This is a genomic window from Acidovorax sp. (genome assembly GCF_034519795.1).
Lineage (GTDB): Bacteria > Pseudomonadota > Gammaproteobacteria > Burkholderiales > Burkholderiaceae_C > Acidovorax.
Genome location: NZ_JAXHOB010000014.1, coordinates 665,658 through 716,289, shown reverse-complemented (window position 1 = coordinate 716,289; position 50,632 = coordinate 665,658). Strand labels below are relative to the sequence as shown.

The window sequence follows — 50,632 nt, the reverse complement described above, 5'->3', positions numbered from 1 at the left end:
TCCCCGCCGGGGCTCCGCAGTGGTGAGGGGCCAGGCGTTGGGGTGGCCTCGACAGGCTCAGGCTGAACGGATGGAGGAAGATCGACGGGAGGTGGCGGGGCCAGGGGCTCGCCTGGCTTCGGCTCGTACACCTGCACGGGTTCTCCATCAAAGGTTTCGTCGGCAAAGAGTTCGGTGGCTCGCTTGAAGTCGAGGATGGTGAACCAGCTTTTGTCGTAGTTTTCGTTGATGCGGGTGCCCCGGCCAATGATCTGCTTGAACAGCGTCATGGACTTGATGGTCTGGTCCAGCACGATGAGCTTGCAGGTTTGCGCGTCCACGCCGGTGCTCATGAGGCGGGAGGTAGTGGCGATGACGGGGTAGGTCTTCTCGGGGTCGATGAAGTTGTCCAGCTCGCGCTTGCCTTCGGCGTTGTCGCCGGTGATCTGCACCACGTATTTGGGCTGGGTGGCGCAGATGTCTGCGTTGGCGTTGCTGAGCGCCTGGCGCATGCGGGTGGCGTGCTCGATGTCTTCGCAAAACACGATGGTCTTGGCGTAGCGGTCGGTGGCCTTCAAATACTCGGTGATCCTGCCAGCCACCACGGCATCGCGCTGCTCCATGACGAGCTTGCGGTTCATGTCGGCGCCGGTGTAGACGCGGTCTTCGATGAGGTGGCCAAACTTGTCGCGCATGCCCTCGGTGGGGCGCCAGCCGAAGGTGTCGCGGTCCAGGTCCACCCGCACGACCTTGTAGGGCGCGAGGTAGCCGTCTTCAATGCCTTGCCGCAGGCTGTAGGTGTAGAGCGGCTCGCCAAAATAGTCGGTGTTGGAGACGTCTTCGGTCTCCTTGGGCGTGGCCGTGAGGCCAATCTGCGCGGCGCTGGCAAAGTAGGTGAGGATTTCGCGCCAGGCTGAGTCGTCCGCCGCGCTGCCCCGGTGGCATTCGTCCACCACGATGAGGTCGAAGAAGTCGGGGCTGAACTGCTTGTAGATGTTGCGTTCGTCCTCGGTGCCCGTCACAGCCTGGTAGAGCGAGAGGTAGATCTCGTAGCTCTTGTCTTACCACCGCCAGTGTGGCTTTGTTTACGGCCAGGTCCACGTCTTCGACCGTAACGCGGCCCTGCGCATCAACGCGCTCTACCCCTTTGGCGTTGGGGCTGAGCTTGGCCATGGCGCCCTTGAAGGGGCGAAAGTCGTTGACCATGGTCTGGTCGATGAGGATGTTGCGGTCGGCCAGGAACAGGATGCGTTTTTGACCGCCAGGTTTGTCTGCACGCCAGGGCGACTTCCACAGCCGGTGGATGATCTGAAACGCAGTGTAGGTTTTGCCCGTGCCGGTGGCCATGACGAGCAACACGCGGTTTTGGCCTGCGGCGATGGCCTCGACCAGGCGGTTGATGGCGTTGAGCTGGTAGTAGCGCGGGGTTTTGCTGGGGGAGTAATCGGTGGCGGCGATTTGCTGGACCTTGCGGCGCCCAGCCCGCGCAGGCGCAGTATTTGGCCCACAGCTCGGCGGGGGATGGAAACTCGTCGAGGGTGAGGTTGCGCTCCAGCACGCCATCGGCCAGCGTGGCGTCGCGGAACACAAAGCCGTCGCCATTGCTGGCAAAACAAAAGGGGACGTCCAGCAGTTGCGCGTATTGAATGGCCTGGGCCATGCCTGCGCCCACGGCGTGTTTTGCGTCTTTGGCCTCGACCACGGCCAGTGGCACATTGGGCTTGTGGAACAGCACGTAGTCGGCCCGCAGGATGGACGCCTTGTCGCGGTGGGCCGCCTGGCCGCGCACCACCACGCGGCCGGGGCGCAGGGTGTATTCGCGCAGAATGTGTTGCTGGATGGTCCAGCCCGCACGCAGCAGCGCGGGCGTGATGAACTGGTCGCAAATATCGGTTTCGCTGAGGTGGCGGTTGTGCTGAACGCTCACTAATCAAACCTCTCTGGCTTCGCCGCCCCTGCGTGATTGCAGGGTGGAGCCAGAGTATTACCCAAGTGTTACAGAACACAGCCTCGCGTCCTGCGGATCGCAGGCGGCAAAAACAATCGTGCATCAGCTTTTACCGCAACCTGCGCGCGGTGCAGCCTTTGAGCCGTGGCGGTATCGCCGCCGTTGCAGGGAAGCCGTGGAACTTGGCCACGGTGCGGGGGCCAATGTTCGGTGAATCCGTTGAATTGGGTCTGCATCCGTCAAGCGCAAGTCGCGCTGCAAAGGGAACGGCCGCAGGCGGATGTAGCGGTGGCCTGTGGCTTCGCGGACCAACGCCGCTTGACGCGGCGCTTCATGAGGCAAGTTGGGAAAGTGCCGGGGCTGCGGTTGGCGAACATGCGGCTCGATTGATCCAAGCGCTCGCCATCCACCGTATTCACTCCTGCTTCGTCTGCTTCCAGATCCGGTCTGCACGCTCCCAGGCGGCCTTCGCGGCGGGTTCTGCGTCCATCCAGTTCAGGCGACTGCTTTGGCGGTGGTCTGCGTCCCAACGTTGCTGCAGACTGGTTCGTGCTTCGTTCCAGTCGCCGCGTCCGTCAATCACGCTTTGGTATCCGGCGCGGTAGGCGGGGGCGTAGTCGTCGTAGGTGTAGGCGTCAGAGTAGTAGGGCTCTCTGGCACAGCGCATCGCGCCAGTGGGCACTGGCGGCGGGGCTGACGGCTTCGGCCGCACTCGTTGCCTGCCAAGCCGCCAATCACGGCGCCCACGACGGCACCCACTGCTTGCGCCCACGGGGCCGCCGAGGTTGCCTGCCGCTGCCCCTGTGACGGCGCCACCGCCAGCACCAATGCCGGTGCCGATGGGGTGTGCGCCCGGCTCGTTGGTGATGGGGTCGAGGTTGCGGTCGGTGTTGGTATGGTTCAGATCGGTCATGGCATGTCTCCTGGGGGTAGGTGGTGATGTGCTGAATGCAGAGTCACCATGGTCCCCACGGCATGTGGACGCCCTTGTAGGCAATCGGCGTGTTCGGGCGACAGGTTTTATTTGCGTCGTCGCTTGCGATGCAGTGGGGTGCGCGGTGGGTGCGGTGGTGCGCACGCCATGCCGTTGCTACGGTGATCTACCCGTGGATTGCAGAACAAGACCCGGGATTGGCGGCTGGGCCGTTTGGGGCATCACACCGTATCGCGCTGTGCAAAACCCTGCGGTGGGTCGCCGCCGTCGGGCACGTTGCCCACCACCACCGCGTCCACCCGCGCAGCGGCGGGCCCTTGGTGTGCCCAGTCGATCAGTGCCTGCACGGCGTCGGGCGAGCCCCAGGCGCAGGCCTCGACACGGCCATCGCTGCGGTTGCGCACCCAGCCCGTCACGCCCAGGCGCTCGGCGGCCTGCACCATGGACCAGCGGTAGCCCACGCCCTGCACATGGCCGCGGATGAAGAGGTGTTGGGTGACGACGGTGGAGGTGGTGTTGTTGGGCATATGGGCTGTGACCGTAACGGGGGCCATCAGGCTACCACGGCGGCCCGCCCGCACTATGCTGCCCACCATGACCGCACCCCGCAAGGCCTTGCCTGCCATTGACCTGCAGCGCTGCACGGGCTGCGGCTGGTGCGTGGCGGTGTGCCCGCCGCATGTGCTGTCGCTGCAGGTGCTGGGCCCGCACACCTGGGGGCCCAAGCGGTCTGCGCTGCACGATGCGCCCGGCTGCACCGGGTGCGCGCTGTGTGCGGTGCGCTGCCCGTTCGATGCGATTGCCATGGTGCGGGTGGCGGGCCCAGCGCCAGCGGTATCGGCGCCCCCCACTTCATGCGACAGAGGGACTGAGCAATCGGTCGGCGGGACGGGCCCATGCGGTTTTGTCCCACAACCTGCATTGCGTGGAAGATGGTGAGATGGAAGCGCTTCGCAGCGGCGCTATTCACTCGTGCGTGCGTGCGGCTTTGCCAAGCCCACTGCCACTGCATTCAACCCATTCACCTCAAGGAGAACCTATGTGCTGAAAAAAACGCCAGTGTTCATTGGGAAGGTGCCGGCAAGTCCGGCCAGGGCCAGATCAGCACCGAGACCGGTGCGCTGGACAAATACCCGTACGGCTTTGCCAGCCGTTTTGGTGACGACCGCAAGGGCACCAACCCCGAAGAGATTGTGGGCGCAGCGCATGCGGCCTGCTTCACCATGGCGTTTGCGTTTGCAGCTGAAAAGGCGGGCGTCGTCCACCGAGGTCATCGACACCACGGCGGCCGTGCGCCTGACGAAAGAGGGCGATGGTTTTGTCATCGACCGCATTGCGCTGACGCTCACGGCCAAGGTGCCGGGCATGGACGATGCAGCGTTTCAAAAACTGGCGGCAGATGCCAAGGCGAACTGCCCACTGTCCAAGGCGCTGGCGGCTGTGCCAGAAATCACGTTGACGGCCACGCTGGTCAGTTAACGCGTTGGCTTAGAGATATTTAAGCAAAATCAGGCTCTAGCGCTTACCCCATAAGCGTTAGCAGCTATAAAAATGATAGTTTTAGCTACAGACAACGGGAAGCGCCGTAGCGTGCACCACCCACGCCGGGGCTTGACGACCCCGCCGTGCCCTGCGCTACACTGCGCCCCTCATGTCGTTCACCCACATCGCCTTCACCGCACCTGCTGCAGCCCCCATGGGTCTGTGCATGATGCTGCCCGCATTCTCGCGGGCGATGGGTGCACGAATGATTACCACCATTACCCCCGCGGCCACCTGAGCACGCGCAGGTGGCCGTTTCGGCAGCCACCTGGTGATCGCTCTCTCTTCTCTCCCAAGACGAATTGACTGAAACCCAGCTCTGGCAGCTGGGTTTTTTTGTTTGTTCGTTCGTTAGCCGGAGAAGTCCATGGTCCGTGATCCCGTCCCGTCCCTCGAAACCCCTTTGTTGCCACCGCACGCTGCGGCCATGCGCCCCTTGCGCGTGGGCATGATCGGCATTGGCACCGTGGGCGCAGGCACCTTCCGCGTACTGGCGCGCAACCAGGCGCTGATTGCGGGCCGCGCGGGGCGGGGCATCAAGATGGTGGTGGTCTGCGCCCGCAGCCTGGCCCGCGCCATGAGCGTGGTGGGCAAGGATGTGGCCCTGACCAACGACCCCATGCAGGTCGCCACGCACCCCGATGTGGATGTGCTGGTGGAGGCTGCAGGCGGCACCGGCCCTGCGCGCGACTGGGTGCTGGCCGCCATTCGCGCGGGCAAGCATGTGGTCACGGCCAACAAGGCGCTGCTGGCCGCGCACGGCAACGAGATCTTTGCCGCCGCCCGCCAGCACGGCGTGGCCGTGGCGTATGAAGGCGCGGTGGCCGTGAGCATCCCCATCGTGAAGGCGCTGCGCGAGGGCCTCACGGCCAACCGCATCGAATGGGTGGCGGGCATCATCAACGGCACCACCAACTTCATCCTGAGCAAGATGCGCGATGAGGGTGTTGGCTTTGCCGAAGCGCTGGCGCAGGCCCAGGCGCTGGGCTACGCCGAGGCCGACCCGACCTTTGACATCGAGGGCATCGACGCCGCGCACAAGATCACGCTGCTGGCGGCCAATGCGTTTGGCATGCCGGTGCGGTTTGCCGATGCGCAGGTGGAGGGCATCACTGCGCTGCAGGGGCTGGACGTGGCCTGCGCCGAGCAACTGGGCTTTCGCATCAAGCTGCTGGGCGTGGCCAAGCGGCGCAAAGAGAGCGGTGTGGACGGCGTGGAGCTGCGCGTGCAACCTGCGCTGGTGCCTGCCGCGCATTTGCTGGCGCAGGTGAACGGCTCGATGAACGCGGTGATGGTCAAGGGCGACGCGGCGGGCGTGACGATGTTCTACGGCGCGGGGGCGGGGTCGGAGCAAACTGCATCGGCCGTGATTGCCGACCTGGTGGATGTGGCGCGGCTGGATGGCACCAGTGCACAGCAGCGCGTGCCGCACCTGGGGTTTCACCCCCAGGCCATGGACGAGCAACTGGCCGTGCTGCCGCGCGCAGCCGTGCACACCCGCCACTACCTGCGCGTACCCGTACACAGCGCGCAGCAGATCGAGGCCGTGGGCGCGTGGCTGGCGGCGCAGCAGGTGCCGGTGCTGCAGGTGGCACTGGCCAACGACAAATCCCTGCCGCCGGGCAGCGGTGTGCAAGTGCTGGTGCTGACGGACGCGGTGGCGCAGTCGACCGTGGACCTGGCCGTGCATGCGCTGGCTGCGCACCCTGCAGTGGCAGGGCCGGTGGTGGCGCTGCGGGTGGAGGTGTTGGAGGGGTGAGGCTGGAGGGGTGATGCTGTCGGTCAACGCAACGACCGTTCACGCTGAACCTGCCGAAGCGCGGCACACGACTTCGACAAGCTCAACCCGAACAGGTCTGGGTGATTTGATCCAGGGGCAAGAATAGTGGTCAAAACAGGCTCTAGCGCTTATCCATCAAGCGCTAGTAGCTATGAAATTTGAATTTCGATTCACGAATCACACTGCCCGCACTAACGCAGCCATGTCCGCCGCGCCGGGTGTTCCCTCGGCCGTCAGACCCTGCACCACGCCTGCGCGGTCGGTGTCGGTGCGGTTTTGGCTGACCTTCCAGACGCCTTCCCAGCGCTCCACCGCCAGCTCGATGCCGACGATGGCGCGCAGCATCTTGTCGATGTAGTCGGGCGGGGCATCGTCCAGGCGCCAGGGGTGGGGGCGGTGGGCCTCATGGCGCTCGCTCAGGGTGTGCAGGATGGCGCGCAGGCGCTCGGCGTCGTCCACCGCACTGAGCGTGCCGTGGGCGTGCACGGTAGCGTAGTTCCAGGTGGGCACCTGCTTGCCGTCAATGGCTTTGGACGGGTACCAAGAGGGCGACACATACGCCTGTGGGCCGTGGAACACGGCCACGGCCTGCTGGGGCAGCAGCGGCCACAGCGCGTTGGCGCGCGCCACGTGGCCGATGAGCGTGCCGCGGGGCGCCGCGTTCCGGGTCCAGATACAGAGGCACATGGTTGACATGCAATGCACCGGCCTGGCGCGATCACCAGCGTGGCCAGTGGCTGCGTGTGCACCAGGGCGTGCAGGGCGGTGGGGTCCGTCACCTGAAATTGGCGGTTGGCGTTGGCCATGTCAGCGGCCTTTCACTGCAGGTTCAATCTCGAGCACAGGCGCGCAGTCGATCTGCGTCTTGACCGAGTTGGCCAGGAAGCACGATGCGTGGGCGCGGTGGTGCAGGTTGTCCAGCTGTACAGCGCTGGGCGCATGGGCTGCGTCAAAGCGTGTGACGGGCCGCAGCTGTACGTGCGTCACGGCAAGCTGGCCATCATCGTTTTTGGCCATGGTGCCCACGGCCGCGTCAATGTAGCTGTGGAGCCGAAAACCCGCGCGGCTGGCGAAGTCCATAAACCACAGCATATGGCAGCTCGAAAGGGCTGCGACGTAGGCCTCCTCGGCGCGATCCACCGCCGCCGCATCGGAATACGGCAGCGGCACCATTTAAGGCGCGACGAGGAAGCCAGGCCACAGCGGCACCGCCATCAAACTGTCCAGCTGGGGCGGCGGTTGGTAGCGGTTGTCGAAGAAGGCGGTACGCCGCCGTCGCGTGCCAAAGGACGGTGTGCTGTGTGGCAAATAAGCGAGGTGGTGTCTCTCAACGATTAGAGGTGCGCGGTTAGACAGCCCGGGTTTTGCCAGTGGCTCCTTAGTTTGCGGCAGAACTATTTTTACAAAGAAAGGGCCAATTCATGCCGCGCACCAGGAGCCAATCTGACCCCCATCGCAAACCCCACACGGCAACCACCCTGCGCCAGCAGGTGTATGACCTGGAGCTGCGCCGCGCCATATGAGCAAGGCAGCCTGCAAGCCCAGTAGCACGACTGCCCGCGCTCGCGCGAGCAAGGCCAGCCACGCTAGGCGTGTCGCGCAACAGCGTGCTGTGGGGCACTGCAGCGCCCGCAGGCCGAGGGCTATGAGGAGGCGGGTGTGGGCGACGGCACTTATGTGGCTCGACAAGCCTGCTGGCGCGCTCAGCCGCCTCCACACAGGGGGCATTTAGGGCCTGCGCCCGCCCGTCGCCGCAGGGCTATCACGCAACGGCGGGCAGCTGATGGCCGAGACGGTCTGCGCGCTGGAACCCGCCCACGCAGGCGGCGCACCCCGTTGCTGCACGCGCCCGCGAGATCACCAATTTCTTCCATTTGCGGTGTGGGACCGGCTGGCCCGCCAGGCAAGCAAAGAACAACGCATGGCCCAACGCGCCCAGTACCTAGACCCCGCAGGGGGCGCGCCCGCACCTGCGCCAGGCCATGGCGCAGTGGCCGCGGGCCTCGCGCGGTATTCGCTGCGAGGCAGCGCAGGTGGTGGTTTGCTCTGGCTCGCAGCAGGGCATAGACCTGGTCGGGCGGCTGTTGCTGGATGTGGGCGACGAAGCCTGGGTCGAAGACCCCGGCTACCCCGGCATACGCGCCAGCCTGGTCGGCCACGGCGTGACCCTGCACGGCCCGCGGCGGTGGATGCACGAAGGCATGTGCATGGACAAGGCCGCAGCGCAGTGGCCTGAAGCGCGCATGGCAGTGGTCACGCCCACGCACCAGTTCCTCACCGGTGGGCGGGCATGATGCGCGCAGACGCCGCACCGAGTTACTGGACTGGGCCAATGCCCAGCGCGCCTGGATTGTGGAGGACGACTACGACGGTGAATTCCAGTACGGCACACACCGCCTGCCCGCGCTGTGCAGCCTGCCACAGAGTCGCAACGGGTGTTGTATGTGGGCACCTTTTCCAAAACGCTGCACCCCGGGTTGCGCCTGGGTTTCATCGTCTTACCCCACGCTTTGGTAGGTGCCTTTGCAATGGCCCGCGCACTGACTGACCGCCATGCACCCGGAGACACACAGGACGTATTGGCCCGCTTCATCACCGAGGGCCATTTGCTGCGCCACCTGCGCCGCATGCGTGAGCTGTACCCGCAGCGCCAGCAAGTGCTAGATTGAGCGCCCTGGCCAGGGGCAGCAACGGTGCGGTGCAACTGTTGCCCAGCGACCGGGGCATGCACCTGCTGCACGAGGTGGCGCCAAACAGCGATGACGAAACCCTGAGCCGCAATGCCCTGGCTGCTGGCGTGATGCTGGCGCCGCTGTCGCGCTATGCCATGCAGTCACCGCGCCGGGGCTGGCTGCTGGGCTACGCGGGGTTTGATGACGCGGAGATCCGCGCCGCGGCGCGTGTGGTGGGGGCATTGGCACGCAGGCTATGACCAGGTTGCGACCAACGATGTGCCCCGCTTCAGCCCTCGTCACCTGATGGGACCAGAGCCCTGTTTGCACTACGCTCAGGGTTTCTTGTCCTCGCTGCATCCGCACCATGCCCCTGTCTCCTTACCTCGACACCGCCCCCGCGCTGGGCACCGGCGTCTACATCCATGCCCGCGCCCAGGTCATCGGTGACGTCACCCTGGGCGACGACAGCTCGGTGTGGTGCAACGCCGTGCTGCGCGGCGACGTGAACCGCATCACCGTGGGCCGCTGCAGCAACGTGCAGGACCTGACCATGGGCCATGTCTCGCACCGCAACGCCGCCAAGCCCGAAGGCTCGCCGCTGGTGATTGGCGACTACGTCACCGTGGGCCACTCGGTCATCCTGCACGGCTGCCGCATCGGCAACGAATGCCTCATCGGCATGGGCTCCATCGTGATGGACGACGCGGTCATCGAAGACCGCGTGATGCTGGGCGCGGGCAGCCTGGTCTCGCCCGGCAAGGTGCTGGAGAGCGGGTACCTCTACATCGGCCGCCCCGCGGTGCGCCAGCGCGCGCTCACCGATGCAGAGATTGCGTACCTCAAGTATTCGGCCGAGCACTATGTGCGGGTGAAGAACAACTATCTGGCGGGCACGCCCGATGCGGCTGTCTCGGTTCCAGCGTAGCCGCAACGTCACTTGCCATGCACCGCTACCCCGACATCAGCGAGTTACGCGCGCTGTTCAACGGCGCCTACACAGCACTGGACCCACAGGCGCCAGAGGAATACAGCCCCCATCGCTTCGAACACCACCAGAATGATGAACGTGTGGTATGCGAATTTGCACTGCGGACGGTGAGCTGCGCTTATCTGGTGGAACAAAGACCGGCTGTTGATGGACATCTCGCTGGAAAGAGTGACATCGCTGGACATTTCACGCAGCGCCAACACCGTCAGTCTGGTGGGGAACGCCGAGCACCACGACTTTCGGCAGATTTTTAAGCTGCAGATAGCACCGCAGGTTTGCTGGCGGCTGAGCGGTGCGCTGACGCACGGCGATTGAGCGACAGCGGAGCAAGCAGACCCAGCCACAAGCAGTGGCACCCATGGGCCGACAGGCGATCGAATAGCCCACCGCCGATAATCACCCCCCGCCCATATCGCTGGCGGCACCACCCCACACCATGTCCGCCGTCGCCCCTCCCACCGCACCGCTGCGCGTGCTGTCGGTCATCCCGCCGATGACGCAGCTCAACACGCCCTACCCGTCCACCGCCTACCTCACCGGCTTTCTGCGCTCGCGCGGCGTCGCTGCGGTGCAGGAAGACCTGGCGCTGGCGCTGGTGCTGCGACTGCTGTCGCCCGAGGGCCTGCGACGGCCGTGCGCGCCAGCCATCGCGCTGCCGCAGCCAGCAGCGCAGCGCCCGCGTGCAGGCTTTCGTCGCGCACTTCGACGCCTACCGCGCCAGCATCGCCCCCACCATCGCCTTCCTGCAGGGCCGCGACGCCACGCTGGCGCACCGCATCGCCGGCCGCAGCTTCCTGCCCGAGGGGCCGCGCTTTGCGTCGCTGGACGTTTATGTGGACCGACGACGACGGCGGCGACCCGATGGCCTGGGCCTTTGGTGCGCTGGGCGTGCAGGACCGCGCCCGCCACCTGGCCACGCTGTACCTGAACGACCTGGCCGACGTGCTGCGCGACGCGGTCGACCCGCGCTTCGAGTTCGTGCGCTACGCCGAATCGCTGGCGATGAGCCAGCCCAGCTTCGACCCGCTGGCCGACGCGCTGGCCGCGCCGCCCAACGCTGGTCGACCGACACGCTGCAGCGCCTGACGCAGCGAGGCGCTGGAGCGCCACGCGCCGACCGTGGTGCTGTTGTCGGTGCCGTTCCCCGGCGCGGTCTACGCGGCCTTTCGCATCGCGCAGGCGATCAAGGCGCAAGACCCGGCCATCGTCACGGTGCTGGGCGGTGGCTACGTCAACACCGAGCTGCGCGAGCTGGCCGAGCCGCGCGTGTTCGACTTCTTCGACTACGTCACGCTCGACGCCGGCGAGCGCCCGCTGCTGGCGCTGCTGGAGCACCTGCAGGGCCGGCGCAGCGCGCAGCGCCTGGTGCGCACCTTCGTGCGCGGCGACGACGAGCGGCCGGTGCAGTACATCAACTTCGTCGAACCCGACATCGCCGTTCGACGAGGTGGGCACGCCCACCTGGGACGGCCTGCCGCTGGACCGCTACCTGTCGCTGCTGGACATGCTCAACCCCATGCACCGGCTGTGGAGCGACGGGCGCTGGAACAAGCTCACGGTGGCGCACGGCTGCTACTGGAAGAAGTGCAGCTTCTGCGACGTGAGCCTGGACTACATCGGCCGCTACGACGCCGCCAGCGCCACCACGCTGGTCGACCGCATCGAGGCCATCGTGGCCGCCGAGACCGGGCAGACGGGCTTCCACTTCGTCGACGAGGCCGCGCCGCCCAAGGCGCTGAAGGCGCTGGCGGCCGAGCTGCATGCGCCGCAGCTGGCGCATCATCAGCTGGTGGGGCAACATCCGCTTCGAGAAAACCTTCACGCCCGAGCTGTGCCGGCAGCTGGCCGACAGCGGCTGCATCGCCATCAGCGGCGGGCTGGAAGTGGCGTCCGACCGGCTGCTGGCGCTGATGAAAAAGGGCGTGTCGGTGGACCAGGTGGCGCGCGTGACCAAGGGCTTCAGCGACGCCGGCATCCTGGTGCACGCCTACCTGATGTACGGCTTCCCGACCCAGACGGTGCAGGACACGGTGGACGCGCTGGAAACCGTGCGCCAGCTGTTCGCCGCCGGCTGCATCCAGAGCGGCTTCTGGCACCGCTTCGCCTGCACCGTGCATTCGCCCGTGGGCCTGCACCCCGAGCAGTACGGCGTGACGCTGCAGCCGCTGCCGCCGGGCCGCTTCGCCAAGAACGACGTCGCCTTCATCGACCCCACCGGCGTGGACCACGACGCGCTGGGCGGGGCGCTGAAGAAGGCGCATCTACAACTACATGCACGGCATCGGGCTGGACGAGGACGTGCGCAGCTGGTTCCACGTTCAAGGTGCCCAAGACGACGGTGCGGCGAGATCGGATTGAGCGGGCGCTGCGCGAGCGGGGGTGAGGGATGGCGGGGCAGAGGATCCGCACCTGCCCTTTAGCTCGTGTCGGTAGATCAGCTTGTCACATCACCCCGCAAAGTACGAACAAAAAATGGGTTTTTCTTGCACTGTGGGGCGTTACTAATATGCTCGGATGCCAAAAATTACACCCGAGGGTATCTTTGTTGATGGACGGATCGTCGTGCGTCGCTATCTCAACCTGGAACACGGTCCCATCAGCACGGTGGTAGCAATTGTGTTGCACCAGACGGACTCGTCTACAGCCCAGCAGACGTTCAACAGCTATGCGCGAAGTCCCCATGGCGCCCACTTTCTTATCGACAAGAATGGGCAGGTTTACCAAACAGCAAGCCTCTTTATGCGTTGTCAGCACGTCGGAAGGCACATACGGTCAAGATGCCTTGAGATTGACAAACCATCTTGCGATAGCGTCGCGATGGCTCGGATACAGGCAATGTCTTGGTCCAATCACGTAAGGGCGTTGGATGCACACGAACGCGCCAAGCCATATCCGCAGCGCTATCCCATCAATGGGGATTCCATCGGCATTGAAATCGTGGGTCGCAGCATCGACGACAAGAAATACGAGACAGTGACTTCAGAGCAGAACAATTCCCTGCAATGGCTTACAGGGGAGCTCTATTCGCACTTTTCCATATCCAGCAAAGATGTGTACAAGCATCCCCAGGTTTCTTACAAGAACCCTGGCGAAGCTGCATCCGGCGTGCCGAAATGAAAGCGATGGTACGTAACCGCCGTCGCGTTGCTTGCGGCATTGGTAGTGGTCTTTTTCACGTTCATTTTCGAGGCAAAGATATTTGTAGACACAACCGATTTCTATACGTCTGAACCGACCACTTGCAAAGCTTCGGACGTGGATCTTTCATCCATTGATATCGGCCATTTTTTTCGGGTTGCCGAAGAGGTTGAAAGTCGTGTCATACACGACGAATACGACCTAGCTCCTTGCTACCTGAGAGGATCAATGATTCACCGCCTAGAACACTGTGAATGGAAGCTGCGGCCAGGATTCATCGGCACGCTGCAGTGCGGTAGCTCGTTTCGATACATGGTGGACCAAGTGAAGCAATCATCCGCAAAGAGTAGTAACGAGTAGCGACCCAAACAGCAATCAATCGGCGCGCTTTTGCTTCTGGTAAGCCTTGTCAGCCGCTGGCCCCCGGTCGGTGTCTTGCAGGCCACGTTTCACGTCGCGGTAAGCCTGCTCCATCTGCGCATCGGGTTCACCGCCGGTCATGTCCACCGACTGGTCGCGCTCGTGCGGCAGGCGGGCTTTCGGGCCGCTCAGGTCTTCGGGCTCGCTGCCGGGCTGTGGCTGGGGCTGGGGTGGTATTCACGCGCCGCTCGGTGCGCGTTGGCACGGGGGCAGACGGGACTTTTTCCTCATCGGGACGGGAGGCGGTGGGGGTCGTTTTCATGCTGGGCCTTGGTATGCAACGTAGAGTCCGTCCACCCTAACGCCGCTGACCGCCCCGCGCTGTAGGCCCAGGCCCTGCGCCGCTGCGGGCGCGCGGAGCCTGCTGTCACCAGAACAACCACCGCTCCAGCGCATGGAGCAAGATGAACACGATCACGCCGATCAAGAAGAGGATCGCCTTGCGGCGCGCCTTCGCGCTCACCACCAGCTTGTAAACCGTGTACGCGGCGAGCGTGCCCGCAAAAGGCGCCACGATGGCGGCCCCGGACATGATGATCGCTGCGAGCTTGCCCCAGCCGTCGGTCCCGCCCATTGACCAGATCGAAGGCAAGTAGATCGCGCTGGGAATGGCCAGGGCCAACCAAAGCACCCCGGACGCCACTGCCACACTGACGTGGTGCGCGAGCAGACCATAAAGCACCAATGCGCCCACCACCCCGCCCAGGAACGCCACCCGCTTGAGCCAGAGCGGCAGCGGGTCGCCAGAGCGGCGCGCTGGCGTGGCTTCATGGGCCTTCTTTGCCGCTGCGGCCGCCGCCTGGGCACGTTGTTGTTGCTAGTTGTTGCTGCTTCTCGGTGGATTCACGGGCACCACGCAGAAAGTCGTCCACCGCCGGGTTGTCCACCTGACTCAGGATGCGGCCCGTGCGCGACAAGGCCTGGTCGTGCTGGGGTAGTTCGGTCTGCAGGGATGCGCCCTGGCCGAACCACTCACCCATCTGCGCCAGCCAGCCGACGCCTAGCGGCGGCAGCCCAAAATCACCTTCACCCGCGCGGCACAGGTAATGCTGGGTGCTTTGCGGCGGGATGAGTTGCTGCGTGCTGTAGCGAGGCAAATAGCATTGCATCAACGGCGCAGCTGTCTGCTGGCCGGGGCGGCCCAGGCGCAGCGCGAATTCGGGCAAAGGCACGGGCTCGCCCAGCCCATTGCGCACGCCCAGCCAAAGATAGAGGCCCCGGGGGCGCCCATCTTTGGCGCGGTGCACCCAGAAGCCCGGACCTTCTTGCGCAATGTCTGCGCCCAGGGCCTCAAGCTCGGACGGCAGTGGGGCGCTGGGGCCATCCATGTCCCATTGCGGCCGCAGCTGCGCTTTCAGGATGGAGGGCCACACCCTCCGCGCGCGGCGCTGCAGGTCGTCCGCATCGACCTCGCGCCCGTGGGCGATGGCAGCTTCGATGGTGCGGCCCGCCTGCACGGGCCGCCCTTCCAGAGCCAGCAGCCATTCGTCGAGCAAAGCAAGACGCAAATAGAGCGCATCGGCCCCTTGTCCCTGGGCCTCTGCCGCGCGCACCCAGGCGTACCGGTCGGGCTGCTGCGGCACCAGCTCCTGCGCCAGCAATCGCTGGCGCGCTGGGGTGTCAGCCCCCTGGGCAGCCGAAGAGGGGGCTTTTTGTGCCCACGCGCTGGATGCGCTCACCATGCACAGCAGCACTACAAGGCCCAGCGCCCCGAGCCAGCCGAGTACGAAGCTTGCCCGCGCCCCCAAACGTGCCGCCGTTACGCGCATATCCCCACACATTTCCCCCTGCATCTTTGCTCTCCTGTAGCTGTGCGGGGATTTTCTTTCACGGCTGCGCTGGGGGCCAGCCCGCTGATCGGCCATAAAGCACAGCTCGCACCAGCGAACGCTGGGTGTGGGTGGCAAGGGGCTGGCAACGGTCTCTCAGTGAGCAGGCCTTGCAGCGCAAGGCTGCTTGCTCTGACTCTGACCCCAGCGGTGGGGCAGTTGCGTCATCAACGAGGGGCGGCTCATGGTGAGAGGGTGTGAGTGAAGTTGCGCTGTGCCTTACGCATTCTTGGACGGCTTGTTGACCGGCGTCGGTTTCGCGGTCTCGACTGCCTTCGCCGCCTTGGGCAACTTCGGCATCTTAGGCACATCGGGCGGTAGGTAGTTGGCCCCGGTCACCACAGACTTGCCGGTTTGGCTCTCCAACTGGTTGCGGGCCTGGCGCGCGATGCGGCCGCCGGTGGTTGCGGCGGTCTTGTTCGCAGCCATGCCGGTAGCCTGCACGCTCTCGGCAATTTGGCGGGTGGAGAGTTCGGCCAGGGCGGTAAAGATCAGCTCGGCCTCGCTCATGTGGTCGCGCAGGTTGTGGCTGCTCAGGCCCTTTAATTCCTTGTGCTGCTGACACGCTCAGGCCCGCCCATTCCTGATGAATGATGTTGGTGAGGATGGCGAACTCGCTGCCCTTCTTGATGTCGTGCTCGCTCCAATAGTCGGTCAGCTTGTTGCGGGTTTCCTGCCCGGTCATGCGCTGCTGAATCCACTTGTCGCTGCGGCCATGCTGCTGCCAGGTCTGGCGGGCGCGGTCCAGCGAAAGGGCCGGATCGGCCAGCTCCTGCATGCGCTCGTAACCCACCTTGGCCAGCCAGAGCTTGATGGGCTCTGCCTTGGGGCTGGGGACGGACTGCACAATGCGCAGCAAAGTTTCTGCGGTGGCACGGTCGGTGAGGCGCTGTTTTCCATCTGGCAGCGGGCATTTTCAACTGTGACAAGCTTTCGTCCGATGACGGCTACCTTCATTGACCAAGCCTGGCGCTTGAGCTTGCGTTCCGGTATTTGACCGTAGCCGTCAGGTCGTCGGGCTGTTGCGTCAGCACCTGCACCACGTCAATCACCGAGAACCACCAGGTCTCCGGTGCCACCGTCGTACAGCACGGCGGATGGCGCTGGCCGTCGAATTCAGCGGGCAGGATTTTCATGGGCATTCCACCATCATGTGCAAGAAAAGACTGTATGAAAAATCAGTTATTCTTGAGCATAGCCGCCACCGCTCCATCGAGCAACATCAACATTCATTCGCTACTTTATGGATAGCTGCTAACGCTTTTCCTTGAAGCGCCAGCAGCCCATTTTTCAGCACACAAAAAGTCAGGCCTCCATCCATACACGCCCTCCTATGACCTCCTAATGAGTGCCGGCCCAGGCGGCCCTGCAGTCGTTCGATGCGGTGGTACAGGCCACCCCGGGGTTCCGCAGCCGGGGTGGGCAGCGGCGCATGGCCGAGCAGGTGGCGAACACCTTCAGCCAGGCCACGCTGGGCAAGGTGGACGAGGAAGCGGGCGAGGCTGCGCCCACCCGGTCGATTGCCGTGATCCAGGCCGGTACGGGCGTGGGCAAGTCGCTGGCCTACTGCGCGCCGGCCATCGCAATGGCGCTGTCGCGGGGCACGCGGGTGCTGATATCCACCGCCACGGTGGCGCTGCAGGAGCAGCTGGTGAACAAGGACCTGCCGGCCCTGGCCAAGCTGCTGCCCCAGCCCTTCAAGTTCGCGCTGGCCAAGGGGCGCGGCCGCTATGTGTGCAAGCTCAAGCTCGACCGGCTGGCCGGCACCGGCGAGGCCGAGGAGGCGATGGAGGACGACCTGTTCGCCGAGGAAGAGGCCGCCGCCCGCGCCAAGCGCCCGCGCCAGGAGACCGAGGCGCGCATCCAGTTCTACTCGGCCATGTCGCAGACCCTGGGCAAGGGCGGGTGGGACGGCGACCGCGACAGCCTGGACACGCCGCCCGAGCCCGAGGTGTGGAGCGCCGTGGCGGCCGAGGGTGCCTCGTGCACCGGCAAGCACTGCCCGGCCTTCAGCCAGTGCACCTATTACGACAAGCGCAAGGAACTGGTCGGCGCCCAGGTGATCGTGGCCAACCACGACCTGCTGCTCTCGTCCCTGGGCGCACGCGTGCTGCCCGAGCTGGACAACTGCCTTCTGGTGCTGGACGAGGCCCACCACCTGCCCGCGACGGCGCTCGACCAGTTCGCCTGCAGCATGGACCTGAGCCGCGTGACCTGGATCGAACGCCTGGCCAGCCGGGGCCTGCGCATTGGCGCGCTGCTTGAAGTGGAGGAGATCGCCGATATCCCCAAGCACTCGGGCCAGCTGCGCCAGACGCTGCAGGACCTGGCGCGCACCGTGATGGACGTCTACGGCCCGGCCCTCAAGAGCCAGAAGGACGCCTGGGGACCGGCGCGCGTGCGCGTGCCGCGCGGTGAGTTGCCCGAGCCACTGATCGGCCCGCTGGGCCTGCTGGCCGCGAGCGCCGACGGTTTTCTCGAAGCGCTGCGCGCCATCTCCAAGTCCCTGCGCGCCGAGATGCGTGACAAGCCCGACGAGGCGCGCCGCCTGTCCACCCTGTATGCGCAGATCGGCATGCTGGCGCCGCGCCTGGAAGAGCTGCACGCCACCGCCCAGCTGCTGCTGCAGGACGCGCCCGAGGGCGCGGTGCCGGCGGCCAAGTGGTTCACGCTGGAGGTGGAGGGCGACTTCATCGTGGTCAAGGCGCATGCCAGCCCCATATTGCCGGGCACCACCTTGCGCAACCACCTGTGGAGCGCGGTGCGCGGTGCGGTGCTGACCTCGGCCACGCTCACGAGCTGCGGGCACTTCGAGTTCTTCATGCGCGAGTCGGGCCTGCATGGCGATGCAGCCGCCACCACGCTGGAGGTGCCCAGCCCCTTCGACTATGCCGCCCAGGGCACGCTGATCGCCGCCGAGACCCGGGCCGACCCCAAGAACGCTGCCGCCTTCACGGCGGAGATGGTGGACGCGCTGCTCTACGACATCGCCAATGTGGAATACGGCGCGCTGGTGCTGTTCACCTCGCGCGAGCAGATGCGCCAGGCGGTGGAGGCCCTGCCCACCGCCATGCGCTCCGTGGTGCTGGTGCAGAACGCATTGCCGCGCACCCAACTGCTCAAGCGCCACCGCGAGCGCGTGGCCGAGGGGCAACCCTCGGTGATCTTCGGCATGCAGTCCTTCGGCGAGGGGCTGGACCTGCCGGGCCGGCTGTGCGAGTCGGTGTTCATCACCAAGCTGCCCTTCGCCCCACCCGACGACCCGGTGGGTGAGGCCCGTGCCGAATGGCTGCGCGCCGTGGGGCGCGACCCCTTCAGCGAGCTGGTGGTGCCGGCCACCGCGATCCGCCTGGCCCAGTGGGTGGGCCGCGCCATCCGCACCGAAGAGGACCAGGCCCACGTGTACTGCTACGACAAGCGGCTCATGAACACCTCGTACGGGCAGCGCCTGCTCAAGGGGCTGCCGCCGTTTGCGCTGGAGCAGCGCAGGCCACGCTGAGCAGCGCCCCCCTTTGCCGCCATGCGGCACCGACCCTCTCTCCAGAAAAGAAAGAAAGCCTTCCATGACCCGCGCCATCCCCGCCTGCCCCCAATGCGGCCTGGAGAACACCTACCCCGATGGCAACGGCAGCTATGCCTGCCCCGACTGCAGTTTTGAATGGCCCATTGTGGCCGAGGCGGCAGAGGCCGACGAGGCCGGGAGCGACGGCATCGTGCGCGATGCCCATGGCAACCCGCTGGCCGACGGCGACGCCGTCATCCTGGTGAAGGACCTCAAGGTCAAGGGCTCGTCATCCACCCTCAAGAAAGGCACCAAGATCAAGGGCATCCGCTTGGTCGACGGCGCCGATGGCCACAATGTGGACTGCAAGACGGACCTGGGCAGCATGTTGCTCAAATCGGAGTTTCTGAAGAAAGCGTGAATGCGCACGCCAGGGCCACTCCCGCACAATTGCGGCATGCACATCGGCCCTGCCCAACAGTCCCATATAGCAGACATCTGCCGGCGCTACCATGTGCGCCGCCTGCAGATGTTCGGCTCGGCAGCCGTGGACCAGGAGGGCCCCGACAGCGACATCGACCTGCTGGTGGAATTCATTCCTGGCGAGGCCCCCAGCGGTTTTGCGCTGGTGGACAGCAGGACGAACTGTCTGAAGCGTTTGCCGGCCGCAAGATCGATCTGGCTTTTCCATCGGTGATGAACAACCCATTTCGCCGCCGCAGCATAGAGCCTCAGTTGCGCGCCCTGTTCCAGTGACGATCGATCGCACGCCCGCCCACCTGGCCGACATGCCTGGCATTCCCTGGCGCAGGGTGATCGGACTGCGCAACATCCTTGCCCATGGCTACGAGCAGGTGGCGCATGAGATCCTGTTCAAAACCATCACGGACGATCTTCCTGCTCTGGAAGCCTCGTTACAAGGGGTGTTGCAGGACAAGAAGGGCCTGTGAGCGCTGACTTGTGGGACAAACGCGCACGCCCGACTGCGCGCTGAGCCGACACGACGGGGAAGGGGAGCGGCCTACAGTGAATTTTTACCGATTCACCATCTGCCGGAGGCCCCCATGCAACACGACACCCCCGCCCGCGAGACGCTGTGGAAGCTGATCAAGGACATCAAGTTCGGCATGCTCACGCACCGCCATGCCAACGGCATGCTGCACGCACACCCGTTGACCACGCAGAACCGCAGCATTGACGAGCAGTCGCTGCTGTACTTCTTCATCCCTCGCAATGGCGAGCTCTATGGTCGCCTGCTGACCGACGGCCAGGTGAACGTGTCGTATGCCGACCCGGGCGATGACAGCTATGTGTCCCTGTCGGGCCAGGCCACTTTCGTGGAAGACATGGCGCAGAAGGAAGCCCTGTGGTCCCCCATGGCCAAGGCCTGGTTTCCTGCGGGCCACACCGACCCCAACTTGGCGCTGCTGGCCGTGCGCCTGGGCCACGCCGAATACTGGGACGTCAAGGAAAGCAAGATGGTGCAGCTGTTCAAGATGGCCAAGGCCGCCATCACCGGCGAGCAGCCACGCGATCTGGGCGAACACAAGGAACTGACGCTGTCCTGAGGCAAGGCCGCGCGTTCCGCTGGTGCGCCCAGGCTTGGGCGCACCGTTCAATTCCGCACCACAGGAGATTGCCATGGGCAGCAAGGAAAACCAGACCGACGATGACCTGAATGCCACCAGCGACGGCAGCGGCAAGGTGGCCAACGCCCACAACGCCGCAGGCGACAAGACCACGCAGATCAACCAGGGCCGCCGCACCCCCGAGAGCCGTGGCGACCGCGACACCCACTTGGGCAGCGGTAACCAGGGCCAGTCGCGCCAGGGCGGGGCGGGCAGCAGCAGCGGTGGCGGGAGCCGCGGCGCGGGCTGATACCGCGCACGGCCGCCATGCACCAGAAAGGGCCCCTCGGGCTCTTTCTTTTTGATGGACGGGCCTTGAAAACGCCGATGCACCATCCATTTACCATCCATATGGATGGCACAAGACGGCCAGAAGGCACTATGAACTCCACTTCCAACACCTCCCTGGCCTTGCGCAGCAAGGCCCCCGATTCAGAAAAAATCACCATCAACCTCGGCTATGTGGACCTGGGACACATCGATCTGCTCGTTTCGGAGGGCTTCTACGCCAACCGCACGGATTTCATCCGCACCGCCATCCGCAACCAGCTGAGCACCCAGAACGAGGAGGTGCGCCAGGTGGTGGCACGCAAGATGCTGGTGCTCGGGCTGCAGCGCTTTGGCCGCACCGACCTGGAGGCCGTGCAGGCCGCAGGCCAGACGCTGGAGATCCGCGTGCTGGGCCTGGCCAGCATCGAAGACGACGTGCCGCCCGAACTGGCGCAGGCAACGATCGCCTCGGTCACCGTGCTGGGGGCTTTCCACGCCAGCCCGGCAGTGAAGGCGGCACTGGCGGGCCGCATCGGCTGAGACAAGCGCCCACCGTGGCGGGTGCCCAGCGCACCACAACGGCGATTTCTTTCATCTCCCATTCCAGACCGGCCCTTTCGAGCGGCGGCATTCCGAGACAAAAAACCGACGGCACCAGCCGCCCAGGGGCGGCCGTGCCATGAACGGCGCATGCCCTACCAGCTCACCCCAAGGACCTCCCCATGGACTGGAACCACAATCTCAAGCAACTCCTCGGCAATGCCACCAACCTGGTGCGCAAGGGCCAGCTGGCCGACGCCACCCGCGCCATCCAGCAGGCCCTGGGCGGCCTGCCGGCCACCGCAGGCGCGGCAAGCGCCACCGCGCCGCATGCCGGCGCCACTGGCACCCTGCGCGAAGGCCGCGCGGGAACGCCCGTGTCCAGCCCGGCCGGCCCGGGCTGGCGCAACCCCTTTGCACAGGCCGACGTCGAGGACGCCGTGGTGATCGACCTGGAGGAGGACACGCCCGCCCGCGCCCAGCCTTCCCCGGCCACGGGCCCTGCGAGCGCCCGGCACCCTGCCACGCAGGCGCCCGGCAGCTTCACAAAGGTGGCCTTCGCACTGGCCGGCGCCCCGCAGGACCATTACTACCTGTATGTGCCACCCGGTGCCGACAGCGGTGCCCCCATGCCCCTGGTGCTCATGCTGCATGGCTGCACCCAGAACCCCGAGGACTTCGCCACCGGCACGGGCATGAACGGCGCGGCGGCGCGGGCGAATGCCCTGGTGCTCTACCCGGCCCAGGCGGGCAGCGCCAACCCCAAGGCCTGCTGGAACTGGTTCCGGCCGCAGGACCAGCGGCGCGGCGGCGGCGAGCCGGCCACGCTGGTGGCCATGGTGCGCGAGGTGATGGCGCGCCACCCGGTGGACGACAACCGCGTCTATGTAGCGGGCCTCTCGGCCGGTGGTGCCATGGCGGCCCTGCTGGCGCGCGAGTACCCCGAGCTGTTTGCCGCCGTGGGCGTGCATTCGGGCCTGTCGGCCGGCGCGGCGCAGAACGTGATGGCTGCGCTGTCGGCGATGAAGACCGGCGCCAAGGCCGCCAGCACCAGCCCGTTCGCGACGACCACGCCCCCCGTCATCCAGCTGGGCACGGCCCTGCCCCTGATCGTCTTCCACGGCGACGCCGATGCCACCGTGCATGCGCGCAATGGCGAGCAACTGGTGGAGGCGGCGCTGGCCGCCGCCGAGGGCGAGGTACTCCCTGCGGTGACCACCGGCCGGTCGGCCCACGGCCAGGGCTATACGCGCACCCTGTACCAGAGCGGCGGCACCACGCTGGCAGAGCACTGGGTGCTGCACGGTGGCGGCCACGCCTGGGCCGGCGGCGATGCACGCGGCAGCCATACCGATCCCCGGGGCGTGTCGGCCACCGAGGAGATGCTGCGCTTCTTCCTCGCACACCCCCGCTGTTGACCCCGGGCCGCGCGCCACCATAATTTGCCCCCGGGGCACCACGCACCGCCCCATCCATACCAACAGCAAGGTGCGGTACCTGGGGGGAAATTCACCGTGGAAAACGTCTACATCACCATAGCAGGACTGGTGGCCATCGGGCTGCTCGTCTACTTTGTGCGGCGCGCCAGGCGCCAGGACAACACCCGCACCGACCTGAAGATCACCGCCGTGCGCATCGACCCGCCCTCGGGCAGCGTGCTGCAGGCCAACACCCCCATCACCGTGGCGCTGGACTACCGCTACTCGGCGCCCCGCGAGCCGCTGTATGTCTGGGTGAAGATCCTCGACACCACCTACGACTCGGTCTACGAGGGTTCACACGACCGCATGGAGCCCGGCACGGGCCGGATCCGCCGTTCGGTGCACCTGACGCAAGCGGGCAACGTGCGCGAGCTGTTCATCGTGGCCAAGAACCAGGACTTCGTGGAAGTCTTCAACCAGGCGCTGGCGGTGGACTTCACCTACGAGCAGACCGAGGTCGACGAAGAGTGGATGAACGACGGCAAGGGGTCGGAGATCACCGGCATCACCCTGTCCATCCCCTCGCCGGCCGTGGTGAAGGCCGGTACCCGCATTGGCGTGGACATCACCTATGCGATCAACACCGAGGAAGGCCTGGACATCTGGGCCATCCCCGAGACAGAGGCCAACATGACCTACGAGGGCACCACGGGCAGGCAGGTGGGCACGGGGGTCGTGCCCAGGCACTTCACCGTGATCGACCCGGGCAAACTCACCAGCGTCCGGCTGGTGATGAAGAACGCCGCCAGCCAGACGGTCTATGAGCGCGCCGTGCCGGTGGACTACACCTATACGGCGGCCTGAAGCCCGCCTGGCAGGGCGCAAACCCTGGGCCCGGGCCGGGGCAAGGGCTTCGGTTTATCCTCCAGGCCCCATGTCCCGCATCGCCGTCATCGACTTTGAAACCACGGGCGTCTCGCCCGGCCAGGGCGCGCGTGCGACCGAAGTGGCCATCGTGCTGCTGGAGGGCTCCCGCGTAGTGGACCGTTTCCAGAGCCTGATGAAGACCGGCGCGTGGATCCCCTCGTTCATCACCCAGCTCACGGGCATCACCAATGCCATGGTGAATGCCGCGCCCGAGGCTGGCGGCGTGATGCTGAACGCCGCCCGCTTCGTGGGCAATGCGCCCATGGTGGCGCACAACGCCGCGTTCGACAGCAAGTTCTGGCAGGCCGAGCTGGCGCTGGCCGGCGTGGCCGCGCCGCATCCGTTCGCCTGCACGGTGCTGCTCTCGCGCCGCCTGTACCCCGAGGCGCCGAGCCACAAGCTCGGTACGCTGGTGGATTACCACGGCCTGCCGCGCATCGGCCAGGCCCACCGGGCCCTGGCCGATGCCGAGATGGCCGCCGAGCTGCTGGCGCGCATGCAGCACGACCTGCGCCAGCGCTGGGGCGTGGCCGAGCCCGGCCATGCGCTGCTGATGGCGCTGCAGCGCTGCGCCAAGCCGGCCGTGGGCAAGCTGCTGGCGCAGCATGCCAGGGCGCCGGCAGCGGTGCCGACCCCCTGAGCACCGCCAATCCCCTTCCAGCGGGGTGGGTCCGGGATCGCCGAAAATACGCGCTTGCCCCTTTTTTGTTTGTACGGACCCCGAGAGATCTTTGCCATGACCGACGCCACCCAAGCCCCACCGCTGCCCGACCACCTGTCCGTCGACCCGCGCAGCCCGCACCACGTGGCGGCCGTGTTCGAGCACGACATCGGCATTCGCTTCAACGGCAAGGACCGCACCGACGTGCAGGAGTACTGCGTCAGCGAAGGCTGGGTGAAGGTGCCCGCCGGCAAGACGCTGGACCGCAAGGGCCAGCCGCTGATGATCAAGCTCAAGGGCACGGTGGAAGCCTTCTACCGCCAGCCTGAGTAAGCCTTTTTTCGCCGATTCCATGGACGGGTTGGCTCCAGCGCCCTGGGTCATCCACTGCGATGGCAGCGCCATCCCCAACCCCGGCCGCATGGGCCTGGGCGCCGTGCTGGTGGCGCCCGACGGCACGCGCCACGCCCTGTCGCAGGCCACGCACGCCACGGGCTGCAACAACCAGGCCGAGCTGGGTGCCCTGATGCTGGCACTGAACGAAGCGCGCACACGGGGCGCCACCGCAGTGCAGGTCTACAGTGACAGCAGCCTGCTGGTGGAACAGATGGCGACTGCGCCGGCAGCCGCCCATGCGCGGCTGGCGCCGCTGTATGCGGCCGCACGCAGTCTGCTGGCCGAATTCACCACCGTGCAGGTGCAGTGGATACCGCGGCACCGCAACACAGAGGCCGATGCGCTCGCGCGCGCGGCACTGGGGGCTGCGCCCAAGCCGGCCATCCATCCCTCCTGGAAGCACCTGCCGCGCAGTAAGCGCGGGCCGTCGGGACACTAACTTGTCGCCTGGCTTCTCAGCCATGCCATGACGGCTCGCGTGCTCGGGGATGGCGCGCGCTCGTCGCTGACGGCGAGGTGGTAGGTGTGGCCTGCGATGCCCGGCCCAAAGGGTTGGTGCAGGTTGCCGCACGCCAGTTCTTCGGCCACCAGTGCCTGGCTCACCAGCGCAATGCCCTGGCCGGCAATCGCCGCCTGGATGGCATGGCCTTCGTCCGAGAACCGCAACGCGCCCGCTGGCGCCTGCTCCCGCAGTCCGGCCTCGGCGAACCAGCGTTCCCAGGTCGGATTTTCCGGCCGGGGTCGCCGCCAGGCAAAGTAGATCAAGGGCCACCGCGTCAGGTCCTCGGCCGAGCGCACCCCGAGCCGCGGGTTGGCCACCGGTGCGAAATGGTCGGTGAAGAGGGCCTCCACGGACAGGCCGGGATAGGGCCCCCGGCCATAGCGGATGGCGATGTCGACGGCGCTCGAGCGCAGGTCCGCGGGCTCGTCCGAGGCCTGCAACTGCAGGTCGATACCCGGTAGCTGGGCACGGAAGTCGGACATGCGCGGCAGCAGCCATCTGGCGGTGAACGCGTTGGTTGCCGAGATCACCACCTGCGGCCGCTGCCGTGCCTGCGCCAGCCGCTCCAGCGCGGCCTGGAAGGCATCGAAGCCGTCGCGCAGCACCGGGTACAGCTGCATGCCCGGCTCGGTCAACACCACCCGGCGGACCTGGCGGGTGAACAGGGGGGCGCCCAGTTGCTGCTCCAGCCCCCGTATCTGGTGGCTGACCGCAGTCGGGGTGACCGCGAGTTCCTCGGCCGCTGCCTTGAAGCTGCCCAGGCGGGCCGCCGCCTCGAAAGCGCGCAGGGCCGAGAGCGGCAGGGATCGTCGGTGCATGGACATGGGCGAACGGCAGGCCTGCGCCGCCTTTGGATGAGATGAACTCATCTTACCGCTGAGAAATGAACCTTTGTCGAAAACGCTGCCGCTCTTTATCTTCCCTGTATCGGGGCCGCAGTGGCCTCGGTTTCAGATGAAAGGAAATCAACCATGATCGAGCGCGTCATCACCCACCCCGACCCTTACGAACCCTTCCTGCTGTCGCAGGGCATCAAGGCCAACGGCTGGCTGTTCATCTCCGGGCAGGCCGGTGCCGGTCAGGATGGAAAGATCGTCCCGGGCGGATTCCTGGCACAGGGCCGGCAGGCCTTCGCAAACCTGCGCCGGGCCCTGGAGGCCGGCGGCGCCGGCCTCCAGGACATCGTCAAGGTCACGATCTTCGTGACCGACATGGGCCGCTTCGACGATGTCGTGGCCCTGCGCCGGGAGTTCTTTGCGGCCCCATACCCCGCCGACACCATCGCCGAGATCCGAGCCCTCTACACGCCCGAGGCAATGATCGAGATCGAAGCCATCGCCGTCGTACCCACTCCCCAGGGGCGCTGAGATGGATGCATCCACGCTCCTGGCTCCGGTCGCCCTGGGCCCGCTGCCACTGGCCAACCGCCTGGCCGTGGCGCCGATGACCCGGGTCAGCGCCACCGCGGACGGCCGGGCCACCCCCCGCATGGCCGGCTACTACGGCGCGTTCGCCAGCGGTGGCTTCGGGCTCGTCATCACCGAAGGCATCTACACCGACAAGGCCTACGCACAGGGCTACCTGTTCCAGCCGGGCCTCGCCGACGACGCTCAGCGCGACGCGTGGCGCCCGGTCGTGGAACAGGTGCACGCAGCGGGCGGCCGGATCGTGGCCCAGCTGATGCACGCGGGTGCGATCGCGCAGGGCAACCCCCACCGTGCCGGCGCCAAGGGACCTTCCGCGGTGCAGCCCAGAGGCATGCAGATGGGCTTCTACCGGGGCGAGGGCGTCTATGGGATGCCGGCGGAACTGTTGCTCGCCGAGATCGACGAGGTCGTTGCCGGGTTTTCCGCCGCCGCGTTGCGCGCCAGGCAGGCCGGCTTCGACGGGGTGGAGATCCACGGCGCGAACGGCTACCTGCTCGACCAGTTCCTCACCGACTACACCAACCAGCGCAGCGATGGCTACGGCGGCACCCTCGAACACCGCCTGCGCCTGGGCGCCGAGACGGTCAATGCGGTGCGCCGCGTTGTGGGCCCGGGCTTTGCCATCGGATACCGGGTCTCCCAGGGCAAGGTGAACGACTTCGCACACAAGTGGCCCGGCGGTGAGCCCCAGGCGGCGGCAACCTTTGCGGCCCTGTCGGCCATGCCCCTCGACTACCTGCACACGACCGAGTTCGAGGCCTGGCAGCCTGCCTTCGGCGACGGGCCGAGCCTTGCAGCACTCGCCCGGCGGCACGGGACGCTGCCGGTGATCGCCAACGGCTCCCTGCATGCGCCCGCCGCGGCCGCTGGAATGATCGAGCGTGGCGAGGCCGACCTGGTTTCGCTCGGCCGGGGAGCGCTCACCCATGCGGACTGGCCGCAGCGCGTTCATTCGGGCCAGGCCCTGCAGGACTTCGACCGGGCGCTGCTCTCGCCCATCGCCGACCTGGCCAACGCGGACCGCCTGCGCGCCTACAGCGGATCGAAGCCCTTCGCGGCGCGGTAGGCCGCTATCCGGGGCAGCAGCAGCTGGCGGCGCGCCAGGCTTTCGGGCAGCCAGTGCGCCTCGCGCTCGTAGTATTCGGGCACCACCTTCGCGCCCTCGGGCAGCACCACCCAGGGCTGCCTGGACTGCGTGAAGATGTGGATGTCGGGGGGCAGGTGGTCGGGCGCATCGAGCGTGCCCACGCGCACGAAGGACACCAGCGGCCCCGCACCCGCGTAGTGGCTCCACAGGGCCACATGGCAGTGTGGGCAGCGCGCGATCTTCTGGCCCAGGCCGCTTTGCGACGGGGTGTCGACCAGCACCGGTTTGCCGCCGAGCAGGTGCACGCGGTCGGCCTCGATCATGGCGTTGAGCGCGAAGGAGGCGCCTGATTCGCGCTGGCACCAGCGGCAGTGGCAGCAGTGCACGAACAGCGGCGCGGTCTCCATGCGGTAGCGCACATGGTGGCAATCGCAGCCGCCTTCGAGCGGGAACGGGGGCGTGGACGGGAAATGCATGGCGATCACTCCGTGGAGGGCCGCACGTTACGGCAAAAGCCGCACCCTGTCACTCCCGTCTTTTCACGCGCCGCAGTCCGCAGCGCGGGCCCGCAGCAGGGCCTGCTCCTGCACGTTGCGCGTAAGGCTGGCGGCCAGCTCGAACTGCGCACGCGCCTCGCCGTTGCGGCCCAGCCTGGCCAGCAGGTCGCCGCGCACGCTGGGCAGCCAGTGGTAGTCGCGCAGGGCGGGGTCAGCGCCCAATGCATCGACCAGCACCAGAGCGGCGGCGGGGCCGTCGGCCATGCCCACGGCCACGGCGCGGTTGAGCGCCACGACGGGCGAGGGCGCAACCTGCAGCAGCGCGTCGTACAGCGCCACGATGTGCTGCCAGTCGGTGTCTGCGGCGCGGCGCGCACGCGCATGGCAGGCCGCGATGGCGCCCTGCAGCGCATAAGGCCCCCAGGGGTGGCCGGCGCGGGCCAGTTGCTCGGCACGGTCGAGCGCGGCCAGGCCGCGGCGCACCAGCAGGGGGTCCCAGCGCGAGCGGTCCTGGTCCATGAGCAGCACCGGCCGGCCCTCGGCATCGGTGCGCGCAGGCAGGCGCGAGGCCTGGATCTCCAGCAGCGCCACCAGGCCCTGCACCTCGGGTTCGTCGGGCGTGAGGCCGGCCAGCACGCGCGCCAGGCGCTGGGCCTCGCCGCACAGGGCCGGGCGCATCCAGTCGTCGCCGGCCGTAGCGGCATAGCCTTCGTTGAAGACCAGGTAGATGACTTCGAGCACCGAGGCCAGGCGCGGCGCGCGCTCGGCCGCACCGGGCACCTCGAAGGGCACGTGCGCAGCCGTGAGGCTGCGCTTGGCGCGCACGATGCGCTGGGCCACGGTGGCCTCGGGCACGAGGAAGGCGCGTGCGATCTCCACGGTGGACAGGCCGCCCAGCAGCCGCAGCGTGAGCGCCACGCGCGCCTCGGTCGAGAGCACAGGGTGGCAGGCGGTGAAGATCAGGCGCAGCAGATCGTCGCCGATGTCGTCCTGGCGTGCGGCATCGAGCGCCTCGACGAAGTCCGGCGTGTACTGGGCCTCGAGCGCCTCCAGGTCATGGCCCAGCGCCTCGTGCTCGCGCGCCTGCATGGCCTGCTGGCGCAGGTGGTCCAGGGCACGGTTGCGGGCGGTGGTCATGAGCCAGGCGGCGGGGTTGTCAGGCAGCCCGGTGGTGGGCCAGTGCTCCAGGGCGGCCACCAGCGCGTCCTGCGCCAGCTCCTCGGCCCGGCCCACGTCGCGCGTCATGCGCGCCACGCGGGCGATGATGCGGGCCGCCTCGATGCGCCATACCGATTCGATGGTGCGGTGCAGGGCATCGGGGCTGGGCGCAGCCATGGTCAGCCGAGTGCCTTGCTGGCGTCGACCATGTAGGCGAACTCCCAGGTGTGGCCATCGAGGTCGTCGAAACCATGGGCGTACATGAAGCCATGGTCCTGCGGCGGGCGCGGCGAAGTGGCACCGGCGGCCACGGCCTTGGCGACCAGGGCGTCGATCTCCTCGCGGCTCTGGGCCGACAGGCAGACCAGCACCTCGGAGGTCTTCCTTGCATCTGCCACGGCCTTGTCGGTGAAGGTCTTGTAGAACTCCTCGACGAGCAGCATCACGAAGAGGTTCTCGCCGAGCACCAGGCAAGCGCCCTGCTCGTTGGTGAACTGCGGGTTGAAGTCGTAGCCCAGCGCGCGAAAGAAGGCTTGCGAGCGGCCCATGTCCTGGATGGGCAGGTTGACGAAGATCATCTGGTGTTGCATGGCGGTCTCCAAAGGTGGTGGAACGATAAGGGATAAGGTGCGGGGAAAACAGGGGGTGATGCGAAAGCCGGGCAGGATCACTTGGCGGCCTCGGCCGCGAGGAAGGCCAGGCCGTCCTCGAAGTCCTTGCCGACCATGCGGTCCATGTCGAAGAACAGATGCATGATCTTCGCCAGGTAGGGCACGGGGCCGTGCATGGCCCAGGTGACGCGGGTGGCGCGGGCGCTGCCGTCCTCGGGTTGGAGGGTGAAGTCCACGCGGTTGTGGGCCTCGAACGGGGCGACGAAGTCGAGCTTCATGCCCACGTGGGAAGGCGCCGTGGCCTCGGTGATCTCCATGCTGCCCGTGCCCACCTTGTCGCTCTGCCAGGCATAGCGCGCGCCGGGGCCGGCAGTGGCGGCGCTGTACTCGCCCTTGGCACCGGGGTCCTTGCGCTCGTAGGGGTTCCAGGTGTTGAACTGGCGCAGGTCCTGGACCAGGCCGAACACGCGCTCGGGCGGGGCCTCGATCACGCGGCTGCGCTCCACGCGAAAGCTGTCGGGGCGGGTGGCGGCATAGGCCAGCAGCAGGGCCAGGGCGGCCAGCACGATGAGGGCGATGGTCTTGATCATGGTGGTGTCCCCGGCAATCAGTGGCGTGCAGTGTCAAGCTTGCGGAAGCGCTCAACGGCTTCGCCTTGCGTGAAGTCATCGAGCTCGAAGACCGGGCGCACCTCGATCTCGGCCTCGAGCCCCTCGCCACGCGGGTTGGGAAAACGGCGCGCCCATTCCATGGCCTCGTCGCGCGAGCGCACCTGGATCAGCGTGTAGCCGGCGATCAGCTCCTTGGTCTCGGTGAAGGGCCCGTCGACCACCGTGCGCTGGCCGCCGCTGCCGTAGCGCACGCGCCAGCCCTGGGCGCTGGCCTTGAGGCCCACGCCGTCGAGCAGCACGCCGGCGCGCGACAGCTCCTCATGGTAGGCGCCCATGGTGGCCAGCATCTCCTCACCGGGCAGCACGCCGGCTTCGCTCTCGGGGCTGGCTTTCACCAGAATCATGAATCGCATGGCACATCCTCCTGTGTGTGGAAGTCACTGTGCAGGGAGATGGAAATTCCCTGCGCTCATCCTCCACGACGGACGGCCAGCCACGAAATCGACATGGGTTCTGCAAATCGCGGGTTTCTACTTAGAAAATCTGCGCGCACCAATTGATACAGGTGAAACCACGGCAGCCACGCGACTGTGGGGGCAAAGCGTGACAAATGCCCGCCTTTTCCCCACCGTGTGGGAGCACTGGCCGGGTGGTCCATGGCCCGCCCTTACGATCCTGCGCGGAGGAACCGGAAACCATGAACAAGAACACCACCGCAGCCGCCCCCTGGATTGCCAGCATCCCGCTGTCGCCCGACGGCACCCGCTACACCCGCGCCATCGTGCACCCGGGCCGGGCCATCGTCCCAGCCGAAGGGCTGCAGACGCTGTTTCGCTTCAACGCCGACGGGCAGGGGGGCTGGATCGCCGCCGCCAAAGCCGACGATGGCCGCTGGGGTTATATCGATGCCGAAGGCCGCTGGCGCGTGCCACCCACGCTGGAAAGCGCCCGCAACTACTCCGAGGACGGCATGGCGCGCTTCCAGCAAGGGGGGCGTTGGGGCTTCGTGAACCTCGCGGGCGAGGTGGTGATACCTCCGAGCTTCGAGGACACGCGGCCGTTCCGCGACGGGCTGTGCGCCGTGAAGGTGGGCGAGAACGCCTGGCGCATCATCGACCGCGAAGGCCGCTTCACCTGCGCGGAGCGTTTCCACGAGCTGAGCCTGTTCGGCGCGGGCGGCCTGGCCCGCGCCGTGCTGTGGAAGAAGGGCCACGGATTCGTCGACCGCGATGGCCGCTGGGTGATCGAGCCGCGCTTCAAGCCCGCGCAGCCTTTCGGCGAATTGCCCGTGACCCCGGCCTCGCTCGATGGCGACCTCTATGGCCTGATCGACACGCGCGGCCAGTGGGTGCTGGAGCCGCGCTACCCGAGCATCGACGCCTTCAACAGCGACGGGCTGGCCTACTTCGACGAACCCAACTCCTGGGACAACGGCCACGGCTACCTGGACGCCCAGGGCCGTGTGGCGGTCAAGGGCGAACGCCACCTCTCGCGTCACATGGCCTGCGGCCTGGCGGCCAGCACCTACAACGGCACCGCCTTCCTGCGTGCCGACGGCACGCCGCTGCCCACCCCGCCGCTGGCCTGGGGCAGCCATTTCCGCGCCGAAGGCGGCTTTGCCGTGGTGCGCACCTACCAGCGCCGCAAGGAGGACCACCCGGCCACCTGGGGCCTGCTGCACACCGACGGCCGGGTGTTCACCGTGGGCGATCCGCTGCTCGAACCCCTGACCGATGGCGACGGCTGGCTGGTGGGCGAGCAGCCCGACACGCCCCTGGTGCCGTTTCTCACGCGCGATGGCCAGGTGGCCTTTGTCGACAAGGAGGGCGCCGTGGTCTGGCGCGCCGCATACGACGGCCAGCACGCAAGCTTGCTCGATGCCGATGGCCAGGCGCTCTGGCACAGCAGCCCACAGGAGCACTGCCGACCGCGCCGGCCCTTCTTCGAGCCCGCGCCCACCGAACACCTCGAAGCCATCGGCACCGTGGAAGGCATCACCCCCCTGGCCGAAGCCCTGCTGGCCGAAGCCGAAGCCCGGCTGCACCGGCTGGCCGCCGGCGAGACGCTGGAGCGCGAATCCTCCTCGGAGGACGATGATGATGATGACGATGAGGAGGGAGACGAGGACGAAGACACCGTGCAGGCCAACCGCGCGGTGGTGGTGCGCCGCGTGGCGCGCACCTACACCAGCGAAGAGCACAACGGCCACTACGACTACCTGGCAAGCGACCGCGACCAGGCCGTGAACCAGCTCCGCGAGGCGATGGTCCAGGCCCTGGCCGCGCGCTACGGCACGCCGGACCCTGACCCCGAACACGCCGTGCCCTGGAACCGCTCTGGCGAGCGCACCCAGGCCTGGGCCGTGCCGCTGGCGCAGGCCCTTGCGGGCGACAGCGGCGTGCTGCGCGAATCGCGCGAGCAGTGGCTCACGCTGTACAAGCATTCGGACTCGGGCGATGGCGACACCTGGTCGGAGCTGTGGCTGATGGTGGCGCCCAGCCTGGACGCGCTGGAGACGGCGCGCCGCGCCCGCCGCGGCGTGGCGCCGCAGGTAGCTGGCGAGAACCAGGACGAGGGCCCTGGGGAAGACCCCGGCCCGCAAGCCGTGCAGCGGCCCAAGCCCCAGACGCGCGAGGAATGGCTGCAGGCCGTGGCCAGCGACCGCTATGCGATCGCCCATGTGCCCGCGCCATGGCTCGACGATGCGATGGTGGACGCGGCACTGGCCAGCGACGTGGAGGCCCTGGCCTGGGTGCCCGGCCCGTTCCAGACGCCTGAGCGGCTGGAATCGCTGATCCGCCGGGGCGTGGACCAGGCCGCGAACATACCGCCCGAGTGCATGACCGCCGAGGGCCTGGCGCTGGCGCGCGCGCTCTATGCCGGCCGCCACGAGTGGGACTGGCGCGACGAGCGCAACAGCCGCATGCCCAAGACCTGGGACCACAACAGCCTGTGTGACCTGTGGGGATGCCTGCTCACGCCGGAACTGGCGCTCAAGGCGGTGCGCGCCCAGGCGCCGCTGCGCGACCTGGCGCACTGGCTGCGTACCGATGCGGTCGAGAAGGCGGCGCTCAAGGCCGATATCTACAACATCAGCTACATCGACAAGGCGAAGATCACACCGGAGCTGGCCGCCCTCGCCGTGCGGCATGACTATGGTTGCCTGATCGAGGAGATTCCGCCCGCGCTCATCACCCCCGAGCTGTGCCTGGTGTCGGCGCGCGTCAACGGCCTGTCGCTCGAAAAGATGCCCGAGCCGCTGCGCAGCGTGCCGGTGTGCGTGGCCGCGCTCAAGGACCGCTCGGACGTGTTCCTGCACGTGCCCGAGGCCCTGCGCCTGGCAGTGACCACGCAGCTGATCGAAGACGACCTGGAGCGCTCGCGCAAGGACGGCGAGCCGCGCGAGGGCAGCCACTGGCACGGCACCCGCGCCTGGGTGAAGCTCTGGGCCGGCGACTACGAGGGCGCGATTGCCGATGCGCAACTCGGCCGCCCGCAGATGCGCTACGAGCAGCACGCACACTACGTTCTGGCCAGCGCCTACCGGGCCCTGGGCCGCGAGCAGGAGGCCGCGCTGGAGGCATCGACCGTGCTCTCCATCCACTCGCCCTACAGTGCGCAGTGGGACGACACCGAAGACACGCGCTGGCTGCAGGCCCTGGCCCAAGGCCAGGCCGGGGCGGCCGACGACGCAGCACTGGTGGCACAGCTGCAGTCGCACCCGCGCACGCTGGCGGACATTCCGCGCGAGCGCATCACCGATGCCATGGTGGATGCGGCCCTGGCCGCCGATGAGGACACGGTGCGCTTCGTGCCGCGCCGGCTGATGACGCCGGCGCGTTACGCCGCGGCGCTGCGCCAGGGCGTCAAGCAGTTCACGCAGATCCCGCCGGACATGCTGGGCGAGGAGGCCTGCATCGAGCACGTGAAGGACAGCGGCTGGCGCCTGGAGTACGTGCCCGAAGCCCTGCGCACGCTCACCGTGTGCGCGTATGCCGTGCGGCGCAGCAGCAGTGCCATCGAGCATGTGCCCGAGGCCCTGCGCGACCAGGTGCCGGATGCGATCAGGCAACTGCCTCCGGAAGAGGACGAGGACGGCTCCGGCAGCGGATCGCCATCGGGCAGCGACTGGCTGACGCGCAAGCTCGTCGATTCGGTGATGGGCAGCCAGCAGACGGCCTCGGGCCGGCTGCGGCAAAAGGGCATCTTCACGGCCTTCATCCTGAAGACCATGCTGGGTGCCAAGTCCGACGAAACGCCCACGCTCAAGGGCCTGGCCGGCTGGTTCGAGGTGCGGCCCTTCCTGGCCATGGTGACCAACCTGGTGCTGGGCCTGGCCGCGCTGGTCAGCCATGCCTTCGTGTCGGTCGGCGCCTGGCGCGCCGAGGGCCCGTGGGTGGGCCTGGGCACCTTCGCGCTGATGGGCTTTTCGGAGCTCTACTGGGCCTGGCGCTTTGTGTTCTCCACGCCCTTCAGGCCCGGCCTCGCCGTGGCCTGCCTGGTGGTGATGCTCTACGTGTTCGCGTGGCGCTGGATGTACCGGCGCATCGGTTTGGTCTACGCGGCCCAGGCCAAGGAGAAGGGCGAGGATTGACGGATCAGCCTGTCGCGCCGTCGTAGCAAGGGGCGATGGCGCGCACCTCGATGGTGGCCCATTCCGCAGCGGGGCATTCGCGCGCGATGGCCAGGGCCTCTTCGCGCGTGGCGCAGTCGACGAGGAAGAAGCCGCCGATCATTTCCTTGGTTTCGGCGAAGGGGCCGTCGACCAGGCGCGGCTGGCCCTCGCGCACCTGCAGGCGCACGCCCTGCGTGTCATTGGCCAGCGATTCGCCGGCCAGCAGCAGGCCCCGCGCCTGCAACCCGGCGCCAAAGCGCTGCATGCGCGCATAGACCTCCTGCCCGGCGACGAGGCCGCGCTCGGCGCGTTGGCCAGGGGGTTCCATGATGAGCAGCATGTAGGGCATAAAGTCTCCGGCGATAGGTGGATGGGATCAGGCTGTTGCGATTCTAGAAGCGGCGGCGCAATCGCCGGCGACTGCGCCAGATCGCCGGCCCCAAAAGCCCCTGTGCTGTCCCGGGCTCGCCATGCCGCGTTGCCTGTGCTAGGATTTGCCGCTATGCAACGCAGCATGTCCCTATCCACCCTATCGCTAGGCCTAGTGCCTGGCCGGGGTCTGCCTGCGTTCGCCATCGTTGCCGCCACTGCGCGCAACACCTGATTTCCCCCTGACCCCGGCCCGCGAACCAGCCTTTGCTTGCACGCAAAGGGCTGCAGGGGACGTCATCCGTATTCATTTCGTTTGACCTGCATGCAGGTGGCGCCGCCAGAGTGGCGCCCCGCACGCAACCGTTCGTGGAGCCCCTCATGATTGCCAAGCCCGCCACCAAGTACCAGCCCATCGCCCCCGTCGCGCTCACTGACCGCACCTGGCCCTCGCGTTCCATCACCCAGGCACCGATCTGGTTGTCCACCGACCTGCGCGACGGCAACCAGGCCCTGTTCGAGCCGATGAACGGCGAGCGCAAGATGCGTTTGTTCCAGGAACTGGTGCGCATCGGCTTCAAGGAGATCGAGGTGGGCTTTCCCGCCGCCTCGCAGACCGACTTCGACTTCGTGCGCCGCCTGATCGACGAAGACCTGGTGCCCCAGGACGTGACCCTCATGGTCATGACGCAGTCGCGCGCCGACCTGATCGAGCGCACGGTGGAGGCCGTGCGCGGCGCGCCGCGTGCCATCGTGCACCTGTACAACGCCACGGCACCGGCCTGGCGGCGCATCGTCTTCGGCATGAACGTGACGCAGGTCATGGAGTTCATCGACCAGCATGTCTCGCACTTGAAGCGCCTGACCGATGCCCAGCCCGGGACGCAGTGGACGCTGCAGTACTCGCCCGAGACCTTCAGCGCGACCGAGCTCGAAGTCTCGCTGCGCGCCTGCCAGACGGCCATCCACGCCTGGGGCGTGGGCCCACAGCGGCGCATCATCATCAACCTGCCGACCACGGTGGAGAATGCCACGCCCAACGTGTTCGCCGACCAGATCGAATGGATGCACCGGCGCCTGGCGCCACGCGAGCATGTGGTGCTCTCGGTGCACCCGCACAACGACCGGGGCACGGGCGTGGCCGCAGCCGAGCTGGCGATGATGGCCGGCGCCGACCGCGTGGAGGGCTGCCTCTTCGGCAACGGCGAGCGCTGCGGCAACGTGGACATCGTGACCCTGGCGCTCAACATGTACACCCAGGGCGTGCACCCGGGGCTGGATTTTTCGGACATCACCGCCGTGGCGCGCGTGGCCGAGGAATGCACGGCGCTGCCCGTGCACCCGCGCCACCCCTATGCGGGCGACCTGGTGTTCACCGCGTTCTCGGGCTCGCACCAGGACGCGATCAAGAAGGGCTTTGCCGCGCAGGACCCGAACGCCCTGTGGGAAGTGCCTTACCTGCCCATCGACCCCGCCGACCTCGGCCGCACATACGACAGCGTGATCCGCGTCAACAGCCAGTCGGGCAAGGGCGGCATCGCCTTTTTGCTCGAACGCGAGCATGGCGTGGTGATGCCGCGGCGCATGCAGGTGGAGTTCAGCGCCGTGGTGCAGCGCCAGACCGATGCGAGCGAGGGCGAGATGACCGGCGATGCGCTGTGGAAGCTGTTCCAGTCCACCTACCTGGCCAGCGGCCCCGGCGCGGCCATCGTCTGCCATGGCCACAAGCTGGCCGACGACGGCCAGGGCATCGAGCTTGACGTGAGCATCGATGGCGTGCGCCAGGCCCTGCAAGGCCAGGGCAACGGCCCGATTGCCGCAACGGTGGATGCGCTGGGCCTGCCGCTGCGCGTGGACCACTACGAGGAACGTGCCACGGGCACGGGCGCCCATGCGCAGGCCCTGGCCATCGTGGAGGCCGCGCTCGAAGGCGTGGCCGGCTCCACCTTCGGTGCGGGCACCAGCCACAACATCGTGACCGCCTCGGTGCAGGCCATCGTGAGCGTGGCCAACCGGCTCGCCCAACGCCGCGAAGGCGCCAGGGCCGCGGCCGCAGCGGTGTAGAGGTCGGCAGGGACCACGGTGGCGATGCCTGCACAAAAGGCAGTTGCCACGGCGGGGCATTCACCCCCGCGCACAGGGTGCGGTACGCTTGCGATCCATGCGTGTTCTCTCCTGTCTGGCCCTGGTGTCCGCTGCGCTGCTGATCGCAGGCTGCGGCTCCTCCCGGCCGCCCCCATCGTCGTCCTCCTCATCCTCCTCGTTCCCGTCCTCCTCGACCCGCACGACGCCGCCGGTGAGCCCGGACCAGGCGCACGGCATCGCCATCCATGCGCTGGGCCTGGTGGGCACGCCCTACCGTTACGGCGGCAACACGCCGGATTCGGGCTTCGATTGCAGCGGACTGATCGGCTATGTCTACCGCAACCAGGTGGGCACGCCGCCGCCGCGCACCGTGGCTGCGCTCAGTTCGTGGGGCTACCCGCTCAACAGCGCAGAACTGCGTGCCGGTGATCTGGTGGTGTTCGGCACCGGTCGCCAGCCCAACCATGCGGGCATCTACGTGGGGGAGGGGCGCTTCGTGCATGCGCCGTCCACAGGCGGCACGGTGCGGCTGGACTACCTGAGTGCCAAGCACTGGGCTGGGCAAAGGCCCACCTTCCGTCGGCCTTGATCAACCCGCCAGGCGCTGGCCAGCCAGGGCCTGTGCAAAAGCCAGGTGGTTGCCGTCCGGGTCCGTCACCAGGATGGCGCGCACCTTCTTGCTGTTGGAGCGCTGGGCGGTGTCCACCCCCATGCGCTCCAGTCGCTCGCTCTGCTCGTCGATGTCGTCCACTGCCAGAGTGGCCGAGCAGCGCCCGGCACGCCGTGGCAGTTCGTAGACCTGAAGCCAGCCGCCCTGCGGCAGGGTCCATTCCGCCAGTTCCGGCATGGGCTGCGAATCGGGGCCGCGCTCGAACAGGGTTCCATACCATTGCACTGCGTCGGGCAGGCTGCTGACGGCAACACTGGCAAGGGCATTCTGGATGGCCATGGAATCTCCTCTGAACAAGGCGTTGGGACTGGCTCCAGGTATATCTGGGGGTCCGGGCGCAGGCTGTAGGACGACACCGTACTCCAAAGCCGGCCCGCGTCCAAGGCGACAATTGCCACCATGACCCTGCACGTACACACCCCCACGACCGCCGCGCTGTCCACCCACGACACGACCCGCATCGACGACACCCGCATCAAGGCCGTGCGCCCGCTGATCACCCCGGCCCTGCTGCAGGAGTGGCAGCCCGCGCCCGAGGCCGCGCAGACGCTGGTGGAAACCAGCCGCGCCGCGATCTCGCGCGTGCTGCACGGGCAGGATGACCGCCTGGTGGTGGTGGTGGGGCCGTGCTCCATCCACGACCACGGCCAGGCCATGGAGTACGCACGGGCACTCAAGCAGCAGGCCGATGCGCTGGCGGACGACCTGCTGGTGGTGATGCGCGTGTACTTCGAGAAGCCGCGCACCACTGTGGGCTGGAAGGGCTACATCAACGACCCGCACCTCGATGGCAGCTTCGCCATCAACGAGGGGCTGGAAATGGCGCGCGCCCTGCTGCTCGACGTGCTGGCCCTGGGCCTGCCCGTGGGCACGGAGTTCCTGGACCTCCTGAGCCCGCAGTTCATCAGCGACCTGGTGAGCTGGGGCGCGATCGGCGCGCGCACGACGGAAAGCCAGAGCCACCGCCAACTGGCCAGCGGCCTGTCGTGCCCGGTGGGCTTCAAGAACGGCACGGATGGCGGCGTGAAGGTGGCGAGCGACGCCATCCAGGCGGCCCAGGCTGCGCACGCCTTCATGGGCATGACCAAGATGGGCCAGGCCGCGATCTTCGAGACACGTGGCAACAACGACTGCCATGTGATCCTGCGCGGCGGCAAGGCGCCCAACTACAGTGCAGCCGACGTGGATGCGGCCTGCGCCATGCTGCAATCGGCCGGGCTGCGCCCGCAGGTGATGGTCGACGTCTCGCACGCCAACAGCAGCAAGCAGCACCAGCGCCAGATCACCGTGGCCGAGGACGTGGCGCGCCAGATCGCCGCGGGCGACACCCGCATCACCGGCCTGATGGTCGAAAGCCACCTGCAGGAAGGCCGCCAGGACATCGTGCCCGGCCAGCCGCTGGCGCATGGCGTGTCGGTGACGGACGCCTGCATCAGCCTGGCGCAGACCGTGCCCGTGCTGGAAGGCCTGGCCGCCGCTGTGCGCGCCCGCCGCGCGCACAAGAAGGGCTGATTCAGGCCCGGGGCGGCCGGGCCGCGCTGCCGTCCACATTGTGCGCGGTGGCAAGCAGCGTGGCGCACAAGGTCTCCTCGCCCGAATCCGCCACCGCATAGACATCCGCCGCGCAGACCGTGAGCGTGCGGCCCGCATGGACCACCCGGCCCTGGGCGCGCAGGCAGCTGCCACGCGCGGGGGCCAGCAGTTTCACCTGGGCATCGACGGTGGAATTGACCCAGCCGGCAGGCAGCGTGCTGCCGGCCGCGGCCACGGCCGCAAAATCGGCGAGTGCGAAGACGGCGGTAGCCTGCAGTTGGCCTGGGCGAAAACACAGGGAATCCTGCACCGGCATCTCCAGGTCCACCCGTCCGGGGGCCACACGGGTGAAGCGCAGGCCCAGGGTCTGCGCAATCGGCATGGCCAGCACATGGGCCTGCAGCAGGCCGGGCGGGCTGGGGGACGGGGTCGTTTCAGCAGCGGTGGTCATGGCTTTTTTCTCCTGGTGGTGGAAGGGGAGGGGGTGCTCGCGGGGCGCCGGCGCACCCGCGGCCAGGGGGCCGGGGCAGGGCCGGCAGCCCTGGAGGCCGGTGGTTTGGGGGCGGCCGGGGCCCGGGCCTGGAGCCAGTCCACATGCGCGAGCACCTGCTGGCGCTGTGCCTGCAGCACTGCCACCTGGTCCGCAAGCTCTTGCGCGCGCTGGTGCAGGGCCTGCACCATGGTGTCGATGGTGAGCCGGCCACTGCGAAAATCCGCCAGGTGCTCGGCGATGCGCGGCAGCGCAAAGCCGAGCTGGCGCGACATGGCGATGAAGACCACCTCGCGCTCGGTGCCCTCGGCATAGTCGCGGTAGCCGTTGGCCCGGCGCGCGGGCTGCAGCAGGCCCTGGCTTTCGTAGTGCCGCAGGGCGTGCACCGAGACCTTGGTGCGGCGGGCGAGTTCGGAAATCTGCATGCCACCAAGGCTAGCAAGCCTCGCGCTGCACGAAGGTTGCGCAGGCGACGCGGCAGCCGGTTCCGAGGGTTGCTGGCAGGCACCCACCAGGGCTTACCGGTGTAGGATTGTCCTTTTGGAGTTGCAGTGGTCACCATTTGCGTCTAGAAACGGGGGGCCAGGCGCCCCAGGCACGCAGCGGGGCGTGTTTCGCTGCGCCTTTTTTGCCACCTTCTTCCTCACCATCGAATCCGGTCCGGGCTCTTTCCTTCATGCTGGCTACACCGTTTCCCGCAAGAACCTCTCCCCCGCGCACGGATTCGCGCGCCTGACCATGGAGCATCCAGAGCACGCCACCGCTGAGGCTGCGCGGCTCCATGCACTGCAGTCCTACGCCATCCTGGACACCCCGTCCGAGGATGCCTTCGACAAGCTGGCCGTGCTGGCCTCGCGCATCTGCCGCACGCCGATGGCGGTGGTCAATTTTGTGGACAGCGAGCGCCAATGGTTCAAGGCCGCCGTGGGCATCCCTTTCCAGGAGACCGACCGCGCCGTCGCGTTCTGTGCCCACGCACTGAACGGCAGCAAGGAGCCGGTGGTGGTGGGCGATGCCAGCGCGCACCCCGTGTTCGCGCACAACCCGCTGGTGACCGGCAGCCCGCACATCCGCTTTTACGCCTGTGTTCCACTGGTCAATGGCGAAGGCTTTGCCCTCGGCACGCTGGCGGTGCTGGACACCCGCGTGCGCGCCCTGGAGGCCGAGCAGCTCGATGGCCTCACGGTGCTGGCCGAACAGGCCATGGTGCAGCTGGAGCTGCGCCGCCAGCAGCGCCTGCTGGCACAGCTGGTGGAGCAGCGCGACCGCATGCACGACGAGCTCGTGGAGCAGGGTGAGACGCTGCGCGTGGCCGGCCGCATCGCACAGGTGGGTGGCTGGATCGTGGAGCTGCCCAGCATGCGGCTGAGCTGGTCGCAGGAAATCGCCGCCGCGTACGGGCTGACCCGGCGGGTGGGTACCGTGGGCCAGATCCTGGACCTCTACACGCCACCGTACCGCAGCGCCTTGCGCAACGCGTTCAAGGCCTGCCTGCGGCACGGCACCGCCTTCGACCTGGAGGCCGAGGTCGTCATGCCGGGCGAGCGGCATTGTTGGGTGCGCACCGCCGGGCAGGCGGTGCGCGATGCGCAGGGCCGGGTGGTCCGCATCCAGGGGGCCTTCCAGGACATCTCGACGCGCCACCAGGCCGATCTGGCGCTGCAGCGCAGCGAAGAGCGCTTCCAGCTCGTCTCGCGCGCCACGGCCGATGCGATCTGGGACTGGAACCTCACCACCGACGCCATGTGGTGGAACGAAGGCATGCAAAGCCTGTTCGGTGTGCCGCTGGACCAACTGCCGCCGGACAGCACTTCCTGGACACTGCGGCTGCATCCCGAGGACAGCGAAGCCGTGCTGCGCGGCATCCACGCGGCGATCGACGGGACCGACAGCCATTGGTCGGCCGAGTACCGCTTTCGCCGCCAGGACGGCAGCTACGCCTGGGTGCTCGACCGCGGCTTCCTGATCCGCGACAGCAGCGGGCGTGCCGTGCGCATGGTGGGCGGCATGGCCGACCACAGTGCGCACAAGGCCGTCGAGCTGGAAGCCCAGCGCGACACGCGCAACCATGCCGAGCTGCTGCACCTGCAGCAGCGCATCTCTTCGATGGGCATGCCACTGGCCGACGTGCTGCACATGGTGGCCGAGACCGTGCAGCGCCAGACCGGCGCGCGCGGCGCCATGGTGGAACTGCTCGAAGGCCGGCATTTGGTGGCCAAGGCCTCGGCCGGCGACATGGTGCGCCCCGAAGGCAACCTGCTGGCGGTGAACGAAAGCATTCTGTGGCCTTCGCTGTACCAGGGGCGCACGGTGCTGTGCAACGACACCGAGGCCGCGGGCTGGGACATGACCGCCATGCCACACCGCCAGGGCGTGCGCTCCGTGATGGCGGCGCCGCTGCGCGCGGACGATGTGGTCGTGGGTTCGCTCAAGGCCACCTCGCACCAGCCCAATGCGTTTTCGCGGCGCGATGTGGCGCACCTCGAGATCCTGGCCGAATCGCTCGGGGCGATGGTGCAGCTGCGCCGCGTGGCCGGGCAGCTGCATGCCTCGGAGCTGCAGTACCGCATGCTGTTCGACGAGCACCCGCAGCCCATGTGGGTGTACGACCGGGGCAGCCTGCGCCTGCTGGCCGTGAACCACGCCATGGTGCACCACTACGGCTACAGCGAACAGGAACTGCTGCGCATGGGCATGCAGGACCTGTGGCCGGCACAGTACCGCGAGATCGCCGAGCGCAAGCTGCGCGCCATCGACCCGCAGCAGCGCAGCGTCCCCAAGGTGCGCCGGCATGTGCGCAAGGACGGCAGTCTGATCGACATGGAGATCACGGCGGGCAACATCGATTTCAACGGCGTGGCGGCCCGCCAGGTCCTGGCCTCCGACGTGACCGAGCGCGTGCGCAACGAGGCCGAGCTGGCGCGCATGGGCCGGGCCCAGCGCCTGCTCAGTGCCTGCAACGAGACCCTGGTGCGCGCCACGTCCGAGTCCAGTCTGTTGCAGGCCATCTGCCGGATCGCGGTGGACATTGGCGGCTACCGCATGGGCTGGGTGGGTTTTGCGCGCGACGACGAGCGCAAGTCGATCGAACCGGTGGCCCACGCGGGCCACAACAACAACTACCTCGAGTCGCTGACGCTGAGCTGGTCGGAGGACGAGCCCTATGGGCGCGGGCCCGCCGGCCGTGCCGTGCGTTCGGGCAAGCCCGAGATCGTGCGCGACATCCGCACGGATCGCTACTTCATGGACTGGACCGAGCGCATGCTGGAGCACGGGTTCCATGCCGTGGTCTGCCTGCCGCTGCGCGATCGCGACAGCACCTTCGGCCTTCTCTACCTGTACGCTCCCGAGGTGCTGCAGATCAGCGCCGAGGAAACCGCGCTGCTGCAGGAACTGGCCAACGACCTGGCCTTCGGCATCACCAGCCTGCGCACCCAGAAGGCACAGCAGCGGCTGCAGGCCTCGGTGCTCAAGGTGGCGGCAGCCGTGTCGGCCAGCACCGGTACGGAATTCTTCGAGCAACTGGTGCGCAACATGGCCGATGCGCTCGATGCCCAGGGCGGCTGCGTGGTGCGCCTGCTGCCGCACTACCATGACCAGCCACCGCGGGTGAGCACGCTGGCAGCCGTCCTCGACGGCCAGTTCCTGGCGCCCACCGACTACACCCTGGAAGGCACGCCCAGCCTGCAGTTGCTGAACCAACGCCAGTTCGTGGTGGCCGACGGGGTGCAGCAGCAATACCCCGAGGCGCCCGTGCTGCGCATGGTGCAGGCACGCGGCTACGCGGGGCAGCAGCTGTGCAATGCCGATGGCGAGGTGGTGGGCCTGGTGTTCGTGCTGTTCCGCCAGGCCATCGCCGATCCGAACTTCATCATCTCCACGCTGCAGATCTTCGCGGCACGCGCCTCGGCCGAGATCGAGCGCCAGGTGGCCGATGCGCGCATACGCCACCAGGCCTCGCTGCTGGACAAGGCGCAGGACGCGATCATCGTGCGCGACCTGGAGCACCGCATCATCTTCTGGAACCAGAGCGCCGAGCGTCTGTACGGCTGGTCGAAGCTGCAGGTGCTGGGCCAGTCGATCGAGAACCTGCTGTACGGGGACCCCACGCATTTCCGCCGCGCCACCCAGGCCACGCTGGAGCATGGGGAGTGGACCGGCGAGATCGTGCAGCAGCACCGCGATGGCAGTTCCATCGATGTGGAAGGCCGCTGGACCCTGGTGCGCGGCGACAACGGCCAGCCCCATTCCATCCTGGCCATCAACACCGACATCCGCCAGCGCAAGGCCACCGAGCGCGAGATCCAGCGCCTGGCCTTCTACGACCCCCTGACCGGGCTGCCCAACCGCATGCTGCTGATGGACCGCATGCACCAGGCGCTGGCCAGTGCCCGGCGGCACCAGCGCGGCGGAGCGTTGCTGTTCATCGACCTCGACAACTTCAAGACCCTGAACGACACCCTGGGCCATGACCAGGGCGACATGCTGCTGCAGCAGGTCGCCCAGCGCCTGAACACCTGTGTGCGCGCCGTGGACACGGTGGCGCGCCTGGGCGGCGACGAGTTCGTGGTGATGCTCGAGGAGCTGAGCCCGCTTCCCGACGAGCTGGTGCTGCATGCGCGTTCGGTGGGCGAGAAGATCCTGGCCACGCTGGCCATGCCCTACGCGCTGGCAGGCTACCAGTACCGCAGCACGCCGAGCATCGGCGTGGCCCCCTTCACAGGCGGGCAGGCCAGCGTGGGCGAGCTGCTCAAGCAGGCCGACCTGGCCATGTACCAGGCCAAGACCGCAGGCCGCAACACCCTGCGCTTTTTCAACCCGCAGATGCAGGCCGTGGTGACCGAACGCGCCTCGCTCGAGACCGACCTGCGCTCGGCGCTGGCGCAGGAAGAGTTTCTGCTGCACTTCCAGCCCCAGGTGCGCCAGTCGGGCCTGGTGGTGGGGGTGGAGGCGCTGCTGCGCTGGGCGCACCCGCAGCGCGGCATGGTCTCGCCGGCGCAGTTCATCCCGCTGGCCGAGGAAACCGGCCTGATATTGCCGCTGGGCCGCTGGGTGCTGCACACCGCCTGCAAGCTCCTGGCCAGCTGGCAGGACGATCCGGCCCTGAGCCACCTGACCGTGGCCGTCAACGTGAGCTCGCGCCAGTTCCGCCATGCGAGCTTCGTCGACGACGTGGCCCGGGTGCTGGCCATCACGGGAGCGCCCTCGGGCCTGCTCAAGCTGGAATTGACCGAGAGCCTGCTGGTGGAGGACATGGAAACCACCATCGCCACCATGACCGCCCTGCGCTCCTACGGGGTGGGTTTCTCGCTGGACGATTTCGGCACCGGCTATTCAAGCCTGAGCTACCTGAAGCGCATGCCGCTGGACCAGCTCAAGATCGACCAGAGCTTCGTGCGCGATTTGCTCACCGACCCGAACGACGCGGCCATCGTGGACACCATCATCGGCCTGTCGCGCAGCCTGGGCCTGGAAGTCATCGCCGAAGGCGTGGAAACGGCCGAGCAGCGCGAGCTGCTGGCCCGCGCGGGCTGCCAGCTCTACCAGGGCTACCTCTTCAGCCGACCCCTCCCTGTGGACGCGCTGGAGGCCTTCCTGCGCAGTCCGACCCCGTAGGGGCGCTGGCGCGCCCCCGAAGTGCAGGGAGCCCGGCCCATTTCACCCGAACCCGACCGCAGCCTGCCTGCGGTTTTTTTTCGCCCACGCACCGCCTTGTCGCTGCCTGGCTTGGAGGGCGTGGGCCCTGGGAAGTTGTTCTCTGTCTTCTTCTTAATGTCTTTATAAATACATAGTCGTAGTAGTAGAGCCGGGGTTCTGGTGTGGACAAGTGCCAATTTCCCAGTCCTGGCAGGCACTTGCGTGGCGCCAAACCCTGTGCGCGGCAGGGGGTTCCCGCTGTCGCGCCAACGGGGACAAGCCACGCGAAAGGCACTTCGCTGTGGACAACCGGCCTGTTGTGCCAGCAATTCCCCCAAAGTTATGCACAAGGACTTTCCCATGGGGGGAGAAGTCGCAGCGCAAAGGGACTTTTCCCACCGGGTTCGATCCCTTTACGGCCCATCCACCGTTCGCTGCCATCGGTAGCCACTGCCAGTGGCTACCTGGCCTCCAGAGCGGCCCCTTGACGCTCTCCAGGCCTTGTGGCGGCTCAGGACATGCCGTGCGCAAGGAAGGTCTCTTCTGCGGTCTGCAAGGGGCTGTGGCCCTTACAAGCGCCAGATGGCTTGGGGCTGGGTGGCAGAAACCTTTCTTCGGCAGGCACCTGGTAGGCCAAGGGGACCTGCCTTGGGTGTTGCTTGTTATTCTTTGATAGCTCTATAAATCAATAGCAATAGTAGTAGAGCAGGGACTGTTGTGTGGACAAGCCCGTTTTTCGCAATGCTGGCGCGCACTTGCGTGGCGTCAAACCCTGTGGCGCGAGGGGGTTGAACTTTGGACTTTGATGACAACAACTTTCAGCCACGCCGCAGTTCTGTGGATAACCGATAGGTTGTTCGGGAACCATGCCCATGGTTATCCACAGAGGGTGCGGGGCCCGGGCGAAAAAAAAGCCGCCGGAACGGCCAGGACCAGGAGCACAGGGAACGAAGCGCGCGCTCCGGCGGCGCCTGCGTGGGCCGCCATCTCGCTTTGTGGGCAAAAAAAAAGGAAAGGGCCCTTTCGGGCCCCTGGGGGTGTGCGCCTGGCGCTTGCTTAGTTCTGCGCTGCCGGGGCGGCAGCGGCAGCGGCGGGCTTGTCGCCATGGCCGCGGTGGCCATGGGGGCCGTGCTTGCCATGTCCACCGCGCGGGCCCATGCGGTGGGTGCGGGCATCGAAGGTCTTTTGCTGCTCGGGCGTCAGCAGCGCGTAGAAGGCCTTGGTGGCTTCGCCCCGACGGTCGGCTTCGGCCGCGTGCTGGGCGCGCAGGGCCCGCATGTGGTCGATGCGCTCGGGGGTGGTGAGCTTGTGCATGTCCTTGCGGTCCAGGCGGGCATGGCCGTCACCCTGCTGGATGGAGGCCATGTAGCTGTTCCAGGCCGGCTCCTGGTTGGGGGTCAGCTTGAGCTGCTCCTTGAGCGCGGCGGTACGCTTGGCCTTGTGGGCCTGGTGGCGTTCACGGTGTTCGCCCGGGCCCTTGCGGGCATCGGGGGCGGTTGCCGCACCCACGGCGGGCGGGTTGGCAGGGGTGGGCTGGGCCAGCACCGGCAGGGCCAGGGCGGCGAGGACGGCGACAGCAACGGTGTGGCGGGACAGGAAAGCCATGGTGAGAGTCCTTTCAGAGGGAGGAAGGGCCCCGGAACGGTGGTTCCAGCGGTTGACTGCAGTGTCTGCCTGCCATGTATCGCCCGCATGCACGTTGTTTGTCCCAGTGTAAAGTTGTGACAAGAAGATCGTCTTTGCCTGCGGGGCCTTGCAGCTATCAAAAGCGGAGCAGGCGCAGGGATTTTCCCTGCGCTGCGCTGCGGCCCGCTGCGCAGGGGGCGCCGACCACCGACAATGGAGGGTTCCGTGCCAGCGCCGCAGGCGTGCATGGCACCGGTGGACAGCTTCGTCCGGCAACCAGAGGGTTTTTCGTGTTCAAGAACATGATCGTGTACCGCATTGCTCCGCAATGGCAGGTGGAATTGACGCAGGTGGAAGAGGCGCTGGCCAAGGCTCCCTTCATGGAGTGCGGTGCCACGCAGGAAAAGTCGCTGGGCTGGGTGCCGCCGCGCGGCGATGAGCATGGCGCCATGGTCGAGTCGGTGGGAGGGCAGTGGATCCTGCGCTTCATGGTCGAGTCCAAGGTGCTGCCAGGTTCGGTACTCAACCGCCGTGTGAAGGAAAAGGCCGAGCGCATCGAGAAGGAAACCGGGCGCAAGCCCGGCAAGAAGGAGAGCAAGGAGCTCAAGGAAGAGGCCAAGCTCGACCTGCTGCCCATGGCCTTCACCAAGCAGGGTTCGATGTGGGTGTGGATCGACAGGGAAGCACGCACCATCGTGTTCGACACGTCCAGCCAGGGCCGTGCCGACGAGGTCGTCTCGCTGCTGGTCGAATACCTGCCGGGCCTGTCGGTCTCGCTGCTGTACACCGAGACCAGCCCGCAGGCCGCCATGTCGCACTGGCTGAGCACGCAGGAGCCGCCCGTGGGCTTCACCGTGGACCGCGAATGCGAGCTGAAAAGCGCCGATGAGTCCAAGGCCGTGGTGCGTTACTCGCGCCACCCGCTCGACATCGAAGAGGTGCAGGCGCACATCGCTGCCGGCAAGCTGCCCACCAAGCTGGCGCTGACCTGGGACGATCGCGTCTCGCTGATGCTGACCGAGGGGCTGCAGATCAAGAAGGTGTCCTTCCTGGACACCGTGTTCGAAGGCACCAAGGCCGATGACGGTGGCTTCGACACCGACGTGGCGATCGCCACGGGCGAGCTGTCCAAGCTGATCCCCGACCTGATCGAGGCGCTGGGCGGCGAGTCCGACGGCATCGGGGCGAGCGCTGTTGCGCAGGCCATTCCCACGGGCAGTGGCCCCTCGGGCCCGGGGCTGGCGGCCGCTGCACCCGTGCCGCCGCGCGGCAAGGACGTGGCGGGGCGCGCCATTACCGGGCCGGCGACGGCACCGGCGGACACCGACCCGGACTCGGCGCCGTTCTGAACCAGGCCACGCGCGGCGCAGTGGCCTGCGCGCCGTTCACACGCGCTCAAACACCGCCGCAATCCCCTGGCCGCCGCCGATGCACATGGTGACCAGCGCATAGCGCCCGCCCGTGCGGTGCAGCTCGGCGATGGCCTTGGTGGTGATGATGGCGCCGGTGGCGCCCACGGGGTGGCCGAGCGAGATGCCCGAGCCGTTGGGGTTGACCTTGGCCGGGTCCAGGCCCAGCTCCTGGATCACCGCGCAGGCCTGGGCGGCGAAGGCCTCGTTGGCCTCGATCACGTCCATGTCCTGCACCGTGAGGCCGGTGCGCTGCAGGACCTTCTGTGTGGCGGGCACCGGGCCGATGCCCATGTAGGCCGGCTCCACGCCCGCATGCGCATAGCCGACCAGGCGGGCCAGGGGTTTGAGGCCCAGGGCCGACACGCGCGCGCCCGATGCCAGCACCACGGCGGCGGCGCCGTCGTTGATGCCCGAGGCATTGCCGGCGGTGACCAGGCCATCCTTCTTGAACGCGGGCTTCATGCCGGCCAGCACCTCCAGCGTGGTGTTGCCACGCACATGCTCGTCGGTGTCGAAGACCACGGTGCCCTTGCGTGTGGCGATCTCCACCGGCACGATCTGCTCGCGGAAGTAGCCGGCCGCGATGGCGTGCGCCGCGCGCTGCTGGCTCTGCACGGCGAGCTGGTCCTGCGCTTCCCGGCCGATGCGGTAGCGCTCGGCCACGTTCTCGGCGGTGATGCCCATGTGCATCTTCTGCCACGGGTCGTGCAGGATGCCGAGCATGTAGTCGATGCTTTTCGCGTCACCCATGCGCGCGCCGTAGCGCGCGGCGGTGTCGAAGTAGGGGCCGCGGCTCATGGATTCGCTGCCGCCGCCGATGGCGATGTCGCAGTCCCCGTAGCCGATGGCCTGGGCCGCCGAGATGATGGCCTGCAGGCCCGAGCCGCACAGGCGGTTGACGTTGAAGGCCGGCGTCTCGATGGGGCAGCCGGCGTCGATGGCGGCTACGCGCGCGAGGTAGGCGTCCTTGGTGTCGGTGGGGATCACGTTGCCCATCACCACGTGGCCGATGGCGTCGGCCGGCAGGCCGCTACGCGCGATGGCGGCCTTGACGGCCGTGGTGGCGAGGTCGGTGTTGGGCACGTCCTTGAGGCTGCCACCGAAGGTGCCGATGGCGGTGCGCGCGGTGGAGAGGACGTAGACGTCTTGGAGGCTGCTCATGGGGTATTTTCTGGAGGAAGAAGAGAAGAATCAGCGCCCGCTGAACTGCGCGGGCCGGCGTGCGTAGAAGGCCGCTATGCCTTCGCGAAAGTCTGTGGTGGCGGCGCAGTGCGCAAAGGCCTGTTGCTCGGCCGCCAGTTGCTCGGGCAGGCTTCGCTCCAGCGACTGGCGCATGAGGCGTTTCATTGCGCCATAGGCCACGGTGGGGCCCGCGGCCAGGCGCTCGGCCAGGGCGGTGGTGGCGGCATCGAGTTCGGCCATGGGCACCACGCAGTTGACCAGGCCCAGGCGCAGCGCATCCTCGGCCGTGAAGGCATCGCCGAGCAGCGCGATCTTCAGCGCCTGGCGCATGCCCACCATGCGCGGCAGCGCCCACGAGGCACCCACGTCGCAACTGGTGCCCAGGTTGATGTAAGCCAGGTTCAGGCGCGTGCCCTCGGCCATGAGCACGTAGTCGGCCTGCAGCAGCATCGACAGGCCGGCGCCCGCGGCCACGCCATGTACCTGGGCGATCACGGGCGGATCGATCTGCGCCAGCAGGGCCAGGCCCGCGTGCAGCGGTT

47 protein-coding genes and 7 pseudogenes (1 of these 54 running past the window's edge) are annotated in these 50,632 nt (G+C 67.3%); 31 read left to right on the top strand and 23 right to left on the bottom strand.

The window, feature by feature from the left end:
* From hsdR to U5N23_RS20155, 3 genes and pseudogenes are all read right to left on the bottom strand, one after another.
* Positions 1-1,906 (bottom strand): annotated as a pseudogene (gene hsdR, locus U5N23_RS20165) (EcoAI/FtnUII family type I restriction enzme subunit R); the annotation flags it as partial.
* Between the two features lie 436 nt (positions 1,907-2,342).
* Positions 2,343-2,840 carry a hypothetical protein gene (locus tag U5N23_RS20160; RefSeq protein WP_322594506.1) on the bottom strand — a complete coding sequence of 166 codons (498 nt, stop codon included), beginning with the start codon at positions 2,838-2,840 and terminating at the stop codon, positions 2,343-2,345.
* A 242-nt stretch (positions 2,841-3,082) separates the two neighbouring features.
* Complete coding sequence (locus U5N23_RS20155) at positions 3,083-3,388, bottom strand: acylphosphatase (RefSeq protein ID WP_322594505.1); 306 nt, start codon at positions 3,386-3,388, stop codon at positions 3,083-3,085.
* A 67-nt stretch (positions 3,389-3,455) separates the two neighbouring features.
* Here U5N23_RS20155 and U5N23_RS20150 point away from each other — a divergent pair.
* The 3 genes and pseudogenes from U5N23_RS20150 to U5N23_RS20140 all read left to right on the top strand — a co-directional run.
* Positions 3,456-3,680: pseudogene (locus U5N23_RS20150) on the top strand (ATP-binding protein); the annotation flags it as partial.
* A 200-nt stretch (positions 3,681-3,880) separates the two neighbouring features.
* Positions 3,881-4,340, top strand: a pseudogene (locus tag U5N23_RS20145) (OsmC family protein).
* A 430-nt stretch (positions 4,341-4,770) separates the two neighbouring features.
* Positions 4,771-6,162 carry a homoserine dehydrogenase gene (locus U5N23_RS20140; RefSeq protein WP_322594504.1) on the top strand — a complete coding sequence of 464 codons (1,392 nt, stop codon included), beginning with the start codon at positions 4,771-4,773 and terminating at the stop codon, positions 6,160-6,162.
* A gap of 198 nt (positions 6,163-6,360) precedes the next feature.
* Here the strand turns inward: U5N23_RS20140 and U5N23_RS20135 are convergent.
* A pseudogene (locus U5N23_RS20135) lies at positions 6,361-6,989 on the bottom strand (FMN-binding negative transcriptional regulator).
* 1 nt (position 6,990) lies between these two features.
* A pseudogene (locus tag U5N23_RS20130) lies at positions 6,991-7,491 on the bottom strand (OsmC family protein).
* Between the two features lie 674 nt (positions 7,492-8,165).
* On the opposite strand from U5N23_RS20130, the gene U5N23_RS20125 reads away from it, so the two are divergent.
* The 7 genes and pseudogenes from U5N23_RS20125 (at position 8,166) to U5N23_RS20095 (ending at position 12,963) form a co-directional block, all read left to right on the top strand.
* Positions 8,166-8,477: an aminotransferase class I/II-fold pyridoxal phosphate-dependent enzyme gene (locus U5N23_RS20125; RefSeq protein WP_322594502.1), complete on the top strand. Its 312-nt coding sequence runs from the start codon at positions 8,166-8,168 to the stop codon at positions 8,475-8,477.
* Between the two features lie 114 nt (positions 8,478-8,591).
* Positions 8,592-8,852, top strand: a complete 261-nt coding sequence (locus tag U5N23_RS20120; protein WP_322594501.1) for a hypothetical protein — start codon at positions 8,592-8,594, stop codon at positions 8,850-8,852.
* Entirely contained in the window at positions 8,849-9,115 is a 267-nt protein-coding gene (locus U5N23_RS20115) for a hypothetical protein (protein WP_322594500.1), read from the top strand. The genes U5N23_RS20120 and U5N23_RS20115 overlap by 4 nt, the downstream gene beginning before the upstream one ends.
* 107 nt (positions 9,116-9,222) lie before the next feature.
* Positions 9,223-9,783, top strand: a complete 561-nt coding sequence (locus U5N23_RS20110) for a gamma carbonic anhydrase family protein (RefSeq protein WP_322594499.1) — start codon at positions 9,223-9,225, stop codon at positions 9,781-9,783.
* 210 nt (positions 9,784-9,993) lie between these two features.
* Positions 9,994-10,161, top strand: a complete 168-nt coding sequence (locus tag U5N23_RS20105; protein ID WP_322594498.1) for a hypothetical protein — start codon at positions 9,994-9,996, stop codon at positions 10,159-10,161.
* 178 nt (positions 10,162-10,339) lie between these two features.
* Positions 10,340-12,229 (top strand): annotated as a pseudogene (locus U5N23_RS20100) (B12-binding domain-containing radical SAM protein).
* 131 nt (positions 12,230-12,360) lie between these two features.
* Complete coding sequence (locus U5N23_RS20095; protein ID WP_322594497.1) at positions 12,361-12,963, top strand: N-acetylmuramoyl-L-alanine amidase; 603 nt, start codon at positions 12,361-12,363, stop codon at positions 12,961-12,963.
* Between the two features lie 396 nt (positions 12,964-13,359).
* Here U5N23_RS20095 and U5N23_RS20090 read toward each other — a convergent pair whose 3' ends face one another.
* The 4 genes from U5N23_RS20090 to U5N23_RS20075 all read right to left on the bottom strand — a co-directional run bounded on the left by U5N23_RS20090 (position 13,360) and on the right by U5N23_RS20075 (position 15,743).
* Positions 13,360-13,485 (bottom strand): hypothetical protein, encoded by a 126-nt coding sequence (locus tag U5N23_RS20090; protein WP_322594496.1) that lies wholly within the window; start codon positions 13,483-13,485, stop codon positions 13,360-13,362.
* Between the two features lie 286 nt (positions 13,486-13,771).
* Positions 13,772-14,119 carry a hypothetical protein gene (locus tag U5N23_RS20085; RefSeq protein ID WP_322594495.1) on the bottom strand — a complete coding sequence of 116 codons (348 nt, stop codon included), beginning with the start codon at positions 14,117-14,119 and terminating at the stop codon, positions 13,772-13,774.
* A 52-nt stretch (positions 14,120-14,171) separates the two neighbouring features.
* Positions 14,172-15,269 carry a hypothetical protein gene (locus U5N23_RS20080; protein ID WP_322594494.1) on the bottom strand — a complete coding sequence of 366 codons (1,098 nt, stop codon included), beginning with the start codon at positions 15,267-15,269 and terminating at the stop codon, positions 14,172-14,174.
* 183 nt (positions 15,270-15,452) lie between these two features.
* Complete coding sequence (locus tag U5N23_RS20075) at positions 15,453-15,743, bottom strand: hypothetical protein (RefSeq protein ID WP_322594493.1); 291 nt, start codon at positions 15,741-15,743, stop codon at positions 15,453-15,455.
* Positions 15,744-15,819: 76 nt separating this feature from the next.
* Between U5N23_RS20075 and U5N23_RS20070 the strand changes: the two genes are divergently transcribed.
* Positions 15,820-16,230 (top strand): hypothetical protein, encoded by a 411-nt coding sequence (locus U5N23_RS20070; protein WP_322594492.1) that lies wholly within the window; start codon positions 15,820-15,822, stop codon positions 16,228-16,230.
* Here U5N23_RS20070 and U5N23_RS20065 read toward each other — a convergent pair.
* Complete coding sequence (locus U5N23_RS20065) at positions 16,187-16,369, bottom strand: hypothetical protein (RefSeq protein WP_322594491.1); 183 nt, start codon at positions 16,367-16,369, stop codon at positions 16,187-16,189. The two genes, U5N23_RS20070 and U5N23_RS20065, sit on opposite strands and share 44 nt — an antisense overlap.
* A 212-nt stretch (positions 16,370-16,581) precedes the next feature.
* Between U5N23_RS20065 and dinG the strand changes: the two genes are divergently transcribed.
* From dinG to U5N23_RS20005, 12 genes are all read left to right on the top strand, one after another.
* On the top strand, positions 16,582-18,732 hold the full coding sequence (gene dinG / locus U5N23_RS20060; protein WP_322594490.1) for an ATP-dependent DNA helicase DinG: 2,151 nt from the start codon (positions 16,582-16,584) through the stop codon (positions 18,730-18,732).
* 64 nt (positions 18,733-18,796) lie between these two features.
* Positions 18,797-19,156, top strand: coding sequence for a zinc ribbon domain-containing protein YjdM (locus U5N23_RS20055; protein ID WP_322594489.1), 360 nt, complete (start codon positions 18,797-18,799; stop codon positions 19,154-19,156).
* A 36-nt stretch (positions 19,157-19,192) separates the two neighbouring features.
* Positions 19,193-19,432: a nucleotidyltransferase family protein gene (locus tag U5N23_RS20050; protein WP_322594488.1), complete on the top strand. Its 240-nt coding sequence runs from the start codon at positions 19,193-19,195 to the stop codon at positions 19,430-19,432.
* Between the two features lie 55 nt (positions 19,433-19,487).
* Positions 19,488-19,685 carry a DUF86 domain-containing protein gene (locus U5N23_RS20045; protein WP_322594487.1) on the top strand — a complete coding sequence of 66 codons (198 nt, stop codon included), beginning with the start codon at positions 19,488-19,490 and terminating at the stop codon, positions 19,683-19,685.
* Positions 19,686-19,799: 114 nt separating this feature from the next.
* Entirely contained in the window at positions 19,800-20,303 is a 504-nt protein-coding gene (locus U5N23_RS20040; RefSeq protein ID WP_322594486.1) for a pyridoxamine 5'-phosphate oxidase family protein, read from the top strand.
* Positions 20,304-20,376: 73 nt separating this feature from the next.
* Positions 20,377-20,613: a hypothetical protein gene (locus U5N23_RS20035; RefSeq protein ID WP_322594485.1), complete on the top strand. Its 237-nt coding sequence runs from the start codon at positions 20,377-20,379 to the stop codon at positions 20,611-20,613.
* A gap of 131 nt (positions 20,614-20,744) precedes the next feature.
* Positions 20,745-21,173, top strand: coding sequence for a CopG family transcriptional regulator (locus tag U5N23_RS20030; RefSeq protein ID WP_322594484.1), 429 nt, complete (start codon positions 20,745-20,747; stop codon positions 21,171-21,173).
* 182 nt (positions 21,174-21,355) lie between these two features.
* Positions 21,356-22,591, top strand: a complete 1,236-nt coding sequence (locus U5N23_RS20025; RefSeq protein ID WP_322594483.1) for a PHB depolymerase family esterase — start codon at positions 21,356-21,358, stop codon at positions 22,589-22,591.
* Positions 22,592-22,687: 96 nt separating this feature from the next.
* Positions 22,688-23,458, top strand: coding sequence for a hypothetical protein (locus U5N23_RS20020; protein WP_322594482.1), 771 nt, complete (start codon positions 22,688-22,690; stop codon positions 23,456-23,458).
* A 70-nt stretch (positions 23,459-23,528) separates the two neighbouring features.
* Positions 23,529-24,161: a 3'-5' exonuclease gene (locus U5N23_RS20015; RefSeq protein WP_322594481.1), complete on the top strand. Its 633-nt coding sequence runs from the start codon at positions 23,529-23,531 to the stop codon at positions 24,159-24,161.
* 96 nt (positions 24,162-24,257) lie between these two features.
* Positions 24,258-24,515 carry a DUF3297 family protein gene (locus U5N23_RS20010; protein ID WP_322594480.1) on the top strand — a complete coding sequence of 86 codons (258 nt, stop codon included), beginning with the start codon at positions 24,258-24,260 and terminating at the stop codon, positions 24,513-24,515.
* Between the two features lie 19 nt (positions 24,516-24,534).
* Entirely contained in the window at positions 24,535-25,017 is a 483-nt protein-coding gene (locus U5N23_RS20005; RefSeq protein WP_322594479.1) for a ribonuclease HI family protein, read from the top strand.
* Here U5N23_RS20005 and U5N23_RS20000 read toward each other — a convergent pair.
* Entirely contained in the window at positions 25,014-25,898 is an 885-nt protein-coding gene (locus U5N23_RS20000) for a LysR substrate-binding domain-containing protein (protein WP_322594478.1), read from the bottom strand. The genes U5N23_RS20005 and U5N23_RS20000 overlap by 4 nt on opposite strands.
* 153 nt (positions 25,899-26,051) lie before the next feature.
* On the opposite strand from U5N23_RS20000, the gene U5N23_RS19995 reads away from it, so the two are divergent.
* Entirely contained in the window at positions 26,052-26,447 is a 396-nt protein-coding gene (locus U5N23_RS19995; protein ID WP_322594477.1) for a RidA family protein, read from the top strand.
* Between the two features lies 1 nt (position 26,448).
* The gene (locus U5N23_RS19990) at positions 26,449-27,573 is read left to right on the top strand and encodes an NADH:flavin oxidoreductase (protein ID WP_322594476.1); all 1,125 of its coding nucleotides are present in this window, start codon (positions 26,449-26,451) and stop codon (positions 27,571-27,573) included.
* Here the strand turns inward: U5N23_RS19990 and U5N23_RS19985 are convergent.
* The 5 genes from U5N23_RS19985 to U5N23_RS19965 form a co-directional block, all read right to left on the bottom strand.
* Positions 27,540-28,070: a GFA family protein gene (locus U5N23_RS19985; RefSeq protein ID WP_322594475.1), complete on the bottom strand. Its 531-nt coding sequence runs from the start codon at positions 28,068-28,070 to the stop codon at positions 27,540-27,542. The two genes, U5N23_RS19990 and U5N23_RS19985, sit on opposite strands and share 34 nt — an antisense overlap.
* A gap of 63 nt (positions 28,071-28,133) precedes the next feature.
* Positions 28,134-29,426 (bottom strand): RNA polymerase sigma factor, encoded by a 1,293-nt coding sequence (locus U5N23_RS19980; RefSeq protein ID WP_322594474.1) that lies wholly within the window; start codon positions 29,424-29,426, stop codon positions 28,134-28,136.
* A 2-nt stretch (positions 29,427-29,428) separates the two neighbouring features.
* A complete protein-coding gene (locus tag U5N23_RS19975; RefSeq protein ID WP_322594473.1) occupies positions 29,429-29,839 on the bottom strand; it encodes a VOC family protein in 411 nt (136 codons plus the stop codon).
* Positions 29,840-29,916: 77 nt separating this feature from the next.
* Positions 29,917-30,450 (bottom strand): SRPBCC family protein, encoded by a 534-nt coding sequence (locus U5N23_RS19970; protein ID WP_322594472.1) that lies wholly within the window; start codon positions 30,448-30,450, stop codon positions 29,917-29,919.
* A 17-nt stretch (positions 30,451-30,467) separates the two neighbouring features.
* Positions 30,468-30,884 carry a YciI family protein gene (locus U5N23_RS19965; RefSeq protein WP_322594471.1) on the bottom strand — a complete coding sequence of 139 codons (417 nt, stop codon included), beginning with the start codon at positions 30,882-30,884 and terminating at the stop codon, positions 30,468-30,470.
* A 284-nt stretch (positions 30,885-31,168) separates the two neighbouring features.
* Here U5N23_RS19965 and U5N23_RS19960 point away from each other — a divergent pair, with 284 nt between their 5' ends.
* On the top strand, positions 31,169-35,065 hold the full coding sequence (locus U5N23_RS19960) for a WG repeat-containing protein (protein WP_322594470.1): 3,897 nt from the start codon (positions 31,169-31,171) through the stop codon (positions 35,063-35,065).
* 4 nt (positions 35,066-35,069) lie between these two features.
* Here U5N23_RS19960 and U5N23_RS19955 read toward each other — a convergent pair whose 3' ends face one another.
* Complete coding sequence (locus U5N23_RS19955) at positions 35,070-35,435, bottom strand: YciI family protein (protein ID WP_322594469.1); 366 nt, start codon at positions 35,433-35,435, stop codon at positions 35,070-35,072.
* 401 nt (positions 35,436-35,836) lie between these two features.
* On the opposite strand from U5N23_RS19955, the gene leuA reads away from it, so the two are divergent.
* A complete protein-coding gene (gene leuA, locus U5N23_RS19950) occupies positions 35,837-37,519 on the top strand; it encodes a 2-isopropylmalate synthase (RefSeq protein ID WP_322594468.1) in 1,683 nt (560 codons plus the stop codon).
* A 97-nt stretch (positions 37,520-37,616) separates the two neighbouring features.
* Positions 37,617-38,129: a C40 family peptidase gene (locus U5N23_RS19945; protein WP_322594467.1), complete on the top strand. Its 513-nt coding sequence runs from the start codon at positions 37,617-37,619 to the stop codon at positions 38,127-38,129.
* Here U5N23_RS19945 and U5N23_RS19940 read toward each other — a convergent pair whose 3' ends face one another.
* Positions 38,130-38,489 carry a VOC family protein gene (locus U5N23_RS19940; protein WP_322594466.1) on the bottom strand — a complete coding sequence of 120 codons (360 nt, stop codon included), beginning with the start codon at positions 38,487-38,489 and terminating at the stop codon, positions 38,130-38,132.
* Between the two features lie 120 nt (positions 38,490-38,609).
* Between U5N23_RS19940 and U5N23_RS19935 the strand changes: the two genes are divergently transcribed.
* Complete coding sequence (locus U5N23_RS19935; RefSeq protein WP_322594465.1) at positions 38,610-39,722, top strand: 3-deoxy-7-phosphoheptulonate synthase; 1,113 nt, start codon at positions 38,610-38,612, stop codon at positions 39,720-39,722.
* Position 39,723: 1 nt separating this feature from the next.
* Here the strand turns inward: U5N23_RS19935 and U5N23_RS19930 are convergent, their stop codons facing one another.
* The gene (locus U5N23_RS19930) at positions 39,724-40,194 is read right to left on the bottom strand and encodes a PaaI family thioesterase (RefSeq protein WP_322594464.1); all 471 of its coding nucleotides are present in this window, start codon (positions 40,192-40,194) and stop codon (positions 39,724-39,726) included.
* Entirely contained in the window at positions 40,191-40,658 is a 468-nt protein-coding gene (locus U5N23_RS19925) for a MerR family DNA-binding transcriptional regulator (protein ID WP_322594463.1), read from the bottom strand. Before U5N23_RS19925 ends, U5N23_RS19930 begins: the two co-directional genes overlap by 4 nt.
* A 313-nt stretch (positions 40,659-40,971) precedes the next feature.
* Here U5N23_RS19925 and U5N23_RS19920 point away from each other — a divergent pair, with 313 nt between their 5' ends.
* Positions 40,972-45,849, top strand: coding sequence for an EAL domain-containing protein (locus U5N23_RS19920; protein WP_322594462.1), 4,878 nt, complete (start codon positions 40,972-40,974; stop codon positions 45,847-45,849).
* 1,077 nt (positions 45,850-46,926) lie between these two features.
* Here U5N23_RS19920 and U5N23_RS19915 read toward each other — a convergent pair.
* The gene (locus U5N23_RS19915; protein ID WP_322594461.1) at positions 46,927-47,475 is read right to left on the bottom strand and encodes a Spy/CpxP family protein refolding chaperone; all 549 of its coding nucleotides are present in this window, start codon (positions 47,473-47,475) and stop codon (positions 46,927-46,929) included.
* Positions 47,476-47,786: 311 nt separating this feature from the next.
* On the opposite strand from U5N23_RS19915, the gene U5N23_RS19910 reads away from it, so the two are divergent.
* Positions 47,787-48,845 carry a recombination-associated protein RdgC gene (locus U5N23_RS19910; protein ID WP_322594460.1) on the top strand — a complete coding sequence of 353 codons (1,059 nt, stop codon included), beginning with the start codon at positions 47,787-47,789 and terminating at the stop codon, positions 48,843-48,845.
* 36 nt (positions 48,846-48,881) lie between these two features.
* Here the strand turns inward: U5N23_RS19910 and U5N23_RS19905 are convergent.
* Both U5N23_RS19905 and U5N23_RS19900 read right to left on the bottom strand, forming a co-directional pair.
* A pseudogene (locus U5N23_RS19905) lies at positions 48,882-50,075 on the bottom strand (acetyl-CoA C-acyltransferase family protein); the annotation flags it as partial.
* A 24-nt stretch (positions 50,076-50,099) separates the two neighbouring features.
* On the bottom strand, positions 50,100-50,632 hold the 3' portion of the coding sequence (locus U5N23_RS19900) for an enoyl-CoA hydratase/isomerase family protein (RefSeq protein ID WP_322594458.1). 262 nt of this gene lie beyond the right edge of the window; the window shows 533 of its 795 coding nt (coding positions 263-795); its start codon lies beyond the right edge, outside the window; it ends in the stop codon at positions 50,100-50,102.

Coding starts and splice junctions, on each gene's coding strand:
- U5N23_RS20090 (WP_322594496.1), bottom strand. CDS start 13,485: ATGACCGGCGGTGAACCCGATGCGCAGATGGAGCAGGCTTACCGCGAC.
- U5N23_RS20065 (WP_322594491.1), bottom strand. CDS start 16,369: ATGAAAATCCTGCCCGCTGAATTCGACGGCCAGCGCCATCCGCCGTGC.
- U5N23_RS19955 (WP_322594469.1), bottom strand. CDS start 35,435: ATGCCCTACATGCTGCTCATCATGGAACCCCCTGGCCAACGCGCCGAG.
- U5N23_RS20070 (WP_322594492.1), top strand. CDS start 15,820: ATGAATGATGTTGGTGAGGATGGCGAACTCGCTGCCCTTCTTGATGTC.
- U5N23_RS20055 (WP_322594489.1), top strand. CDS start 18,797: ATGACCCGCGCCATCCCCGCCTGCCCCCAATGCGGCCTGGAGAACACC.
- U5N23_RS20050 (WP_322594488.1), top strand. CDS start 19,193: ATGCACATCGGCCCTGCCCAACAGTCCCATATAGCAGACATCTGCCGG.
- U5N23_RS20110 (WP_322594499.1), top strand. CDS start 9,223: ATGCCCCTGTCTCCTTACCTCGACACCGCCCCCGCGCTGGGCACCGGC.
- U5N23_RS20140 (WP_322594504.1), top strand. CDS start 4,771: ATGGTCCGTGATCCCGTCCCGTCCCTCGAAACCCCTTTGTTGCCACCG.
- U5N23_RS20105 (WP_322594498.1), top strand. CDS start 9,994: ATGGACATCTCGCTGGAAAGAGTGACATCGCTGGACATTTCACGCAGC.
- U5N23_RS19915 (WP_322594461.1), bottom strand. CDS start 47,475: ATGGCTTTCCTGTCCCGCCACACCGTTGCTGTCGCCGTCCTCGCCGCC.
- U5N23_RS20030 (WP_322594484.1), top strand. CDS start 20,745: ATGAACTCCACTTCCAACACCTCCCTGGCCTTGCGCAGCAAGGCCCCC.
- U5N23_RS20005 (WP_322594479.1), top strand. CDS start 24,535: ATGGACGGGTTGGCTCCAGCGCCCTGGGTCATCCACTGCGATGGCAGC.
- U5N23_RS20125 (WP_322594502.1), top strand. CDS start 8,166: ATGGCGCAGTGGCCGCGGGCCTCGCGCGGTATTCGCTGCGAGGCAGCG.
- leuA (WP_322594468.1), top strand. CDS start 35,837: ATGATTGCCAAGCCCGCCACCAAGTACCAGCCCATCGCCCCCGTCGCG.
- U5N23_RS20010 (WP_322594480.1), top strand. CDS start 24,258: ATGACCGACGCCACCCAAGCCCCACCGCTGCCCGACCACCTGTCCGTC.
- U5N23_RS19985 (WP_322594475.1), bottom strand. CDS start 28,070: ATGCATTTCCCGTCCACGCCCCCGTTCCCGCTCGAAGGCGGCTGCGAT.
- U5N23_RS20040 (WP_322594486.1), top strand. CDS start 19,800: ATGCAACACGACACCCCCGCCCGCGAGACGCTGTGGAAGCTGATCAAG.
- U5N23_RS19975 (WP_322594473.1), bottom strand. CDS start 29,839: ATGCAACACCAGATGATCTTCGTCAACCTGCCCATCCAGGACATGGGC.
- U5N23_RS19970 (WP_322594472.1), bottom strand. CDS start 30,450: ATGATCAAGACCATCGCCCTCATCGTGCTGGCCGCCCTGGCCCTGCTG.
- U5N23_RS19980 (WP_322594474.1), bottom strand. CDS start 29,426: ATGGCTGCGCCCAGCCCCGATGCCCTGCACCGCACCATCGAATCGGTA.
- U5N23_RS19930 (WP_322594464.1), bottom strand. CDS start 40,194: ATGACCACCGCTGCTGAAACGACCCCGTCCCCCAGCCCGCCCGGCCTG.
- U5N23_RS20035 (WP_322594485.1), top strand. CDS start 20,377: ATGGGCAGCAAGGAAAACCAGACCGACGATGACCTGAATGCCACCAGC.
- U5N23_RS19925 (WP_322594463.1), bottom strand. CDS start 40,658: ATGCAGATTTCCGAACTCGCCCGCCGCACCAAGGTCTCGGTGCACGCC.
- U5N23_RS19935 (WP_322594465.1), top strand. CDS start 38,610: ATGACCCTGCACGTACACACCCCCACGACCGCCGCGCTGTCCACCCAC.
- U5N23_RS19990 (WP_322594476.1), top strand. CDS start 26,449: ATGGATGCATCCACGCTCCTGGCTCCGGTCGCCCTGGGCCCGCTGCCA.
- U5N23_RS19920 (WP_322594462.1), top strand. CDS start 40,972: ATGGAGCATCCAGAGCACGCCACCGCTGAGGCTGCGCGGCTCCATGCA.
- U5N23_RS20155 (WP_322594505.1), bottom strand. CDS start 3,388: ATGCCCAACAACACCACCTCCACCGTCGTCACCCAACACCTCTTCATC.
- U5N23_RS19960 (WP_322594470.1), top strand. CDS start 31,169: ATGAACAAGAACACCACCGCAGCCGCCCCCTGGATTGCCAGCATCCCG.
- U5N23_RS20080 (WP_322594494.1), bottom strand. CDS start 15,269: ATGGCCGATCAGCGGGCTGGCCCCCAGCGCAGCCGTGAAAGAAAATCC.
- U5N23_RS20075 (WP_322594493.1), bottom strand. CDS start 15,743: ATGAGCGAGGCCGAGCTGATCTTTACCGCCCTGGCCGAACTCTCCACC.
- U5N23_RS20160 (WP_322594506.1), bottom strand. CDS start 2,840: ATGACCGATCTGAACCATACCAACACCGACCGCAACCTCGACCCCATC.
- U5N23_RS20000 (WP_322594478.1), bottom strand. CDS start 25,898: ATGCACCGACGATCCCTGCCGCTCTCGGCCCTGCGCGCTTTCGAGGCG.
- U5N23_RS20015 (WP_322594481.1), top strand. CDS start 23,529: ATGTCCCGCATCGCCGTCATCGACTTTGAAACCACGGGCGTCTCGCCC.
- U5N23_RS19965 (WP_322594471.1), bottom strand. CDS start 30,884: ATGCGATTCATGATTCTGGTGAAAGCCAGCCCCGAGAGCGAAGCCGGC.
- U5N23_RS19940 (WP_322594466.1), bottom strand. CDS start 38,489: ATGGCCATCCAGAATGCCCTTGCCAGTGTTGCCGTCAGCAGCCTGCCC.
- U5N23_RS20025 (WP_322594483.1), top strand. CDS start 21,356: ATGGACTGGAACCACAATCTCAAGCAACTCCTCGGCAATGCCACCAAC.
- U5N23_RS19995 (WP_322594477.1), top strand. CDS start 26,052: ATGATCGAGCGCGTCATCACCCACCCCGACCCTTACGAACCCTTCCTG.
- U5N23_RS19945 (WP_322594467.1), top strand. CDS start 37,617: ATGCGTGTTCTCTCCTGTCTGGCCCTGGTGTCCGCTGCGCTGCTGATC.
- U5N23_RS20095 (WP_322594497.1), top strand. CDS start 12,361: ATGCCAAAAATTACACCCGAGGGTATCTTTGTTGATGGACGGATCGTC.